This is a genomic window from Enterobacter asburiae (genome assembly GCF_001521715.1).
GTDB lineage: Bacteria > Pseudomonadota > Gammaproteobacteria > Enterobacterales > Enterobacteriaceae > Enterobacter > Enterobacter asburiae.
In genome coordinates, this window is record NZ_CP011863.1 from 2,391,022 (window position 1) to 2,448,692 (window position 57,671).

The 57,671-nt window shown below is 56.2% G+C and carries 55 protein-coding genes and 1 pseudogene (2 of these 56 only partly in view); 12 read left to right on the forward strand and 44 right to left on the reverse strand.

The window, feature by feature from the left end; all coding sequences use genetic code 11:
- Positions 1 to 746: the 3' portion of a chemotaxis protein gene (locus ACJ69_RS11695; RefSeq protein ID WP_054829673.1), read on the forward strand. It extends 259 nt beyond the left edge of the window; the window shows 746 of its 1,005 coding nt (coding positions 260–1,005); its start codon lies beyond the left edge, outside the window; it ends in the stop codon at positions 744 to 746.
- A 92-nt stretch (positions 747 to 838) separates the two neighbouring features.
- Here the strand turns inward: ACJ69_RS11695 and nuoN are convergent, their stop codons facing one another.
- From nuoN to lrhA, 14 genes are all read right to left on the reverse strand, one after another.
- Positions 839 to 2,296: an NADH-quinone oxidoreductase subunit NuoN gene (nuoN, locus tag ACJ69_RS11700; protein WP_059347086.1), complete on the reverse strand. Its 1,458-nt coding sequence runs from the start codon at positions 2,294 to 2,296 to the stop codon at positions 839 to 841.
- 6 nt (positions 2,297 to 2,302) lie between these two features.
- Positions 2,303 to 3,832, reverse strand: a complete 1,530-nt coding sequence (gene nuoM, locus ACJ69_RS11705; RefSeq protein WP_023312532.1) for an NADH-quinone oxidoreductase subunit M — start codon at positions 3,830 to 3,832, stop codon at positions 2,303 to 2,305.
- A gap of 76 nt (positions 3,833 to 3,908) precedes the next feature.
- Positions 3,909 to 5,750 (reverse strand): NADH-quinone oxidoreductase subunit L, encoded by a 1,842-nt coding sequence (nuoL, locus tag ACJ69_RS11710; RefSeq protein ID WP_032659160.1) that lies wholly within the window; start codon positions 5,748 to 5,750, stop codon positions 3,909 to 3,911.
- Complete coding sequence (gene nuoK, locus ACJ69_RS11715; protein WP_003861496.1) at positions 5,747 to 6,049, reverse strand: NADH-quinone oxidoreductase subunit NuoK; 303 nt, start codon at positions 6,047 to 6,049, stop codon at positions 5,747 to 5,749. Before nuoK ends, nuoL begins: the two co-directional genes overlap by 4 nt.
- Positions 6,046 to 6,600 carry an NADH-quinone oxidoreductase subunit J gene (gene nuoJ, locus ACJ69_RS11720; protein ID WP_029741935.1) on the reverse strand — a complete coding sequence of 185 codons (555 nt, stop codon included), beginning with the start codon at positions 6,598 to 6,600 and terminating at the stop codon, positions 6,046 to 6,048. The genes nuoK and nuoJ overlap by 4 nt, the downstream gene beginning before the upstream one ends.
- 10 nt (positions 6,601 to 6,610) lie before the next feature.
- Positions 6,611 to 7,153 carry an NADH-quinone oxidoreductase subunit NuoI gene (gene nuoI, locus ACJ69_RS11725; protein WP_003861491.1) on the reverse strand — a complete coding sequence of 181 codons (543 nt, stop codon included), beginning with the start codon at positions 7,151 to 7,153 and terminating at the stop codon, positions 6,611 to 6,613.
- Between the two features lie 13 nt (positions 7,154 to 7,166).
- Positions 7,167 to 8,144: an NADH-quinone oxidoreductase subunit NuoH gene (gene nuoH / locus ACJ69_RS11730; protein WP_008500211.1), complete on the reverse strand. Its 978-nt coding sequence runs from the start codon at positions 8,142 to 8,144 to the stop codon at positions 7,167 to 7,169.
- Positions 8,141 to 10,864: an NADH-quinone oxidoreductase subunit NuoG gene (gene nuoG / locus ACJ69_RS11735; RefSeq protein ID WP_029741934.1), complete on the reverse strand. Its 2,724-nt coding sequence runs from the start codon at positions 10,862 to 10,864 to the stop codon at positions 8,141 to 8,143. The genes nuoH and nuoG overlap by 4 nt, the downstream gene beginning before the upstream one ends.
- Positions 10,865 to 10,919: 55 nt before the next feature.
- Positions 10,920 to 12,257, reverse strand: coding sequence for an NADH-quinone oxidoreductase subunit NuoF (nuoF, locus tag ACJ69_RS11740; RefSeq protein ID WP_023312536.1), 1,338 nt, complete (start codon positions 12,255 to 12,257; stop codon positions 10,920 to 10,922).
- A complete protein-coding gene (gene nuoE, locus ACJ69_RS11745) occupies positions 12,254 to 12,754 on the reverse strand; it encodes an NADH-quinone oxidoreductase subunit NuoE (protein ID WP_006176513.1) in 501 nt (166 codons plus the stop codon). The genes nuoF and nuoE overlap by 4 nt, the downstream gene beginning before the upstream one ends.
- Positions 12,755 to 12,756: 2 nt before the next feature.
- Positions 12,757 to 14,559, reverse strand: coding sequence for an NADH-quinone oxidoreductase subunit C/D (gene nuoC / locus ACJ69_RS11750; protein ID WP_023312537.1), 1,803 nt, complete (start codon positions 14,557 to 14,559; stop codon positions 12,757 to 12,759).
- Between the two features lie 89 nt (positions 14,560 to 14,648).
- Positions 14,649 to 15,323 carry an NADH-quinone oxidoreductase subunit NuoB gene (nuoB, locus tag ACJ69_RS11755; RefSeq protein WP_003861482.1) on the reverse strand — a complete coding sequence of 225 codons (675 nt, stop codon included), beginning with the start codon at positions 15,321 to 15,323 and terminating at the stop codon, positions 14,649 to 14,651.
- Positions 15,324 to 15,338: 15 nt separating this feature from the next.
- The gene (gene nuoA / locus ACJ69_RS11760) at positions 15,339 to 15,779 is read right to left on the reverse strand and encodes an NADH-quinone oxidoreductase subunit NuoA (RefSeq protein ID WP_014171000.1); all 441 of its coding nucleotides are present in this window, start codon (positions 15,777 to 15,779) and stop codon (positions 15,339 to 15,341) included.
- Between the two features lie 631 nt (positions 15,780 to 16,410).
- A complete protein-coding gene (lrhA, locus tag ACJ69_RS11765) occupies positions 16,411 to 17,349 on the reverse strand; it encodes a transcriptional regulator LrhA (RefSeq protein WP_029741933.1) in 939 nt (312 codons plus the stop codon).
- A gap of 937 nt (positions 17,350 to 18,286) precedes the next feature.
- On the opposite strand from lrhA, the gene alaA reads away from it, so the two are divergent.
- Positions 18,287 to 19,501, forward strand: coding sequence for an alanine transaminase AlaA (gene alaA, locus ACJ69_RS11770; RefSeq protein ID WP_008500204.1), 1,215 nt, complete (start codon positions 18,287 to 18,289; stop codon positions 19,499 to 19,501).
- Between the two features lie 94 nt (positions 19,502 to 19,595).
- A complete protein-coding gene (gene yfbR / locus ACJ69_RS11775) occupies positions 19,596 to 20,195 on the forward strand; it encodes a 5'-deoxynucleotidase (RefSeq protein WP_029741932.1) in 600 nt (199 codons plus the stop codon).
- An 81-nt stretch (positions 20,196 to 20,276) separates the two neighbouring features.
- On the opposite strand, the gene ACJ69_RS11780 is transcribed toward yfbR, so the two are convergent.
- The 4 genes from ACJ69_RS11780 to yfbV all read right to left on the reverse strand — a co-directional run bounded on the left by ACJ69_RS11780 (position 20,277) and on the right by yfbV (position 23,898).
- A complete protein-coding gene (locus tag ACJ69_RS11780) occupies positions 20,277 to 22,109 on the reverse strand; it encodes an SLC13 family permease (RefSeq protein WP_059347087.1) in 1,833 nt (610 codons plus the stop codon).
- 75 nt (positions 22,110 to 22,184) lie between these two features.
- On the reverse strand, positions 22,185 to 22,844 hold the full coding sequence (locus tag ACJ69_RS11785; RefSeq protein WP_045402709.1) for a sugar phosphatase: 660 nt from the start codon (positions 22,842 to 22,844) through the stop codon (positions 22,185 to 22,187).
- Positions 22,845 to 22,855: 11 nt separating this feature from the next.
- A complete protein-coding gene (locus ACJ69_RS11790; RefSeq protein ID WP_023312542.1) occupies positions 22,856 to 23,350 on the reverse strand; it encodes a YfbU family protein in 495 nt (164 codons plus the stop codon).
- A gap of 92 nt (positions 23,351 to 23,442) precedes the next feature.
- Positions 23,443 to 23,898 carry a terminus macrodomain insulation protein YfbV gene (gene yfbV / locus ACJ69_RS11795; protein WP_023312543.1) on the reverse strand — a complete coding sequence of 152 codons (456 nt, stop codon included), beginning with the start codon at positions 23,896 to 23,898 and terminating at the stop codon, positions 23,443 to 23,445.
- Between the two features lie 337 nt (positions 23,899 to 24,235).
- Between yfbV and ackA the strand changes: the two genes are divergently transcribed.
- Both ackA and pta read left to right on the forward strand, forming a co-directional pair.
- Complete coding sequence (ackA, locus tag ACJ69_RS11800; protein ID WP_023312544.1) at positions 24,236 to 25,438, forward strand: acetate kinase; 1,203 nt, start codon at positions 24,236 to 24,238, stop codon at positions 25,436 to 25,438.
- Between the two features lie 76 nt (positions 25,439 to 25,514).
- Complete coding sequence (gene pta, locus ACJ69_RS11805; RefSeq protein WP_047647201.1) at positions 25,515 to 27,656, forward strand: phosphate acetyltransferase; 2,142 nt, start codon at positions 25,515 to 25,517, stop codon at positions 27,654 to 27,656.
- A gap of 72 nt (positions 27,657 to 27,728) precedes the next feature.
- On the opposite strand, the gene ACJ69_RS11810 is transcribed toward pta, so the two are convergent.
- The 5 genes from ACJ69_RS11810 to ACJ69_RS11830 form a co-directional block, all read right to left on the reverse strand.
- A complete protein-coding gene (locus ACJ69_RS11810) occupies positions 27,729 to 28,682 on the reverse strand; it encodes a transketolase family protein (RefSeq protein ID WP_059347088.1) in 954 nt (317 codons plus the stop codon).
- Complete coding sequence (locus ACJ69_RS11815) at positions 28,675 to 29,505, reverse strand: transketolase (RefSeq protein WP_045354309.1); 831 nt, start codon at positions 29,503 to 29,505, stop codon at positions 28,675 to 28,677. Before ACJ69_RS11815 ends, ACJ69_RS11810 begins: the two co-directional genes overlap by 8 nt.
- Entirely contained in the window at positions 29,502 to 30,893 is a 1,392-nt protein-coding gene (locus ACJ69_RS11820; RefSeq protein WP_023336412.1) for a PTS ascorbate transporter subunit IIC, read from the reverse strand. Before ACJ69_RS11820 ends, ACJ69_RS11815 begins: the two co-directional genes overlap by 4 nt.
- A 21-nt stretch (positions 30,894 to 30,914) precedes the next feature.
- Positions 30,915 to 31,187: a PTS sugar transporter subunit IIB gene (locus ACJ69_RS11825; protein WP_003861447.1), complete on the reverse strand. Its 273-nt coding sequence runs from the start codon at positions 31,185 to 31,187 to the stop codon at positions 30,915 to 30,917.
- An 80-nt stretch (positions 31,188 to 31,267) separates the two neighbouring features.
- Positions 31,268 to 31,711, reverse strand: coding sequence for a PTS sugar transporter subunit IIA (locus ACJ69_RS11830; RefSeq protein ID WP_059347089.1), 444 nt, complete (start codon positions 31,709 to 31,711; stop codon positions 31,268 to 31,270).
- 234 nt (positions 31,712 to 31,945) lie between these two features.
- Here ACJ69_RS11830 and ACJ69_RS11835 point away from each other — a divergent pair, with 234 nt between their 5' ends.
- Complete coding sequence (locus ACJ69_RS11835; protein WP_029741925.1) at positions 31,946 to 32,965, forward strand: LacI family DNA-binding transcriptional regulator; 1,020 nt, start codon at positions 31,946 to 31,948, stop codon at positions 32,963 to 32,965.
- Positions 32,966 to 32,968: 3 nt separating this feature from the next.
- Here ACJ69_RS11835 and yfcD read toward each other — a convergent pair whose 3' ends face one another.
- The 3 genes from yfcD to yfcF are packed head-to-tail and all read right to left on the reverse strand — an operon-like array spanning position 32,969 to position 34,831.
- Positions 32,969 to 33,523, reverse strand: a complete 555-nt coding sequence (gene yfcD / locus ACJ69_RS11840; RefSeq protein WP_023312551.1) for an NUDIX hydrolase YfcD — start codon at positions 33,521 to 33,523, stop codon at positions 32,969 to 32,971.
- Between the two features lie 55 nt (positions 33,524 to 33,578).
- Entirely contained in the window at positions 33,579 to 34,130 is a 552-nt protein-coding gene (yfcE, locus tag ACJ69_RS11845; protein ID WP_029741924.1) for a phosphodiesterase, read from the reverse strand.
- Positions 34,131 to 34,186: 56 nt separating this feature from the next.
- A complete protein-coding gene (gene yfcF / locus ACJ69_RS11850; RefSeq protein ID WP_054829675.1) occupies positions 34,187 to 34,831 on the reverse strand; it encodes a glutathione transferase in 645 nt (214 codons plus the stop codon).
- Between the two features lie 139 nt (positions 34,832 to 34,970).
- Between yfcF and yfcG the strand changes: the two are divergent.
- From yfcG to ACJ69_RS11870, 4 genes and pseudogenes are all read left to right on the forward strand, one after another.
- A pseudogene (yfcG, locus tag ACJ69_RS11855) lies at positions 34,971 to 35,599 on the forward strand (GSH-dependent disulfide bond oxidoreductase).
- A 75-nt stretch (positions 35,600 to 35,674) separates the two neighbouring features.
- Positions 35,675 to 36,043, forward strand: a complete 369-nt coding sequence (gene folX, locus ACJ69_RS11860) for a dihydroneopterin triphosphate 2'-epimerase (protein WP_023336419.1) — start codon at positions 35,675 to 35,677, stop codon at positions 36,041 to 36,043.
- A 13-nt stretch (positions 36,044 to 36,056) separates the two neighbouring features.
- Positions 36,057 to 36,950 (forward strand): TIGR01777 family oxidoreductase, encoded by an 894-nt coding sequence (locus ACJ69_RS11865; protein WP_059347090.1) that lies wholly within the window; start codon positions 36,057 to 36,059, stop codon positions 36,948 to 36,950.
- Positions 36,951 to 36,994: 44 nt separating this feature from the next.
- Entirely contained in the window at positions 36,995 to 37,504 is a 510-nt protein-coding gene (locus ACJ69_RS11870) for a GNAT family N-acetyltransferase (protein ID WP_059347091.1), read from the forward strand.
- Positions 37,505 to 37,552: 48 nt separating this feature from the next.
- On the opposite strand, the gene hisP is transcribed toward ACJ69_RS11870, so the two are convergent.
- The 15 genes from hisP to pdxB all read right to left on the reverse strand — a co-directional run bounded on the left by hisP (position 37,553) and on the right by pdxB (position 51,631).
- Positions 37,553 to 38,326, reverse strand: coding sequence for a histidine ABC transporter ATP-binding protein HisP (gene hisP, locus ACJ69_RS11875; protein ID WP_054829679.1), 774 nt, complete (start codon positions 38,324 to 38,326; stop codon positions 37,553 to 37,555).
- 8 nt (positions 38,327 to 38,334) lie between these two features.
- Positions 38,335 to 39,051, reverse strand: coding sequence for an ABC transporter permease (locus tag ACJ69_RS11880; RefSeq protein ID WP_054829676.1), 717 nt, complete (start codon positions 39,049 to 39,051; stop codon positions 38,335 to 38,337).
- Positions 39,048 to 39,734 carry a histidine ABC transporter permease HisQ gene (locus ACJ69_RS11885; protein ID WP_014832782.1) on the reverse strand — a complete coding sequence of 229 codons (687 nt, stop codon included), beginning with the start codon at positions 39,732 to 39,734 and terminating at the stop codon, positions 39,048 to 39,050. The genes ACJ69_RS11880 and ACJ69_RS11885 overlap by 4 nt, the downstream gene beginning before the upstream one ends.
- An 88-nt stretch (positions 39,735 to 39,822) precedes the next feature.
- Positions 39,823 to 40,605 (reverse strand): histidine ABC transporter substrate-binding protein HisJ, encoded by a 783-nt coding sequence (gene hisJ / locus ACJ69_RS11890; protein WP_023336423.1) that lies wholly within the window; start codon positions 40,603 to 40,605, stop codon positions 39,823 to 39,825.
- 226 nt (positions 40,606 to 40,831) lie between these two features.
- A complete protein-coding gene (gene argT, locus ACJ69_RS11895) occupies positions 40,832 to 41,614 on the reverse strand; it encodes a lysine/arginine/ornithine ABC transporter substrate-binding protein ArgT (protein WP_023312560.1) in 783 nt (260 codons plus the stop codon).
- A 291-nt stretch (positions 41,615 to 41,905) separates the two neighbouring features.
- Positions 41,906 to 42,475, reverse strand: coding sequence for a UbiX family flavin prenyltransferase (locus ACJ69_RS11900; protein WP_029740194.1), 570 nt, complete (start codon positions 42,473 to 42,475; stop codon positions 41,906 to 41,908).
- An 89-nt stretch (positions 42,476 to 42,564) separates the two neighbouring features.
- Positions 42,565 to 44,082, reverse strand: coding sequence for an amidophosphoribosyltransferase (purF, locus tag ACJ69_RS11905; RefSeq protein ID WP_059347092.1), 1,518 nt, complete (start codon positions 44,080 to 44,082; stop codon positions 42,565 to 42,567).
- Between the two features lie 33 nt (positions 44,083 to 44,115).
- Positions 44,116 to 44,604: a colicin V production protein gene (cvpA, locus tag ACJ69_RS11910; RefSeq protein WP_000262116.1), complete on the reverse strand. Its 489-nt coding sequence runs from the start codon at positions 44,602 to 44,604 to the stop codon at positions 44,116 to 44,118.
- A gap of 228 nt (positions 44,605 to 44,832) precedes the next feature.
- Entirely contained in the window at positions 44,833 to 45,525 is a 693-nt protein-coding gene (gene dedD, locus ACJ69_RS11915; RefSeq protein WP_023312562.1) for a cell division protein DedD, read from the reverse strand.
- Positions 45,515 to 46,783 carry a bifunctional tetrahydrofolate synthase/dihydrofolate synthase gene (folC, locus tag ACJ69_RS11920; RefSeq protein ID WP_059347093.1) on the reverse strand — a complete coding sequence of 423 codons (1,269 nt, stop codon included), beginning with the start codon at positions 46,781 to 46,783 and terminating at the stop codon, positions 45,515 to 45,517. The genes dedD and folC overlap by 11 nt, the downstream gene beginning before the upstream one ends.
- Positions 46,784 to 46,853: 70 nt before the next feature.
- Complete coding sequence (gene accD / locus ACJ69_RS11925) at positions 46,854 to 47,759, reverse strand: acetyl-CoA carboxylase, carboxyltransferase subunit beta (protein WP_023336427.1); 906 nt, start codon at positions 47,757 to 47,759, stop codon at positions 46,854 to 46,856.
- Positions 47,760 to 47,913: 154 nt separating this feature from the next.
- Positions 47,914 to 48,573 (reverse strand): DedA family protein, encoded by a 660-nt coding sequence (locus ACJ69_RS11930; RefSeq protein ID WP_032659206.1) that lies wholly within the window; start codon positions 48,571 to 48,573, stop codon positions 47,914 to 47,916.
- A gap of 28 nt (positions 48,574 to 48,601) precedes the next feature.
- Entirely contained in the window at positions 48,602 to 49,414 is an 813-nt protein-coding gene (gene truA, locus ACJ69_RS11935; RefSeq protein ID WP_023312566.1) for a tRNA pseudouridine(38-40) synthase TruA, read from the reverse strand.
- On the reverse strand, positions 49,414 to 50,427 hold the full coding sequence (locus ACJ69_RS11940) for an aspartate-semialdehyde dehydrogenase (RefSeq protein WP_059347094.1): 1,014 nt from the start codon (positions 50,425 to 50,427) through the stop codon (positions 49,414 to 49,416). Before ACJ69_RS11940 ends, truA begins: the two co-directional genes overlap by 1 nt.
- A gap of 67 nt (positions 50,428 to 50,494) precedes the next feature.
- The gene (gene pdxB, locus ACJ69_RS11945; RefSeq protein ID WP_054830124.1) at positions 50,495 to 51,631 is read right to left on the reverse strand and encodes a 4-phosphoerythronate dehydrogenase PdxB; all 1,137 of its coding nucleotides are present in this window, start codon (positions 51,629 to 51,631) and stop codon (positions 50,495 to 50,497) included.
- Positions 51,632 to 51,744: 113 nt separating this feature from the next.
- Here pdxB and flk point away from each other — a divergent pair, with 113 nt between their 5' ends.
- Positions 51,745 to 52,749: a flagella biosynthesis regulator Flk gene (flk, locus tag ACJ69_RS11950; protein WP_059347095.1), complete on the forward strand. Its 1,005-nt coding sequence runs from the start codon at positions 51,745 to 51,747 to the stop codon at positions 52,747 to 52,749.
- Between the two features lie 84 nt (positions 52,750 to 52,833).
- Here the strand turns inward: flk and ACJ69_RS11955 are convergent, their stop codons facing one another.
- Positions 52,834 to 54,012: an MFS transporter gene (locus ACJ69_RS11955; RefSeq protein WP_059347096.1), complete on the reverse strand. Its 1,179-nt coding sequence runs from the start codon at positions 54,010 to 54,012 to the stop codon at positions 52,834 to 52,836.
- Between the two features lie 209 nt (positions 54,013 to 54,221).
- Positions 54,222 to 55,439: a beta-ketoacyl-ACP synthase I gene (fabB, locus tag ACJ69_RS11960; RefSeq protein ID WP_023312571.1), complete on the reverse strand. Its 1,218-nt coding sequence runs from the start codon at positions 55,437 to 55,439 to the stop codon at positions 54,222 to 54,224.
- Positions 55,440 to 55,597: 158 nt separating this feature from the next.
- On the opposite strand from fabB, the gene mnmC reads away from it, so the two are divergent.
- Positions 55,598 to 57,595, forward strand: coding sequence for a bifunctional tRNA (5-methylaminomethyl-2-thiouridine)(34)-methyltransferase MnmD/FAD-dependent 5-carboxymethylaminomethyl-2-thiouridine(34) oxidoreductase MnmC (mnmC, locus tag ACJ69_RS11965; protein ID WP_059347097.1), 1,998 nt, complete (start codon positions 55,598 to 55,600; stop codon positions 57,593 to 57,595).
- A gap of 57 nt (positions 57,596 to 57,652) precedes the next feature.
- Here the strand turns inward: mnmC and ACJ69_RS11970 are convergent, their stop codons facing one another.
- On the reverse strand, positions 57,653 to 57,671 hold the final stretch of the coding sequence (locus ACJ69_RS11970; RefSeq protein ID WP_029740204.1) for a YfcL family protein. The gene runs 260 nt beyond the window's last position; the window shows 19 of its 279 coding nt (coding positions 261–279); the start codon falls outside the window, past its right edge — the gene reads right to left on this strand; its stop codon occupies positions 57,653 to 57,655.

Below are 57,671 nucleotides of genomic sequence, written 5' to 3' on the forward strand. Positions count from 1 at the left end.
GTAAGCCTACCACCGCGCTGAACATCCTGCTGATCACCGAATATGCGCGCAGCGTGCAGGCATTTGCCGTGGAATCGGTTGAGAACATCATGCGTCTGGACTGGAAGCAGGTGCATGCGGCGGAAACCGCCGTCAGCGGTCGCTACATCACCAGCATCGCGTGTCTTGACGAGAAGACCGATACCAACGATCTGGCGATGGTGCTGGACGTTGAGCAGATCCTGTATGACATCACCCCGGCCAATCACGATCTGCACGCCACGAATCTGAAGACCACCAAATTCCATATCAAGCCGGGCGCTGTCGCCATCGTTGCGGAAGATTCCAAGGTGGCGCGCTCGATGCTGGAGAAAGGTCTGCAGGCGATGGAGATCCCGGCACAGCTGCATATCACCGGCAAAGACGCGTGGGAGAAAATTGGCGTGCTGGCCGCACAGGCGCAGGCTGAAGGGGTTCCCATCACCGATAAGATCGCTCTGGTGCTGACCGACCTCGAAATGCCGGAGATGGACGGCTTTACGCTGACGCGCAAAATCAAAACCGATCCGATATTGAAGGACATTCCGGTAGTGATCCACTCTTCCCTGTCCGGCAACGCCAACGAAGACCATATTCGCAAGGTGAAGGCGGACGGATACGTCGCGAAGTTTGAGCTGAACGAGCTATCGTCGGTGATTGAGGAAGTGCTGGATCGCTCGATGAAGAAGATTGACGGGCCGTTGATTAGCAGGAAGCAGCTGGCTTAAGCATTGTGCGGGCTGGTGCCCTCACCCCAGCCCTCACCCACGGGGAGAGGGAGAAAACCATAAAAAAACCCGCCGAGGCGGGTTTTTTGTTTTTACATCAGCGGCATCGCTCGCTGCACGATATCAATCAGCGGCTGCGGATAAATACCGAAGATCAGCACCAGCAGTGCTGAGATAAGCACGACGATACCACCGGCGCTGTACTGCCAGTTGGTTGGGGCATCACGGTTGAGCTGCTGAGGCGCGCTCAGGTACAGGCTCACGGCCACGCGCAGGTAGTAGTAGAGACCAATCGCGGAGCCGATAACCACGCCTGCAGTCAGCCACCACAGGTGCGCCTGCACACCGACGGCCAGCACGTAGAACTTACCGATGAAGCCAAGCGTCATCGGGATACCTGCCAGAGAGAGCATCATCACGGTCATTACCGCAGACAGGATCGGACGGTGCCAGAACAGACCACGGTAGGAGAACAGTGAATCGGCATCCGGGCCACGGTACGGGCTGGACATCAGGCTCACCACGCCGAAGGCGCCGAGGCTGCTGAACAGGTAGCCGGCCAGATACACGCCCACGGCTTCCATCGACATCTCACCGCTCTGCAGCGCAATCAGCGCCACCATCAGGTAGCCCAGATGAGAGATAGACGAGTAGCCCAGCAGACGCTTGATGTTGGTCTGGCTCAGCGCCATCAGGTTACCGAAGATGATGGAGACGAACGCGATAATGCCCAGCACCACGCGAACCGCTTCGCTGTCACCAACCGGCGCGTACAGGAACAGACGCATGAACACACCGAAGATAGCGATTTTGCTCGCCGTCGCCAGGAAGGTCGACACCGGAGCCGGAGCGCCCTGGTATACGTCTGGCGTCCACAGGTGGAACGGCACCAGAGAGAGTTTGAAGCCGAGACCAACGATCATCATGCCCAGACCCGCCAGCAGCAGCGGCTCATGCAGCATGCCGTCACCGAGGCTCTTGCCGAGCGCCATGAAAGAGAGGTTACCGGACTGTGCGTACAGCAGCGCAATACCAAACAGCAGGAACGAGGACGCAGCAGCAGACAGAATGGTGTACTTGATGCTTGCTTCCAGGGAGCGCTTCTGACGGAAGGCGTAACCAATCAGGCCGAACAGCGGCAGTGAGATCAGCTCAATACCGAGGAACAGCGCGGCCAGGTGGTTCGCATTCGCCAGCAGAATGCCGCCCAGCGCGGCAATCAGAACCAGCAGGTAAAACTCTTCTTTGTTGTCGTTGTAGCCTTCGAGCCACGGGTACGCAAAGGTACAGGTTGCCAGGCTCGCCAGCAGCACCAGACCGGTATACAGCATGGCGTAACCGTCAACGCGCATCAGCGGGGTGACGTCCATCGCCCCACCCTGGCCAACAAACCAGAGAGAGACTAACGCGGCGTTCAGGCCGATGACCGACAGCGTGGCATTCAGGAAGTGATTGCGTCGCCACGCAATGGAGAGCATCACAACCACCACCGTCAATCCGACGATCAGCAGCGGTAGCAGCGCGATCAGTTGTTGTGGAGTTATTGTCATGGCGAATTACGGCCTTGTAGTAGAAGCAGAATTAACAAACCACTGCTGGATGTTACCCATCGCGCTATGCGAGGTATCCAGAATCGGCTGCGGGAAGAAGCCCAGCAGCACCAGCAGTACGACCAGCAGCAGGATGATGAACAGCTCACGCAGCGACATCCCCGGCAGTTCTTGTGCAGCAATTTCGCTCTTCGCTTTACCGAAGTAAGCGCGGTGCAGCATCGCCAGCGAGTACACGGAAGCGAACACCAGACCAAAGGTGGAGATCACGGTAATCACCGGTACCACTTTGAAGCTGCCGAACAGAATCATAAATTCGCCGACGAAGTTACCGGTACCCGGCATCCCCAGAGTGGCAACAGCGAAGAACATAGACAGCGCTGGCAGCCACTTAATTTTGCTCCACAGACCGCCCATCATGCGCATGTCGCGGGTATGCAGACGTTCATACAGCTGACCGCACAGGATGAAGAGGCCGGCTGCGGACAGACCGTGCGCAATCATCTGGATCACCGCGCCCTGGTACGCCAGCTGGCTGCCGGTGTAGATAGCAATCAGCACGAAGCCCATGTGGGAAACGGAGGTGTAGGCAATCAGACGCTTGATGTCGTACTGCGTGAAGGCCATCCAGGCACCGTAGAAGATACCGATCACACCCAGCCACATGGCAATCGGTGCGAATTCTGCGGAGGCATTCGGGAACAGCGGCAGTGCGAAACGCAGCAGACCGTAGGCCGCCGTTTTCAGCAAGATGCCCGCCAGGTCAACGGAACCCGCCGTTGGTGCCTGAGAGTGCGCGTCTGGCAGCCAGCCGTGCAGCGGAACGACCGGCATTTTCACCGCGAACGCAATGAAGAAGCCCAGCATCAGCAGGTATTCAACGCCGTGGGACATTGGCGTCTTCAGCAGATCTTCGTAGTTGAAGGTCCAGGTACCGGTCGCGTTGTGGTGAACAAACACCAGCGCCAGAATGGCAATCAACATCACCAGACCACTCGCCTGGGTATAGATGAAGAACTTGGTTGCCGCCGTGATACGCGTTTTACCGTCGGACGCCTTGTGGCCCCACAGCGCGATCAGGAAGTACATCGGCACCAGCATCATCTCCCAGAAGAAGAAGAACAGGAACATGTCGATGGCAAGGAACACGCCGATCACGCCGCCCAGGATCCACATCAGGTTCAGGTGGAAGAAGCCCTGGTATTTTTCGATTTCTCGCCAGGAGCAAAGTACCGCCAGAACGCCGAGCAGACCGGTCAGCACCACCATCAGCAGCGACAGACCGTCAATCGCCAGGTGGATCGTAATGCCGAAACGCGGGATCCACGGCAGGATGAACTCAGACTGCCACTGCGGAATGCCCGCAGACTGGGTCAGTGAGTAACCGCCCTGCAACCACAGTTGCAGGCCAAGCGCGAGCGTCAATCCCATGGTGATCAGCGCGATCCAGCGCGGCATCTTCACGCCAAAGCGTTCAGTCTGCCAGCACAGGAAGCCGCCGATGAAGGGAATTAATATTAGCCAGGGTAGTAACATGGCGATTTACATTCCTTTTTAAGGCCCCCAGCAGGGGCCTGATTTTCAACGAATTCGAATAAAATTCACTTAACGATCAACGCAACACCATCAGCAGCGCCAGCACGACAACCGCACCGATGCTCATGGACGCCACATACCAGCGCAGGTAACCGTTCTCGCTGTACAGCAGGCCTTTGCCTGCAAAGCGGGAAAGGATCGCCGGGATATTCATCAGGCTGTTCAGCGGGTCGCGCTTCAGCAGCCACGCAATGCCCAGGAACGGCTTAACGAAGATCATGTCGTACAGCCAGTCGAAGCCCCACGCGTTGTACCACCAGGTGCCCAGCAGACGGCCCGGCGCGCTGTTGGCAACAGCAGTCACCAGCGTACGTTTGCCCAGCCACAGCCATGCAGCGATCAGGATGCCCGCGATAGCGACCACGCCCGAGGTGATTTCAAGCGTCAGAACGCGACCGTGCTCAAGCTCGGTGGTGTCTGGCAGTACGCCCTGCAGCGGCGGCACAATCATCGCGCCAACGAAGGTGGACAGTACCAGCAGCACAATCAGCGGCAGGTGGTGGGTAATTCCCTTCCCTGCGTGAGCGTGAATTTGTTCTTTACCGTGGAATACGATGAAAATCATACGGAAGGTATACAGGGAGGTCATGAACGCACCGACCAGACCCGCAACCATCAGATTGATATGACCATTCGCCATGGCACCCGCAAGGATTTCGTCCTTACTGAAGAAGCCCGCGGTGATCAGCGGCAGTGCCGCCAGCGCCGCGCCGCCTACCAGGAAGCAGATATAAACCAGCGGGATGGATTTACGCAGTCCGCCCATCTTGAAGATGTTCTGCTCGTGATGGCAGGCCAGAATCACGGAACCGGATGAGAGGAACAGCAGCGCTTTAAAGAACGCGTGCGTCATCAGGTGGAAAATGGCTGCGTCCCACGCCTGAACGCCCAGCGCCAGGAACATGTAACCAATCTGGCTCATGGTGGAATACGCGAGGACGCGTTTGATGTCGGTCTGCACCAGCGCGGCAAAGCCTGCCAGCACCAGCGTTACCGCACCAACGATACCCACCAGATGCAGAATTTCCGGGGTCATCAGGAACAGGCCATGGGTACGCGCAATCAGGTAAACACCGGCGGTCACCATGGTCGCGGCGTGGATCAGCGCGGAGACAGGGGTTGGACCCGCCATCGCGTCGGCCAGCCATGTCTGCAACGGCAGCTGCGCGGATTTACCCACGGCACCACCCAGCAGCATCAGCGTTGCCCACCACAGCATGTTGTTGCCTGCGGCGAAGTGCGCTGGCGCCAGTTCCACCATTTCGCGGAAGTTCAGCGTGCCCAGCTCGTTGTAAAGAATGAACAGCGCGAAAGCGAGGAAGACGTCACCCACGCGGGTTACGACGAACGCTTTCATGGCCGCTGCGCCATTCTTCGGATCGGTGTAGTAGAAACCGATCAGCAGGTAAGAACACAGACCCACGCCTTCCCAGCCCAGATACATCAGCAGCAGGTTATCGGCCAGGACCAGAACCACCATGCTGGCGATAAACAGGTTGGTGTAGGCGAAGAAGCGGGAGTAACCCTCTTCACCGCGCATATACCAGGAGGCGAACATGTGGATCAGGAAGCCAACGCCGGTAACCACGGAGAGCATGGTCAGCGAGAGGCCGTCCAGCACCAGGTTGAAGCCGATGTTGAAATCACCGACCGACATCCACGTCCACAGCGGCACGCTGAAAGGCTGACGTCCGTTGTTAAAGAAGTCGATACCCGCATACGCTGTCACCAGCGCAGCCAGGCCGATGGAGCCAATGCCCACGGTCGCAGACAGATTCTCAGACCAGCGGCCGCGAGAAAACGCCAGCAGCACGAAGCCAATCAGCGGAAAAATAATGGTTAAGGCAAGCATGTTCATCCACGCAACTCACTTACTGAATCGATGTTCAGGTTCTGGCGGCGACGATGGAGCTGCAGCAACAGCGCCAGGCCAATACTCGCTTCGGCAGCCGCGAGGCTGATGGCGAGAATGTACATCACCTGACCATCGGTCTGGCCCCAGTAGCTTCCGGCGACCACGAAGGCCAGCGCGGAGGCGTTAATCATGATTTCCAAACCGATCAGCATAAACAGCAGATTGCGGCGGATAACCAGACCGGTCAGACCCAGGACGAATAAAATCGCAGCGAGGATCAGTCCATGTGTTAAGGGGATCATGCGCGCTCCTCCATTTTTCTTTTCGCGCGGTCGTCAGTGCGGTTGCTCAGCACCTCACCAACACGCTCTTCGCGGCCAACGTGGAAAGCAACAACCAGACCTGCCAGCAGCAGCATTGAGGCCAGTTCAACCGCCAGAACGTATGGGCCAAAGAGCGTAATACCGACCTCTTTCGCGCCAATCGGCGTGCCGTCGATGCCCTGATCGTTTACGCCCAGAATGGCGTAAACAATCACCACCAGCATGATGGCCGACAAAATTGCCGGGCCAATCCACACCTGCGGTTTTAACCACTGACGTTCCTGCTCAATTTCAGAGCCGCCCAGGTTCAGCATCATCACCACGAACACGAACAGCACCATGATGGCCCCGGCGTAGACGATGATTTCCAGCGCACCGGCGAAGTGCGCGCCCAGTGCGAAGAACACCCCGGAAATGGCCAGCAGCGAGATGATTAAGTACAGCAGCGCATGCACCGGATTGGTGTGCGTAATCACTCGTAGCGTAGCCAGGATGGCGATAAGGCCACAGATATAAAAAGCGAATTCCATTGCCCTCTCCTTACGGTAACAGGCTCTTGACGTCGATAGGCTTAGCTTCGTTCTCTGCTTCGCCCTTATCTTTGCCGTCGATTGCCATACCCGCCATCCGGTAGAAGTTATATTCCGGGTATTTGCCCGGACCGGAAATCAGCAGATCCTCTTTCTCGTACACCAGGTCCTGACGCTTGTACTCACCCAGCTCGAAGTCTGGAGTCAGCTGAATCGCCGTGGTTGGGCACGCTTCTTCACACAGACCGCAGAAGATGCAGCGTGAGAAGTTGATGCGGAAGAACTCAGGGTACCAGCGGCCGTCTACCGTCTCTGCTTTCTGCAGAGAGATACAGCCTACCGGACACGCTACCGCACACAGGTTACAGGCAACGCAGCGCTCGGAACCGTCCGGGTCTCGCGTCAGCACGATACGGCCACGGTAGCGCGGCGGCAGATATACCGGCTCTTCCGGGTACATCCGGGTTTCGCGTTTGGCAAACGCGTGCAGGCCGATCATCCAGATACTGCGTACCTGGGTACCGAAGCCTACCAGTAATTCTTTTAAGGTCATGGTCTATAGCCCCTTATGGCTGCTGCCAGAGAATGACAGCAGCCGTTACCAACAAGTTGACGAGCGTCAACGGCAGGCACACTTTCCAGCCGAAGGACATTACCTGGTCATAACGCGGACGCGGTAACGCTGCGCGAATCAAAATGAACATCATCATGAAGAACGCGGTTTTCAGCGCGAACCAGATGAACGGCGGTAAGAACGGGCCATGCCAGCCACCGAAGAACAGCGTTACCATCAACGCGGAAATGGTGACGATACCGATGTACTCGCCCACAAAGAACAGACCGAATTTCATACCGGAATATTCGATGTGGTAACCGTCGGCCAGTTCCTGTTCGGCTTCTGGCTGGTCAAACGGGTGACGGTGACACACGGCCACGCCCGCGATTGCAAAGGTAATAAACCCAAAGAACTGCGGAATAACGTTCCAGATGTCGGCCTGGTTATTGACGATGTCGGTCATGTTGAATGAACCGGCCTGCGCCACCACGCCCATCAGGGAGAGCCCCAGGAACACTTCGTAGCTCAGCGTCTGCGCGGAAGCACGCATCGCACCCAGCAGCGAGTATTTGTTGTTACTGGACCAGCCGGCGAACAGCACCGCGTAAACCGCGAGGCCTGCCATCATCAGGAAGAATAGAATGCCGATGTTCAGGTCAGCGACCACCCAGGTCGGGCTAACCGGAACGATAGCAAACGCCAGCAGCAGCGAGGTGAAGGCGATCATCGGTGCCAGAGTAAAGATCACGCGGTCCGAGAAGCGCGGGATCCAGTCCTCTTTAAAGAACATCTTGATCATGTCCGCGACCAGCTGGAGTGAACCACCCCAGCCCACGCGGTTCGGTCCGTAACGGTTCTGGAACAGACCGAGCAGACGACGTTCACCAAAGCTCATGAACGCGCCGCAGGTGACCACCACCAGCAGAATAACAATCGCTTTCAGAATGCTCAGCAGGATGTCGATAAGATCCGGCGTTAACCAACTCATGCTTTTGCCTCCTGCAGATTATCAAGACGCGCACCCGCCAGAACCGGCGCAATGCCAGGCATACCCATCGGCAGACCCACCTGCCCTGCTGTCAGACCTTCGGAGATAATCAGCGGCAGGCTGATTGTCTGGCCGTCATAGCTAAAGGCAATGTTTGCGCCAGCGTTAACGCCAAGCTTCGCGGCATCTGCCGGGTTGAGCTTGATGTAAGGCTGCGGCATGCGGGTCTGGAAGACCGGTGAACGCTGGGACAGCTCGTCGCTACCGAACAGATGGTAGTACGGCGCGATACGCCAGCTGCCATCCTGCGCCTGGAAGCTCGCCGGTACGGTGGTGAAGAAGTCCAGACCGGTTTCGGAGGCTTCGATCAGACGTACGCCCGGATCGCCGTGGCGCAGGGAGCCACCCACTTCAGCCTGGAACTTGTTCCATGCCTGCGGGGAGTTCCAGCCTGGCGCCCATGCGAATGGGATTTGCGAACGCGGCGCAGACGGCTGGTTGTTCCCTTCCATGGAGAAGGCGAACATGGTGTCTTTATCCTGCGGCTGGCGCGGTTCGTGCACGCTGATATTGGCGCGCATCGCGGTACGGCCGCTGTAGCGGTGCGGTTCACGCGCCAGTTTCTGGCCGCGAATGCGGAAGCTTGCTTCAGGTGCGGCATCTTTAATGCCTGCCAGCTGAGGCAGTTTTTCCACCACCGCGTCGATAACGTGGTCGAGCTGCGTCCAGTCCACTTCACGGCTCTGCACGGTGCTGTGCAGGGAGTGCAGCCAGCGCCAGCTTTCCAGCATCACGGTGTTGCTGTCGTAGTACGCCGGGTCGTAAACCTGGAAGAAACGCTGTGCGCGGCCTTCGTTGTTGATAACGGTACCGTCGCTTTCTGCGAAGCTTGCCGCAGAGAGCACCAGGTGCGCTTTGTCCATGATCGCGGTGCGCTGATGGTCAATGACCATCACCAGCGGCGCTTTGGAGAGCGCGGCGTCAACGCGAGCGGCAGAGGCGTGGCGATGCAGGTCGTTTTCCAGCACCACAACGGCGTCAGCGGCACCGGATTCCAGTTCGCTTAACGCTGCTTCCAGCGAGCCGCCGCCGATCATGCCCAGACCAATGCTGTTCACCGCACGGGCAATCATGGTCACACCGACGTCCGCACCGCGGCCTTTCAGGGCTTTGGCAACGTTGGCTGCCGCCTGAATGATCTCCGCGCTGCCGGCGTTGGTACCAGAAATAATCAGCGGTTTTTTCGCACCTGCCAGGGCCTGAACAATTACGTCGACCTTGTTCTGCAGGTCACGATCCAGCTCAACGGCCGGCGAGCTGTTGTCCAGCGCGTGGGCGATGGCAAAGCCAAGCCGAGCCTGATCTTCAACCGGTGCGCAGTAGGTCCACGCCGCGATATCGTCCAGACGGGTGTTGTCGACGTTGGTCACAAACAGAGGATGCTTCGCACGCTGGCCGATGTTCAGGATCGCCGCAATCTGCCAGTCAGCCACTTTCTGCGCCGCTGCCATTTCACGTGCTTTACCCTTCACCGCCTGACGAACCGCCAGAGCCGCACGTGCGCCCGTCTGCGTCAGGTCTTCACCCAGCACCAGGACCGCATCATAAGATTCGATTTCGCGCAGCGCAGGGGTATGAATACCGCCTTCACGCAGCACTTTCAGTACCAGCTGCAGACGTTCCTGCTCGCCCTGAGCGATACCGGTATAGAAGTTTTCCGCGCCAACCAGCTCGCGCAGCGCGAAGTTGCTTTCGATGCTGGCGCGCGGGGAGCCAATACCGATCACTTTCTTCGACTGGCGCAGAATATCTGCCGCGCCCTGCATCGCCTGTTCAGCGTTCAGGGTAATGAAGTCGTCGCCACGGCGCTGAACCGGCTGACGCGGACGGTCTTTCAGGTTCACATAGCCATAGCCGAAACGACCGCGGTCGCACAGGAAGTAGTGGTTAACGGTGCCGTTGTAACGGTTTTCGATACGACGCAGCTCGCCGTAACGCTCACCCGGGCTGGTGTTACAGCCGAGGGAACACTGCTGGCAGATGCTTGGCGCAAACTGCATGTCCCATTTACGGTTGTAACGCTCGGAGTGGGTTTTATCCGTGAATACGCCGGTCGGGCAGATTTCTACCAGGTTACCGGAGAATTCGCTTTCAAGCGTACCGTCTTCCGGACGACCGAAGTAGACGTTATCGTGCGCGCCATATACGCCCAGATCCTGACCGTCTGCGTAGTCTTTGTAGTAACGCACGCAGCGGTAGCAGGCGATGCAGCGGTTCATTTCGTGAGAGATGAACGGCCCCAGGTCCTGGTTACGGTGGGTACGCTTGGTAAAGCGATAGCGACGGAAGCTGTGGCCGGTCATCACGGTCATATCCTGAAGGTGGCAGTTACCGCCCTCTTCACAGACCGGACAGTCGTGCGGGTGGTTGGTCATCAACCATTCCACAACGCTTTCGCGGAACTGTTTGGCTTCTTCGTCATCAATCGAAATAAAGGTGCCTTCGGTGGCTGGCGTCATACAGGACATCACCAGGCGACCACGCGTGTCTTCCGCGTTTTGATATTGCTTCACCGCACACTGGCGGCAAGCACCGACGCTGCCCAGCGCCGGATGCCAGCAAAAGTACGGAATATCGAGGCCAAGAGACAGACAAGCTTCCAGCAGGTTGTCCGCCCCGTTGACTTCGTATTCTTTGCCGTCTACATGAATCGTAGCCATTAGCATGCTTCCAGTTGGCTCGGTCGAAACCGAGCGTTAATCAAAATTCTTGTCGTTACCAGCGCGCTTTAAGCAGGTTCGGCTGAATCCCATTAATCGCATGGGTATTGCTGAACGGCTGCTTGATGCCTGCTTCGAACTCGTCGCGGAAATATTTGATCGCGCTCTGCAGAGGTTCGACGGCACCCGGTGCGTGGGCACAGAAGGTTTTACCCGGGCCTAAGAATCGACACAGTTGCTCAAGCGTCTCGATATCCCCAGGCTGGCCTTCGCCACGTTCGATTGCACGCAGGATCTTCACGCTCCACGGCAGACCATCACGGCACGGTGTACACCAGCCGCAGGACTCACGGGCGAAGAACTCTTCCAGGTTACGCACCAGCGAGACCATGCCGATCTCGTGGTCGACGGCCATCGCCAGCGCCGTACCCAGACGGCTGCCTGCTTTACCAATGCTTTCGAATTCCATTGGCAGGTCAAGGTGGGCTTCGGTCAGGAAGTCTGTCCCTGCCCCACCCGGCTGCCAGGCTTTGAATTTCAGACCATCACGCATGCCGCCAGCGTAGTCTTCAAGAATTTCACGTGCGGTGGTACCGAACGGCAGTTCCCAGACGCCAGGATTTTTAACGCGACCAGAGAAGCCCATCAGCTTGGTACCGGCATCTTTGCTTGAGGAGATGCCCTGATACCACTCCACGCCGTTGGCGAGGATAGCCGGAACGTTACACAGGGTTTCAACGTTGTTTACGCAGGTCGGTTTACCCCATACGCCGGAGCTTGCCGGGAACGGTGGCTTGGAACGCGGGTTCGCGCGGCGGCCTTCCAGAGAGTTAATCAGCGCGGTTTCTTCACCGCAGATATAACGCCCTGCGCCGGTGTGCACGAACAGTTCGAAGTCAAACCCGGTACCCAGGATGTTTTTGCCCAGCAGTCCCGCTTCGGTAGCTTCGGCAATCGCGCGACGCAGGTTTTCCGCCGCTTCGATGTACTCACCGCGCAGGAAGATGTAGCCGCGGTACGCTTTCAGCGCAAACGCGGAGATCAGCATGCCTTCCACCAGCAGGTGCGGCAGCTGTTCCATCAGCAGGCGGTCTTTATAGGTGCCCGGCTCCATTTCATCGGCGTTACACAGCAGGTAACGGATGTTCATGGATTCGTCTTTCGGCATCAGGCTCCACTTCAAACCGGTGGAGAAGCCCGCACCGCCGCGCCCTTTCAGGCCGGAGTCTTTCACCGCGTTAACAATGTCGTCCGGCGCCATGCCGCCAAGGGCTTTACGCGCGCCGGCATAGCCGTTTTTGCTCTGGTATTCGTCGAGCCATACCGGCTGTTTGTCATCGCGCAGACGCCAGGTCAGCGGATGCGTCTCAGCAGTACGAATTACAGTTTTCATTTGTACTGCTCCAGCAGGTCAGGAATCGCTTCCGGCGTCAGATGGCTGTGAGTGTCCTCATCAATCATCATGGTCGGCCCCTTGTCGCAGTTACCCAGGCAGCAGGTTGGCAGCAGGGTAAAGCGTCCATCGAACGTGGTCTGGCCCGGCTTGATATTGAGCTTCTTCTCAATCGCAGCCTGAATGCCCTGATAACCGGTGATGTGGCAGACAACGCTGTCACAGTAGCGGATCACATGGCGGCCAACCGGCTGACGGAAGATCTGGCTGTAGAACGTGGCTACGCCTTCTACGTCACTTGCCGGAATACCCAGCACTTTCGCGATCTCATAGATCGCCCCATCCGGCACCCAACCACGCTGTTTCTGTACGATTTTCAGCGCTTCAATGGACGCCGCACGCGGGTCTTCGTAGTGGTGCATCTCGTGCTCAATGGCGGCACGTTCTGCTTCACTCAGCTCAAAAGCCTCGGTTTGTGGTTGTTGATTCTCGTGCATAATTAGCGGTCCACATCTGACATAACAAAATCGATACTACCCAGATACACAATCAGGTCGGAGACCAGACTGCCGCGGATGGCGGACGGGATCTGCTGCAGGTGCGCAAAGCTCGGCGTACGCACGCGGGTACGGTAGCTCATGGTGCTGCCGTCACTGGTCAGGTAGTAACTGTTAATACCCTTGGTCGCTTCAATCATCTGGAAGGATTCTTGCGCCGGCATGACCGGACCCCAGGAAACCTGCAGGAAGTGGGTGATCAGGGTTTCGATATGTTGCAGCGTGCGCTCTTTCGGTGGCGGCGTCGTCAGCGGGTGATCCGCCTTGAACGGGCCTTCCGGCATGTTGTTGAGGCACTGCTCAAGGATGCGCAGACTCTGACGCAGCTCTTCTACTTTCAGCATCACGCGGGTGTAGCAGTCGGAGACACCGCCGCCCACCGGGACTTCAAAGTCGAAGTTCTCGTAGCCAGAGTAAGGACGGGCTTTACGCACGTCGAAATCAATACCGGTCGCACGCAGACCTGCACCTGTCGTACCCCACTCCAGCGCTTCTTTCGCGCCGTAGGCGGCAACGCCCTGGGAACGGCCTTTCAGGATGGTGTTGCGCAACGCGGCTTTCTCGTATGACGCCAGACGTTTTGGCATCCAGTCGAGGAACTCACGCAGCAGACGGTCCCAGCCGCGCGGCAGATCGTGTGCCACACCGCCGATACGGAACCAGGCCGGGTGCATACGGAAACCGGTAATTGCTTCCACCAGATCGTAGATTTTCTGACGGTCGGTAAAGGCGAAGAAGACCGGGGTCATCGCGCCGACGTCCTGAATGAACGTGGAGATGTACAGCAGGTGGCTGTTGATACGGAACAGTTCTGACAGCATGACGCGAATCACGTTAACGCGATCCGGCGTAACGATACCCGCCAGTTTCTCAACGGCCAGCACGTATGGCATTTCGTTGACGCAGCCGCCGAGGTACTCGATACGGTCGGTATACGGAATGTAGCTGTGCCAGGACTGACGCTCGCCCATCTTCTCAGCGCCACGGTGGTGGTAGCCGATGTCAGGAACGCAGTCGACAATCTCTTCGCCATCAAGCTGAAGAATAATACGGAATGCACCGTGCGCAGACGGGTGGTTTGGACCGAGGTTGAGGAACATGAAGTCCTCGTTGTCGGTACCGCGCTTCATCCCCCAGTCTTCCGGCTTGAAGGTCAGCGCTTCCATTTCCAGATCCTGCTTGGCTTTGGTCAGCTCAAACGGATCGAATTCGGTTGCACGCGCAGGGTAGTCTTTACGCAGCGGGTGGCCGGTCCAGGTCTGCGGCATCATGATGCGCGTCAGATGCGGGTGGCCGTCGAAGGTCATGCCGAACATTTCCCAGGTTTCACGCTCATACCAGTTCGCGTTCGGGAAAAGTTTGGTGATCGTCGGCAGATGCATGTCGTTTTCAGACAATGCCACCTTGAGCATGATATCCGTATTACGGTCTATTGAGATCAGGTGGTAGAAAACGGAAAAATCCGCAGCAGGGAGACCCTGGCGGTGGGTACGCAGACGTTCATCCATGCCGTGTAAGTCAAACAGCATGACGTACGGTTTTGGCAATTTCTTGAGGAAATCGACAACTTCCAGCAATTGCTCACGCTTCACCCAAACAACGGGTACCCCGGTGCGGGTAGCCTGAACAGTAAAGGCATCCGGCCCAAAACGGTTGCGCAGTTCGCCAATGACTGGGTCATCCAGATGATCCCGGGTCTGCCAGGCGGCTTCTTGCGCGGTTAAGTCGGTCATATTGTTCACCATTGCAAATGGTCCGTGGTGACTGTTGAGCCTGGCTTCGCGCTATTTGAGTAGTGATATGCGAAGGTGTTCTCCAGGCCTACAGGCGCAAATTAAATTTCGTCAGGCGTACGCAGGTTGGTGACGGCAATACGTTCACCACGTTTACGCTCGCGCTCAGACTGCATGTTCGCGCGATACACACCCTGATCGCCAACAACCCACGACAGTGGGCGACGTTCTTTACCGATAGACTCCTGCAGCAGCATCAGCGCCTGCATGTAGGCTTCCGGACGTGGCGGACAACCCGGGATGTACACATCCACTGGGATAAATTTATCTACGCCCTGCACGACGGAATAAATGTCGTACATACCGCCAGAGTTTGCACATGCGCCCATGGAGATAACCCATTTTGGCTCCAGCATCTGGTCATAAAGACGCTGAATAACAGGTGCCATCTTGGTAAAGCACGTACCGGCAACCACCATCAGGTCAGCCTGACGCGGGGAAGCACGGAGTACCTCGGCCCCAAAACGCGCAACGTCATGCACCGCAGTGAATGACGTCACCATTTCAACGTAGCAGCAAGAAAGACCAAAGTTGTACGGCCAGATGGAGTTCTTACGACCCCAGTTGACCATATCGTGCATGGCATGTTCGAGCTTGCCCATGTACACGCTTTTATTGACTTCTTGCTCCAGGGGGTCGGTTACGATCTCCTGTTTTTGCAGGGGGTAACGGTCATTCTCACCGTTAGGATCTATGCGGGTGAGCGTATAATCCATCTTATTGCCTCGCTGTTACTGCTGACGATTAGAGATACTGTTTTCCGGGTTGATGTGTTCACGACGTGAACGCGCAGGCGTCCAGTCAAGCGCGCCAATACGCACCAGATAAACCAGACCGGCCAGTAGCACTAAAATGAAAATTGCGGCCTCGACAAAGCCCACCCAACCACTTTCGCGGATGGACGTTGACCATGCGAAAAGGTAAAGCGCTTCCACGTCAAAGATGACGAAGAACATGGCTACCAGATAGAACTTGGCAGACAGGCGTAAGCGAGCGGAACCTACTGAATCAATACCTGATTCGAAAGGTGTGTTTTTGTGCCTTGCACGGGCGCGACCGCCCAGGAACCAGCCGCCGACTAACATCAGGCAGCACAGGCCAATGGCTACAATAAGAAAGATTGCGAATGCCCAGTGATGAGCGATGACTTCTGTGGATGTTGACATACTCATTGCTTACTCATCAAAAGTGATACCAACGACACTGCTCTTGCTGGCAGATGGGCATCACATCGATTCATGGGGAGGAACAAATAACCTTACACTAACTGTCAGAAATGAGACGTAGACAGCAAAATGATGGGGTTTTTTACTCCTTTCTATAACCTATTGTCAACTTTAACAAAGGTTTCTTCACATTAAATTACATCGAGCGATTCTCATTAACATTTGGTGCCCTTTAACCCTGGTGGGTGCATGACTTTCCGTCAAATGTATGTTGTTGAATCGTGTCCGTTTCGGAAGTAAAAAAAATAACCCTCCTATTTTGACAGGATTTGCCAACGATTCCTCCCCCCAAATAGGAGTATTTTCTTGATCTGCGACACGCTTTTGTTAATTCAACATGGAAAACGGCAACATATTTCCTGTTTTTTTAACATGAGAAGGATATGGATGAAGTTAGAACGGAAAATGGACAAGTTTTAAGCTAAAGCATTCACCTTATTGATAAGTAAAATAATATCCTGAAAATCCATGCGCCATAAGCGGGTATTATTGCTTAAAAAAAGCCACTGCATGTGAAAATCACATGAGTGGCTTTTTTCTACACTTACATTTTGTTACCAGAATATTGAGCTATCGATCACTCAAAATCCCCTTCGACGATAAGGGAATCATCCCCCCCTTCGGAGGTAACGCGCTCGAACTGCCACGGGTTATGGTAGTTTTCCATCGCCTCGAACACCACTTTTGCCAACTCGTTATGGCTGGACGAATTGTGGCAGAGCAGATACTCCGTATCCGGCAGCGCAGGAAGACCATCGGATTTCCCCAGGACGCGCAGATCGGGACTCATCATCTCTACCGGACGGGCCGTTACACCCAGACCAGCCTTCACGGCGGCACGAACCGCTGGCAGCGTGGAAGCCACATACGCCAGACGCCACGGAATGTTGGCCTCATTCAGCGCCGTGAGTACCATATCGCGGAACGGGCTCGGGTCATCCAGTAATACCAGCGGAACCGGCTCCCCTTTTTGCAGCACGTACTCGGCTGCACAATACCAGTGCGTAGGCGATGTGCGCAGCGTCAGGCAATCAAACTGCCCGGGACGATGCGTCGTCACCACCAGGTCGACTTTATGCTCATTTAACATCTCAACCATAAAGGCATTACGTTTTACGCTAACGTCAAGCGCAAGCTTCGGATAAACCGAACTAATACGATTGAGAAGAAACGGCAATATAGTATCCGCTGACTCATCAGATGCGCCTAACGTTAGCACCCCTTGAAGGTTGCTAAACATTAATGACATACATGCTTCATCATTAAAGCGAAGAATTTTCCTGGCATAACCCAGTAGCTGAATACCGTGTTCCGTTAAGAGCTTATTACGCCCGTGACGTGCAAAAAGCTCTTTACCGACCAGCTGCTCCAGCCGCTGCATTTGCTGGCTAACGGCGGACTGAGTTCGGCAAACGGCGGCAGCAGCAGCTGCAAAAGTGTTGAGATCGGCGACCGCAACAAACGTTCTCAGCAGATCGAGGTCGAGATTCATTATCGGACGATTTGCATTTATCATATCTATTCACTTTCAGGTTGCTCGTGCGGAGCTGCCCGGGTTGAAGCTGTGTGTAACAGTTAAGCAATTCCCTCTGAAGGTTTTCCCTCGCATCCCGGCCCGGCAGACTGCCTGACAGATAGTTATTGTGCTGCTTTATATCAACAGTCAGAAAGCACGTTTCATGACGTTATTTTTATTCTCTTAAACGTTCAGGATATTTAGATGTTCGCAGGTTTATGTAAATTACATTAAAGGTATAACACCTTTTCTGCCATCTTTATCGCAGCGTTGTCAACGTAGCAGGAGATGTTTGACACATTCCAGCCAGAGATAACTCCAACAATAACAATCAATTAATTCGAAAAGTCAGTGCCAGATATACAAAATTCTTGCATCTGTTCTCTGCTTTCCTGAAAGACATCTTAACCCAAATCCACTTTATTTATAAGTCTTATTGCAATATTGAGGATTAAAGAAGAATGTTAAGCTTCTAAACTAATTTTATTAAAATTAACTAAAGTTGCATTTTATAGGTTAATAATAAATAAATTTTAATTTAGATTAAGACCATTCATTAATGGCACTTAACATTAATTTCACATGAGTAACTTTTAGCCACATTACGCTTTTACAGGAACATGTATCAAGCATTCAGGTTTTACGAAAAGTCACTCAGGGTGATTGCTTCCGCTGTCAGGTTCACCACTTATTTTCACTAGCACAATATACAGAATTTTGACAAATGAATAGCACATTTAACCTGTCATCATGCTATGCGCACAACTTTAAGACAGTGAAAAAGCTTACGAACAGCGAAAAAGATTTATCAGAATTTTATTCCCGACACAAAATCTTCTACTGCAAACCCTTCAAAACGAAGCGAGGGGGGAGTACATTATTCCGTGCTGACTTCCACGGCAGGGAGTGGCAATAATAGCGAAAAGGTTAAAGGTTCATGTCCCCTATCGAAAAATCCAGCAAGCTAGATAACGTCTGTTATGACATCCGCGGCCCGGTTCTGAAAGAGGCAAAACGCCTTGAAGAGGAAGGCAATAAGGTTCTGAAACTCAACATCGGTAACCCTGCGCCATTTGGTTTTGAAGCGCCGGATGAAATTCTGGTTGATGTGATCCGCAACCTTCCTACTGCACAAGGCTATTGCGATTCAAAAGGACTTTACTCCGCACGTAAAGCCATCATGCAGCACTACCAGGCACGCGGTATGCGTGATGTTACCGTTGAAGATATCTATATCGGCAACGGCGTTTCCGAACTGATCGTGCAGGCGATGCAGGCGCTGCTGAACAGCGGGGACGAAATGCTGGTACCCGCGCCGGACTATCCGCTGTGGACGGCTGCCGTATCACTGTCGAGCGGTAAAGCCGTGCACTATCTCTGCGACGAGTCCTCTGACTGGTTCCCGGACCTCGATGATATTCGCGCAAAAATTACGCCCCGCACGCGCGGCATCGTGATCATTAACCCGAACAACCCGACGGGCGCAGTGTACTCAAAAGAGCTGCTGATGGAGATCGTCGAGCTCGCCCGCCAGCACAACCTGATCATCTTTGCCGACGAAATCTACGACAAGATCCTGTACGACGCGGCACAGCACCATTCAATCGCTGCGCTGGCCCCGGATCTGCTGACCGTCACCTTTAACGGCCTGTCTAAAACCTACCGCGTGGCCGGTTTCCGCCAGGGCTGGATGGTACTGAACGGTCCGAAAAAGCACGCCAAAGGCTATATTGAAGGGCTGGAGATGCTGGCCTCCATGCGTTTATGTGCCAACGTTCCGGCGCAGCACGCGATCCAGACGGCTCTCGGCGGTTATCAGAGCATTAGCGAGTTCATCGTTCCCGGTGGTCGCCTGTACGAACAGCGCAACCGCGCGTGGGAGCTGATCAACGATATCCCAGGCGTCTCCTGCGTGAAGCCGAATGGCGCGCTCTATATGTTCCCGAAAATTGACGCGAAGCGTTTCAATATTCACGACGACCAGAAAATGGTGCTCGATTTCCTGCTGCAGGAAAAAGTGCTGCTGGTTCAGGGGACGGCGTTTAACTGGCCGTGGCCGGATCACGTGCGCATCGTGACGCTGCCGCGCGAAGATGACCTCGAAATGGCCATCAGCCGCTTCGGGCGCTTCCTGTCCGGATACCATCAGTAATCTTAAAATCAGGCTACTTCGGTAGCCTGATTTGCATCTTCCCTCCCCTCCCCGCACAATGAACGCCTGTCGCAGTGAAGACAAAAGGTAACCTATGAGTCAGAGTCATTTCTTCGCCCACCTCTCCCGCCTGAAACTCATCAATCGCTGGCCGCTGATGCGCAACGTGCGCACAGAGAATGTGTCAGAGCACAGCCTACAGGTTGCGATGGTCGCTCACGCGCTGGCCGCCATTAAAAACCGCAAATTCAACGGTCAGGTCAATCCAGAGCGCATCGCACTGCTGGCGATGTACCACGATGCGTCGGAAGTGCTGACAGGCGACCTGCCCACGCCGGTGAAATATTTCAACTCGCAAATTGCGCAGGAATACAAGGCCATCGAGAAGATTGCCCAGCAGAAGCTGATTGACATGGTGCCGGATGAGTTGCGCGACATCTTTGAGCCGCTCATCGATGAGCATCAGTACACGGAAGATGAAAAGTCGCTGGTCAAACAGGCCGACGCGCTCTGCGCCTACCTGAAGTGTCTGGAAGAGCTATCTGCAGGGAATAACGAATTTTTACTGGCGAAAACGCGTCTGGAAAAAACGCTGGAATCCCGCCGCAGCGCAGAGATGGACTATTTTATGCAGGTATTTGTGCCGAGCTTCCATCTGTCGCTGGATGAGATTAGCCAGGATTCACCGTTGTAATCTGTTTGCCCCGCGGCGCTGCGCTTGCAGGGCCTACGGGTTGTTGCCCGGGTAAGGCGCAGCCGCCCCCCGGCAAAATTATCAGAACGGGAACAGGACCGGTATCAATACCACGCACACCACCATCACCATCACGGTGAACGGCACGCCCAGCTTCACGAAATCACTGAACCTGTAATTCCCGGGCCCCAGCACCAGCGTATTCACCGGTGAAGAAACTGGCGTCATAAACGCCGCAGAGGCCGCCATTGCGACCATCATCGCAAAGGGATACGGCGACACGCCCATGGATTTGGCCATCGCTAGCGCAATCGGCGCCATCAGTACCGCCGTCGCGGTATTGGAGATAAACAGACCGATGGTGGCGCACATGATAAACAGACAGACCAGCATCATGTACGGCCCATACCCGCCGCCAACGTCCATTAAGCCTTTAACGATCAGATCCACCCCGCCGGTTTTTTGCAGCGCCAGGGCAAAAGGCATCATCCCGACGATGAGGATAATGCTCGGCCAGTGAATGGCTTTATACGCGCTTTCGGCGTCAATGCAGCGGAATTTGCCCATCAACAGGCAGGCGATAATTGCCGCAACCGGATTGGGGATTTCATCGGTCAGCATCAGCGCCACCATCAGCACCAGACAAAAAATCGCGTGGGGCGCCTGGCTGTGCGCCGGGGAAGCATCGCTCTCCTCAACAGGCATGTTGAGTACCACAAAATCGCGCCCTTTCTGCCCGAGCTGGCTAATCAGCTTCCAGTTACCGACAACGAGGAAGATATCGCCCAGCAGGATCGGCTCATCCACCACCGCCCCTTCCATCGCCACGCCATCGCGCTTCAGGCCCACGACATTCAGGCCATAGCGGGTTCGGAACCCCATTTCCCGCACGGTTTTGCCCAGCAGTTCCGATTCCGGGATCAGCGATACTTCGGCCATACCGACATCCAGCGCTTGATCGGAGAAATACTCCCCGCGCAGCACCATCGGTTCCAGCAGCTGCTCGCTGCAAAACTCGCGCAGATCCACGTCCGCGGTGGACATATCAATCAGCAGGACGTCCCGCGCGCGGAATTCCGACACTCCGTTGACGTTGACGATCACCCGGCGAAAACGACGCCAGCGCTCTACGCCGATCACGTTTGCGCCATAGCGCTCACGCAGCTTCAGGTCGTCCAGGCGCTGTCCCACCATCGGCGAGCCGGGGCGAATAGCCAGACGGCGCGCGCGCCCGGTGAGACGGTACTCTTTAATCAGATCGCGGAAGGTGCGTCGCTTCCACCCTTCTTTATTTTTGTCCTGTTTTTCACCTTTCAGGGCAAAGCGGGTCAGCAGCATGTAGACCACGCCCAGGACCAGAATGACCAGCCCAAGCGGGGTGACGCTGAAAAAACTGAAGCCCTGAAATCCTTCCCGGATAAGCTCGCTGTTGACGACCAGGTTCGGCGGCGTTGCTACCAGCGTCATCATTCCGCTGATCAAACCGGCAAAACTCAGGGGCATCATCAGGCGCGACGGCGAGATCTGCATCCGCATAGAGACGCTCAGCACCACCGGTATAAAGATTGCGACCACGCCCGTTGAGCTCATAAACGCCCCCAGCCCGGCGACGGTCACCATCAGGTAGATCAGCATTTTCGTTTCGCTGCTGCCCGCCACCTTCACCAGCCACGACCCCATGATGGTTGCCACGCCGGTACGCACCAGCCCATCACCGATAATAAACAGGGCGGCAATCAGGATAACGTTGGGATCGCTAAACCCGGAGAAGGCTTCCGGCAGCGTGAGCGTACCGCTCAGCACAAACGCGACGATGACAAACAAGGCGACGGCGTCCATGCGTACCTTGCCCGTTGCAAAAAGAAGGATGGCGATTAAAAGCAGGCTCAGGACCCAAATCAGTTCACCGTTCACAACATGTCCTTGTCAGTGGGAGATGAGGAATTTTGCCATAAAAAAGCCCCAGCAATGTGGGGCTATATCATGTGATTACATTTTTAGCGAGACGGTTACAACCCCGTCAGAGGCTTTCGAAACAGCCAGCGCCGTCAGTGAATCCAGCACAAAATCTGCTTCCTCCAGGCGGGGAGATCCCGCCGGAACATTCACCGCGATAACGTGGCTTCCGGCGTTCAGCCCGGCCAATACGCCAGCGGCCGCATCTTCCACCACCACGCACTCTGCGGGCGCGAGGCCCAACAGTTCAGCGCCCAGTAAAAACGCGTCGGGTTCCGGTTTACCGCGCTTTACGCGCTCCGCAGTGATAAACACTTCCGGCTTCGGTAAACCTGCCGCCTTATGACGGGCGTGGGCGACGGGAATGGAGCCTGAGGTAACGATAGCCCACGGGATCTGCGCCTCGTTCAGATGCTCAAGCAGCTCGCGCGCGCCCGGTAAGGCTGTGATGCCGTCCGTATCCGTGGCTTCAATGTGTTCCAGGTATTTGAACTCCGCCTGAATTTCGTCCTCAGAGCGTCCGGCCAGGAAGTGCCGTAGCGAGGTAATGGCCTGTTTGCCATGGATAAAATTCAGCACGTCCTGATGGTCGATGCCATGTCGGTCAGCCCAATGGCACCACGAACGCTCCACAACCGGCAGCGAATCTACCAGCGTACCGTCCAGATCAAACAGAAAACCTCTACACTGCACACGCACCTCCGTCAGGCATTAATGATTTGTTGAATTTCGTTGCTGCTTAAATGGTACTGACGCGGGCAGGCGTGCCACGCGCTTAGCATACGCTGATATTTCTCCCACATTGGGGTCTGCGCGTTGAAGCCGTGGGTGCCCGCGTCAAAGTGGGTATAGCGCCCTTCTGTATTCACCATAAAGCGAACATAGCTCAGATAACGCGCTTCCGTTGCGGCATCAAAGCCTAAGAAGGTCACCCGGCGCTCGTCAATGGACTGCTGATCTTTGAGATTCGTCCAGGACACGTGCAGGGCGTGATACATCTCCATAATGTCGATCACGATGCGGCAGGTTTCTTCTTTCAGCTCGCCAAACTCGCGGTCCAGTTCGCGCATTTGCAAACCAAAACCGCGTTCTACGATGGTTTGCAGGCGGCTGTAGCGCGCAGCGTTATCGGGATCAAGCATAGTCATCATCTTGTACTGGTTAGACAAAATCAGACGTTGAGCATGGGTCATTTCCATCTTTCGACTCCTGTAGCGCATTGCACTTTAAAAAAAAGACACGGTAACTGATTGTTACTGTGCCTTCTTTTCGTCGTCGTTTCGATGATCAATCACAAGTCATCGAGGAATGTTTTATCCAGTTGCTTAAAAGCGCGCTTTAACGTGTCCGCCAGCGCCTGGTAATCCGGCTTGCCTTCAACCGGGGCGAGCGCCTGCCCGGCCTCCTCCAGTTTTCCGCGCACTTCATAAAACCAGTGTAAAATAGAAGGGGGAAGCGGAGTGATGGACCGTTTACCTAACCACCACAGGCCCTGCATCGGCAGGCTTAATGCGAAGAGCGCCGTCGCGACGGCAGGGCCAAGCTGCCCACCCAACGCAATCTGCCAGCACAGCGTAAAGACAGCGACTGGCGGCATAAAGCGAATCGCATAGCGCGTGGCGCGGATGGTGCGATTCTCAATAAACATCGGCGCAAGGCGCTTTTCCATCGGCCACGTCTTTGCGTAATGCTGTCCCCGACGAAACAGACTAAAGAAATTTACGGACGGGTTCTCTGGTGTCGACATGGCTGTACCTCAACTTCACATATAAAAATTAAAATTTTCGTGCAAAACCACAACAAGCTATGACAACGTTCAAAATATTTTGTCATCACTACCCCGTATCGGGTATCCTGTGCCAGCCTGATAGGGCCATAGACGAGAATCATTAACTCGTCAAATTATTGCATATTATGCCATTGGCTGAAAATTGTGCAAAATGGCATAAAATCATAGTTATTTCTTCCATCATGCCACAATGTTCGTTTGGCATGATGTTAATCATAAATGTCTGAGTCATCATGCGTTACGCTGTTAGACTCACTGACGTTTTTTTAGCCACGTATCAATAATAGGTACTTCCATGTCGAGTAAGTTAGTACTGGTTCTGAACTGCGGTAGCTCCTCACTGAAATTCGCCATCATCGATGCGCTCAACGGTGACGAATACCTCTCTGGTTTGGCCGAATGTTTCCATCTGCCTGAAGCACGTATCAAGTGGAAGATGGACGGCAGCAAACAAGAAGCGGCTTTAGGTGCAGGCGCCGCTCACAGTGAAGCGCTGAACTTTATCGTTAACACTATTCTGGCACAAAAACCAGAACTGTCTGCTCAGCTGACTGCGATTGGTCACCGTATCGTCCACGGCGGCGAAAAATACACCAGCTCCGTCGTAATCGACGAATCTGTGATCCAGGGCATCAAGGACTCTGCGTCCTTCGCACCGCTGCACAACCCGGCTCACCTGATCGGTATCGCTGAAGCGCTGAAATCCTTCCCGAATCTGAAAGACAAAAACGTGGCCGTATTCGACACCGCGTTCCATCAGACCATGCCGGAAGAGTCTTACCTCTATGCCCTGCCATACAGCCTGTACAAAGAACACGGCGTACGTCGTTACGGCGCGCACGGCACCAGCCACTTCTATGTGACTCAGGAAGCCGCTAAAGTCCTGAACAAGCCGGTTGAAGAACTGAACATCATCACCTGCCACCTGGGCAACGGTGGTTCTGTTTCCGCTATCCGCAACGGTAAATGTGTTGATACTTCTATGGGTCTGACCCCGCTGGAAGGTCTGGTGATGGGTACCCGTTCCGGTGACATCGACCCGGCGATCATCTTCCACCTGCACGACACCCTGGGCATGAGCGTTGACCAGATCAACAAAATGCTGACCAAAGAGTCTGGCCTGCTGGGTCTGACCGAAGTCACCAGCGACTGCCGTTACGTTGAAGACAACTACGCAGAGAAAGAAGACGCTAAACGTGCAATGGACGTTTACTGCCACCGTCTGGCGAAGTACATCGGCTCTTACACTGCGCTGATGGAAGGCCGTCTGGACGCGGTTATCTTCACCGGTGGTATCGGTGAGAACGCGGCAATGGTTCGTGAACTGTCCCTGGGCAAACTGGGCGTTCTGGGCTTCGACGTTGATCACGAGCGTAACCTGGCTGCCCGCTTCGGCAAGTCTGGCTTCATCAACAAAGAAGGCACCCGCCCTGCTCTCGTTATCCCAACTAACGAAGAACTGGTCATTGCGCAAGACGCGCACCGCCTGACTGCCTGATTCCACACCGCCAGCAATGCTGGCGGTGCTGTTTTGTAACCCGCCCAATCGCGGCGGTAACGAAAGAGGATAAACCGTGTCCCGTACTATTATGCTGATCCCTACCGGAACCAGCGTCGGCCTGACCAGCGTCAGCCTTGGCGTTATCCGTGCTATGGAACGCAAAGGCGTTCGTCTGAGCGTCTTTAAGCCAATCGCCCAGCCACGTGCCGGTGGCGATGCGCCAGACCAGACCACCACCATCGTTCGCAAGAACTCCAATCTGCCAGCGGCTGAACCGCTGAAGATGAGCCACGTTGAATCTCTGCTGTCCAGCAACCAGAAAGACGTGCTGATGGAAGAAATCATCGCCAACTACCATGCTAACGCCCAAGACGCGGAAGTGGTGCTGGTTGAAGGTCTGGTCCCGACGCGCAAACACCAGTTTGCCCAGTCTCTGAACTTTGAAATCGCGAAAACCCTGAACGCAGAGATCGTTTTCGTGATGTCTCAGGGCACCGACACCCCAGAGCAGCTGAACGAGCGTATCGAACTGACGCGCAGCAGCTTCGGCGGCGCGAAAAACACCAATATCACCGGCGTGATCGTGAACAAACTGAACGCACCGGTGGATGAGCAGGGCCGTACTCGCCCTGACCTGTCCGAGATCTTCGACGACTCTTCCAAAGCGAAAGTTGTCAAAGTTGACCCGGCTAAGCTGCAGGAATCCAGCCCGCTGCCAGTACTGGGCGCGGTGCCATGGAGCTTCGATCTGATTGCCACCCGTGCAATCGATATGGCGCGTCACCTGAACGCTACCATCGTTAACGAAGGCGACATCAACACCCGTCGCGTGAAGTCCGTGACCTTCTGTGCGCGCAGCATTCCGCACATGCTGGAACACTTCCGCGCAGGTTCCCTGCTGGTGACCTCCGCAGACCGTCCTGACGTGCTGGTTGCCGCCTGCCTGGCCGCGATGAACGGCGTGGAAATCGGTGCGATCCTGCTGACCGGTGCCTACGAGATGGACCCACGCGTCAGCAAGCTGTGCGAACGCGCGTTTGCGACCGGCCTGCCGGTCTTCATGGTGAACACCAACACCTGGCAGACCTCCCTGAGCCTGCAGAGCTTCAACCTGGAAGTGCCGGTTGATGACCACGAGCGTATCGAGAAAGTTCAGGAATACGTTGCGGGCTACATCAACGCAGACTGGATCGAATCCCTGACTGCGACCTCCGAGCGCAGCCGCCGCCTGTCTCCTCCAGCATTCCGTTACCAGCTGACCGAGCTGGCGCGTAAAGCGGGCAAACGCGTTGTTCTGCCAGAAGGCGACGAACCACGTACCGTTAAAGCAGCTGCTATCTGTGCAGAGCGCGGCATCGCGACCTGTGTGCTGCTGGGTAACCCGGATGAGATCACCCGCGTTGCGGCGTCTCAGGGCGTTGAGCTGGGCGCTGGCATCGAAATCGTTGACCCGGAAGTGGTTCGCGAAAGCTACGTTGCCCGTCTGGTTGAGCTGCGTAAGAGCAAGGGCATGACCGAAGCCGTTGCGCGCGAACAGCTGGAAGACAACGTGGTGCTGGGTACGCTGATGCTGGAGCAGGACGAAGTTGACGGTCTTGTTTCCGGTGCGGTTCACACCACGGCGAACACCATCCGCCCACCGCTGCAGCTGATCAAAACTGCACCGGGCAGCTCTCTGGTTTCTTCCGTGTTCTTCATGCTGCTGCCTGAACAGGTTTACGTTTACGGCGACTGCGCGATCAACCCGGATCCAACCGCAGAGCAGCTGGCAGAAATCGCTATCCAGTCCGCGGACTCCGCGATTGCCTTCGGTATCGAACCGCGCGTAGCGATGCTCTCCTACTCCACCGGTACCTCTGGTGCAGGTAGCGACGTAGAGAAAGTACGTGAAGCGACCCGTCTGGCGCAGGAAAAACGTCCTGACCTGATGATCGACGGTCCGCTGCAGTATGACGCCGCCGTGATGGCCGACGTTGCGAAATCCAAAGCGCCGAACTCGCCGGTTGCAGGTCGCGCTACCGTGTTCATCTTCCCGGATCTGAACACCGGTAACACCACCTACAAAGCGGTGCAGCGTTCAGCAGACCTGATCTCCATCGGGCCAATGCTGCAGGGCATGCGCAAACCTGTGAACGACCTGTCTCGTGGCGCGCTGGTTGACGATATCGTCTACACCATCGCTCTGACCGCGATTCAGTCTTCGCAGCAGCAGTAATGTCAAAAAGCCCGGTAGCGCTAGCGCTTACCGGGCAACAAAAAGGCGACCACAAAGGGTCGCCTTTTTTATTTACAGCAGCTCTCGCGCCGCCGACACAATGTCATGTGCCGTCAGGCCATACTCCTTCTGCAGGAAATCCTGCGTCCCCACCTGGCCGTAACGCTCCTTGACGCCCACCCGCCGCATCGGTACCGGGCAGGTTTCCACCAGCACTTCCGCCACCGCCGACCCCAGGCCGTTGTGAATGCTGTGGTTTTCACAGGTGACGATGCGTCCGGTTTTCTCGGCGTAGTTTTTCACCAGCATCCGGTCGATAGGCTTCAGGGTAAACATGTCGATGACCGCCGCGCTTACCCCCTCCTGCTCCAGCTGGCGCGCCGCTTCCAGCGCTTCCGCCACCATGATGCCGTTGGCAATCAGGGTAATATCGGTTCCTTCGCGCAGCACGTTACCTTTGCCGATGGTGAAGGTTGTGCCCGGGGCATACACGCTCGGCGCCTGCTTACGAATGGTCCGCACCCAGTAGAAGCCTTCGAGTTCGATAAGCTGGCGCAGCACGTCCTCGAACATCACCGCGTCGGTCACCTCCAGCACCACCGAGTGCGCCAGGCCGCGCACAATGCCCATATCCTCAAACGACATATGCGTCCCGCCGTTGTGGCAGGCCGTCACGCCCGCATCCGAGGCAATGACCTTCACGTTGTTGCGCTGATAGTCCAGGGACATAAACAGCTGGTCAAAGCAGCGACGGCTGGCAAACGCGGTGAAGGTATGCACGAACGGCTTACGCCCGGTAAGCGACAGCCCCGCCGCGGTGCCGATGACGTTGGCCTCCATAATGCCGCAGTTAATCACGTGCTGCGGATAATCGCGCGCCACGCCGTCCATCGCCATCGAGCTCATCAGATCCGCTTCCAGGGCGATAATCTCGCTTCCTGCCTCAATCTGCTTTGCCACGAAGCTCGCGTAGACCTTACGCATCTCAACGGCGTCTTTATGTCCTGCCGGTGCAACCTTAATCATGTGAAGCCTCCAGTTGGCGAATCGTCTCGTTGAGGGCCGCTTTGCTCTCTGCGGTCAACCGCAGGTGGTGCGAGTTGCTGAGCTGCTCCAGGTACGGCACTCCCTGCCCCTTGATGCTGTCGAGGATAACGACTAACGGACGCGCATCGGCAGCCGGGACCCGCGACGTTACTGCCAGCAGACCCGGAATGTCGTCGCCCTTCACCGTCGCCACGTCAAAGCCAAAGGCGCGGAATTTCCCCTCCAGGTCGAACGCACTGATGATCTCGTCCAGCTCGCCGTCGAGCTGCTGTTTGTTCCAGTCCACGAACACCGTCAGGTTGTTCAGGCGATGGTGGGCAATAAACTGGAAGGCTTCCCAGCACTGCCCCTCGTTCAGCTCGCCGTCACCGACGATGCAGAAGACGCGATTCGGTCGCCCCGCCAGCCTGTGCGAAAGCGCCATACCGCCGGCAATGGAGATCCCCTGCCCCAGCGAACCGGTGGTGGCGTCCACGCCCCGCGTTTTCAGGCGGTCCGGGTGGCTTGGCAGGCGCGTGCCGTTCTGGTTCAGGGTGCTCAGCTCTTCCACCGGGAAGTAGCCCTTGATCGCCAGCGTGCTGTAGAGCGCCGGGCCCGCGTGTCCTTTCGACAGGACAAAATAGTCTCGCTCCGGCCAGTCCGGATCCGCCGGGTCGATTTTCATCACCGCGCCGTACAGCACGGCCAGGGTTTCAACCACCGACATACTGCCGCCATAGTGTCCAAAGCCCAGCTGCGTCAGGGATTTCAGCGTCTCAAGACGGATCTGACGCGCGAGTTCGGTTATCTCTTTCTCATTCATGATTTGGCTCCGGTATTTTCCTGCGCGTTACCGCCCGCAGGTTTGTTTTTCGCGAAGACGTTGTACGCCACCAGCAGAGCGAACAACGCCACGACCAGTCCGGTGATGGCAAGCGGCGACAGGAAGCGCGCCAGGTTGCCGAGGACAATCCCGACCGCGCCAAAGTCGGCGTCCGAGAAGGTGGTGTTGGCAAAGCCAATGGCGCCCAGCACCGGCAGCAGCAGGACCGGCAGGAAGGTGATCAGCAGGCCGTTAGCAAAGGCGCCAATCATTGCCCCGCGACGTCCACCGGTGGCGTTACCGAACACGCCCGCCGTTGCGCCGGTGAAGAAGTGCGGCACGACGCCCGGGAGGATCAGCACCCAGCTAAACTGACCGCAGATGAACAACCCTACAATCCCGCCGAGGAAGCTGAACAGGAAGCCAATCAGCACCGCGTTCGGCGCATACGGATACACCACCGGGCAGTCCAGCGCAGGACGCGCGTTCGGCACCAGTTTTTCCGAGAAGCCGGTAAAGGCCGGGACGATTTCCGCCAGAATCAGGCGCACGCCCTGCAGGATGATGAACACGCCCGCCGCGAAGGTGATGGCCATGATGATGGCGTAGACCAGGTAGTTCTGGCCGCCGCTGAAGGTGGCCTCGACGTACTCACGCCCAGCGCTCACCGCCAGGATGAGGTAGATAATCATCATGGTCAGGGAGATGGAGATCGAACTGTCGCGCAGGAAGCTCAGGTTCTTCGGCAGGTTCATCTCTTCGGTTGAGCGGGAGCCCTTGCCAACCTTGCTGCCAATCCAGCCGGACAGCACGTAGCCCAGCGTGCCGAAGTGGCCGAAGGCAATTTCATCGTTGCCGGTAATGCGCTTCATGTAGCGCTGGGCAATCGCCGGGAAGAAGGCCATGATCAGGCCGAGGATCAGCGAGCCGGTAAAGACCAGACCCACGCCCTCAAAGCCCGCTACCGTAAGGATCACGCCAATCATGCACGCCATATAAAACGTGTGGTGCCCGGTCAGGAAGATATACTTCAGGCGGGTAAAGCGCGCGACGATAATATTCGCCACCATGCCGAAAGCCATAATCAGGGCGGTCGCTGCGCCGTATTTCTCCAGCGCAATTGACACAATCGCTTCATTGTTTGGAATAATGCCCTGAATCGTAAAGGCGTGTTCAAACATACCGCCCAAAGGATTTAATGACCCCACCAGCACCGTTGCACCGCCGCCCAGCACAATAAAGCCAAGAATGGTTTTAATCGTTCCTTTCACCACGTCCGAAAAGGCTTTCTTTTGCGCAACCAGACCAATAAGCGCAATTAAACCGACCAGTACCGAAGGGACTTTTAAAATATCAACAACGAAATTCAGCGTTTCAAGGATAAACATATCCACCTCGCCTTATCAGGGTTATTGTCTTTCGAACCAGGCGCGCAGCTGCGCTTCAAGTTCGTTGATGTCGATGATGTTGTTAATCACCACCAGCTGGCTTTCCGGCACGCTGGCGCTGGCCGCAATGTCTTTTGCCATCACGAAAAGATCGGCCGCGCCCGGCGTGGCCGAGGAGAGGTCGGAATGTTCAACCTCAGCCTCAATCTCCAGTTTTTTAAGCACCTTTTTAATATTCATTTCGACCATAAAACTGCTGCCCAGGCCGGAGCCGCAAATAGCCATGATTTTCATTGTTGTCCCCTTATTTTGAGTAGAGCACGCCCCATCACGCTGGCGCGTAATGTTGTGAATAATCGGATTAAAGAATTAAATCAGAAGCGGTCAATAATCTTTTTAATTTCCTCCAGGGTATTCGCCTGATGCAGTTCAGCCATATCTGCATCGCTGGAAAATAATTCAGCCAGCGATGAGATCATCTCAATATGGCTATTTTTGTCGGGTGCCGCGAGCATAATAATGACATCGACAGGGTCAAACTCACCGGCACCAAACGAGACGCCCTGTTTTAGTTTTAATAAAGACAACCCCAGTCCTTTGGCGCCTTCCTCCGGCCGCGCATGCGGCATCGCCAGCCCCGGTGCCAGCACATAATAAGGTCCTAACGTGTGGTGCTGCTGGATGATGGCCGTGACGTATTCAGGCTCAATCACCTGCATATCCAGAAGCGGCTTCGCGCACAGCTCCAGCGCCTGCGGCCAGTTTTCCACGCTATCCTGCAGCGTGATGGTTGTATCATATATCCATTTTTTGAGCACTTTTCACTCCCGCTACACGCTAAAGATGAGCAAACTTTATTCAACACATCGCTGGATGACTGCGATCGGGATCACAAAGATAGCGCTACCAATGCTTAACATGCAGAAATGTGATAGCGCTATCAAATTGCAATCACGGCGCTAAATCACAGCAAAAAAAGGGATTTAAGGCGTATACTGCCTGTCACGTGAAGCGAAGGAAATGAAGAACGCGTCTGGTCAGCAGGAAGGTGTATGTCTCTAACCCGAAAACGGCGCAGTACTGGTAAAGTGACACTCGCCGATGTCGCACAGCTTGCCGGTGTGGGCACGATGACCGTGTCCCGTGCACTCCGCACGCCCGAGCAGGTTTCCGATAAACTACGAGAAAAAATTGAAGCTGCCGTGCAGGAGCTGGGCTATATGCCTAATCTTGCCGCCAGCGCGCTGGCCTCGGCGTCGTCGTGGACGATAGCCATGGTGGTGCCTAATCTCTCCGAAGCCGGCTGCTCGGAGATGTTCGCCGGGCTACAGCAGGTGCTACAGCCTGCCGGGTATCAGATCATGCTGGCAGAATCCCAGCATCGTCTTGAGCAGGAGGAGAAGTTGCTGGAGACGCTGCTGGCGTCAAATATTGCCGCCGCTATCCTGCTCAGCGTTGAACATACCGACACCGTTCGCCACTGGCTGAAAAACGCCTCTATTCCAGTGATGGAGATGGGCGCCATGCGCGCCGACCCGATTGATATGAATATCGGGATTGATAACGTAGCGGCCATGTATGAGCTCACGGAAATGGTGATTAAGCGCGGCTACCAAAATATTGGCCTGCTGTGCGCCAACCAGGAGCAGTGGATTTTCCAGCAGCATTTGCAGGGCTGGTACAAAGCCATGCTTCGCCACCATATGTCGCCGAACCGTGTGATTAACGCGGCGATGCCGCCGAGCTTCTCGACCGGCGCGGCACAGCTGCCAGAATTCCTGCTGGCGTGGCCGGAGCTGGATGCGCTGGTATGCGTCTCTGACGAGCTGGCATGCGGCGCGCTGTACGAGTGCCAGCGCAGGCGAATCAAGGTGCCGGACGATCTGGCGGTGGTAGGCTTTGGCGATAGCGACGTGAGTCGCGTCTGTCAGCCGCCGCTGACGACGATGGCGGTGCCGCATCGTAAGATTGGAATTGAAGCCGGAAAAGCGCTGCTGGAGCGTCTGAATGACGGTGACTGGCGCGATCAAAAGCCCATCGCGTCCAGTCTGTGTCTGAGAGAGAGTTGCTGAATCTTACTCAGCCTCTTCCTCTTTTTCTGATTTGGTCGATTCGTTTTTGGCGTTGCGGGTCATCCACAGCGCCAGCGCTTTTAACGAATCCGGCGTAAACTCGTCGCAGCGCGCGGTGATCTCTTCCGGCGTCATCCAGCTGACTTCACTCACCTCTTCTTCCTGCAGGGCGAACGGGCCGTGAGAAACGCAGCTAAACAGCCCGCCCCAGACGCGGCAGTTTTCGTCTTCGAAATAGAACTGACCGTGCTCGGCAAACGGCACGCCGGCGATGCCTAACTCTTCTTCCGCTTCACGACGCGCGGAATCCAGCAGCACTTCATCTGCCTGGACAACACCACCTGCGGTGGCATCCAGCATACCCGGGAGAAAATCTTTGGTATCCGTACGGCGCTGGACCAGAATTTTGCCCATACCGTCATGCACAACAATGTACGTTGCGCGGTGGCGCAGACGCTCCGCACGCATTTGTTCGCGGCTGGCCTGCGCGATCACTTCATTCTCTTCGCTGACAATGTCAACCCACTCTGTACTTGCCAAATGACTCTGCTCCACCATCGGGAAACCTTCTCTTCTAAGCGCTCTTTCGGCGCGTTTGCAGTTGAGGTGTAACTTACGGATTAATCGCTACCTGCGCAATAACTTGCTGATCATTAAGTGCGATAACGCGCAGGGTATTTCCATCCAGCATGCCATAGCTCGCTGGATAACCGCCTTTCGGTATGCTGACCGAACCCGGATTGAAGTGATAAATCTCACCGCGCTTTTCAGCAACCGGAATATGAGTATGACCGTAAACCAGGACATCGCCAGCCGCGAGCGCAGGGAGATTATCCGGGCTAAAAAGATGCCCGTGCGTCAGGAACAGACGGCTTTGTTCCAGCAGCACCTGCTGCCATGGCGCGGTAAGGGGAAAATGCAGCAGCATCTGATCCACTTCGCTGTCGCAGTTGCCGCGAACGGCGATGATGCGCGAGGCGTACGTGTTGAGCTTTTCCGCGACCTGTGCCGGAGCGTAGCCCTCCGGCAGCGCGTTGCGCGGGCCGTGATTGAGCACATCCCCCAGAATAATCAGCCACTGCGCGCCGCTTTGTGCAAACAGGGAAAGGACACGCTCGGTAGCGGGCAGCGATCCATGGATATCCGACGCAAACATCAGTTTCATCAGTCACTCCTCGGGAAAACAGACTGCCCCCATCATACCTGAAGCGTCAGGGCTTATCAGCCCGCACGCTTAGCCGAGAGTGCCACATAGCGCTGCACGGAGGCGCGCTGCCACTGAAACGCGGCATAATCCACCAGCAGCTGCGGCACCTCATCGCCGTTGAGGATCAGGCGGTTAAGCATCAACGCCAGATCGGCGTCGGCAATGCACCATTCGCCGAACAGGTTCGGGTTGCCGTGTGCGAGGAGCGAGGTGGCGTTTTCAATCAGTTTTTGCGCGCTTTCACGGCCTTCTGCGCTGAGCGCTGGCTTTTTGACCTCGGCAAACACGACGTCCGTCGAGCGTTCCACGCGAATCGGCACCAGATCGCTACGCAGCCACGCCTGGATCTGCCGCGCCCGCGCGCGTTTTTGCAGGTCGTGAGGATAGATGCGCTCCCACTCGGGGGGCGCGAACCGATCTTCGAGATATTCATCAATCGCCGACGATTCGCTCAGGGCAAAACCGTCAATCTCCAGCACCGGCACCCGTCGGGTCAGGTCGTAACCCTGCCACTGCGGTTTGAGATGTTCACCGCCGTCAAGATCGACGGTCTTCAGCGTAAAAGTGAGCCCTTTTTCGGCCAGCGCAACGTATACGCTCATAACATAGGGAGAAAAAAAATTCGCATCGGACCACAACGTGATGACGGGCTGGTTCATAACATCCTCATAGCTGATCGGTTTTTACTCAACATATAATCTCTTTGCCTCGCTGTCACTTGATGAAAACTCACGATTTACAACAACCACCTATACTCATTTGTCATGGCACCACTATTCGCATGGACAGGAGTTGAGAATGATCGACCTTTATTACGCCCTACCCCAAACGGCCATAAGATCACCCTTTTTCTTGAAGAAGCCGAGCTGGATTACAGGATCATTCGCGTTGATATAAGCAAAGGCGATCAGTTCAGCCCTCTCTTTCTGGCTATCTCGCCGAATAATAAAATCCCGGCCATTATTGATAACCAGCCGGCGGACGGGGGCAGGCCGCTTAGCCTGTTTGAATCCGGTGAGATTTTGCTCTACCTGGCGGAGAAAACCGGCAAACTGCTGAGCGGCGAACTGCGCGAGCGTCACCATACCCTGCAATGGCTCTTCTGGCAGGCGAGCGGGCTGGGGCCCATGCTGGGGCAAAATCATCACTTTACCGCTTACGCCCCGCAGCCCATTCCTTATGCGATAGAACGCTATCAAGTTGAGACTCAACGGCTGTATGACGTTCTGAACCGTCGGCTGGAGAAAACGCCGTGGCTCGGGGGGGATCATTACAGTATTGCCGATATCGCCTGCTGGCCGTGGGTGAATACGCATGAAAAACACCGAATTGACCTGGCCTCTTACCCGGCGGTGAATAACTGGTTTGAGCGCATTCGGACCCGCCCGGCCACCGAGCGAGCGATGCAAAAAATCCAGCAGATTTAACCCTCTATGAGGCTGGGTGCCCGCGAGCCTCTCATGTATGATGAGCGGGAAATACTGACACGGAGAAGACCTGCAATGTCACAGCCAGATGCTGTTATTCGTATAAAAAATTTACGCTTGCGTACCTTCATCGGTATCAAAGAGGAAGAGATCGCCAACCGTCAGGATATTGTCATTAACGTGGTGATTCACTACCCCGCAGACAAAGCGCGGGCCAGCGAAGACATCAACGACGCGCTGAACTACCGCACAATAACCAAAAACATCATTCAGTACGTGGAGAATAACCGCTTCTCTCTGCTGGAAAAATTAACTCAGGATGTGCTCGATATCGCACGCGAACATCACTGGGTCACTTATGCTGAAGTTGAGATCGATAAACTTCACGCCCTGCGCTACGCCGATTCCGTCTCCATGACGCTAAGCTGGCGACGCCAGGCGTAAACCTGGAGGTTGTATGAAGATTTTGCTGACCGGCGGTACAGGCCTGATTGGTCGTCACCTGATTGCGCGTCTGCAGGCTTTGCATCACGACATTACCGTGGTCACGCGCAGCCCTGAGAAGGCGCGCCAGGTGCTGGGGGCGGGTATCGATATCTGGAAAAATCTGGCCGAGCAGCAAAATCTGGACGGCTTCGACGCCGTTATTAACCTCGCGGGTGAACCCATCGCCGATAAGCGCTGGACGGAAGAGCAAAAACAGCTTTTATGCAGCAGCCGGTGGAACATTACTGAAAAGCTGGTCGAGCTGATCCGCAATAGCCATACCCCGCCTTCGGTGCTGATTTCGGGTTCAGCGGTGGGCTATTACGGCGATCTCGATGAGGTGGTGGTGACCGAGGAAGAGCCGCCCCATAACGAGTTTACCCATAAGCTCTGCGCCCAGTGGGAGCGTATCGCCTGTGCGGCGCAGAGCGATCGTACCCGCGTCTGCCTGCTGCGGACCGGCGTCGTGCTGGCGCCGAAAGGCGGCATTCTGGCGAAGATGCTACCCCCTTTCCGGCTCGGGCTCGGCGGCCCCATCGGCAATGGTCGTCAGTACCTGGCGTGGATCCATATCGACGATATGGTCAACGGGATTCTCTGGCTGCTGGATAACGATCTGCGCGGGCCGTTTAACATGGTTGCGCCGTATCCGGTGCGTAATGAACAGTTTGCCCACGCGCTGGGGCATGCCCTGCACCGCCCGGCGATATTGCGCGTGCCTGCCACGGTCATTCGCCTGATGATGGGTGAAGCGTCTGTGCTGGTATTAGGCGGACAGCGGGCGCTGCCAAAACGGCTGGAAGCAGCCGGCTTTGCGTTCCGCTGGTATGAATTAGAAGAGGCGCTGGGGGATGTAGTGCGGTGAATATGTTACAGTGACAGGCCATGTTCCGAAGATATGGCGTAACAATGGCAACGATCGCTACTCCCCGGCTTCACCTCACCCCTTTCGAACCCACTGACTGGGCCTTCTTCCGTTCGCTGCGTGAAGATCGCAGCATCATGCGCTACATGGCCGCCATCGCGCCGGAAAAAGAGACCCGCCGCGTGTTTGCCGCACGCCTGATGGCGGAGCATGTCTTCGTGATCCGCTCTCTGGAGGACGGTACGCCGCTGGGCGATATTGGCCTGCAAATCAGCCCTGAGAATCGTGAAGAGGCCGATATCGGCTATACGGTTGTGCCTGCCGCGCAGGGAAAAGGGATTGCCAGCGAGGCGCTGCGCGCGGTGTGCGATTACGCGTTTAACAAGACCAGCGTAAAAGCGATTAACGCGTACGTGCTGGCGGACAACGGCGGTTCGGTGCGGGTGCTGGAGAAAGCAGGGTTTGTGCGTACGCAGGTGCTGGAAAAGGCGTATGAAATTGACGGCGTGCGCTATGACGACTGGGTGTATCGGCTGGAGTGCGGTGCGGCTTGATGCCCTCACCCCGTCCCTCTCCCACAGGGAGAGGGAGAAGGGCAAACTCTACTTCAAAGACCCCTTCAGGAACTGCTGCAAACGCGGGCTTTGCGGGTTCGCCAGCACCTCGTCCGGGTGGCCCTGCTCTTCGATTTTCCCCTGATGCAGGAAAATCACGTGGTTCGAGACGTTACGGGCGAAGCCCATCTCGTGCGTCACCACCACCATCGTTTTGCCCTCTTCGGCCAGCTTCTGCATGATGCGCAGCACTTCGCCAACGAGTTCAGGGTCCAGCGCGGAGGTCGGTTCGTCGAACAGCAGCACCTCCGGTTCCATCGCCAGCGCACGCGCGATGGAGACGCGCTGCTGCTGACCGCCGGAGAGATGCACCGGGTATTTCATCTGCTGGCGCTCGTCGATACCCACTTTCGCCAGGTATTTCACCGCACGCTCGCGGGCTTCCTGCTTGCCTAGGCCCAGCACCTGAATCGGTGCTTCCATCACGTTCTCCAGCACCGTCATGTGGCTCCAGAGGTTGAAGTGCTGGAACACCATCGTCAGGCGCGTGCGCAGCAGGCGCAGCTGGTGTTTATCCGCGACCTTCAGCTGGCCGTCTTTGTCACGGACCAGGTTAATATTCTGCCCGCTCACCACAATCGAACCTTCGCTCGGCTTTTCGAGGAAGTTAATGCAGCGCAGGAAGGTACTTTTACCCGAGCCGGATGAGCCGATGATACTGATTACGTCGCCCGCATTCGCCTGCAGCGACACCCCTTTCAGCACTTCATGTTCGCCGTAGCGTTTGTGCAAATCAATAACGTTTAATTTGTTCTCAGCCATCATCTTTCTCAGTGCGTCGAAGAAGGTTTTATATGCTGCAACCAGCGTTTTTCAGCCTTACGGAACAGGCTAATCAGAACATAAGAGATAATTAAATAGAGCACCGCCGCAATGCCAAACGCGGTAAACGGCTGATAGGTCGCGGAGTTAATATCGCGCGCGATTTTGAGCAGATCCGGCACCGTCGCGGTAAAGGCGAGCGCGGTGGAGTGCAGCATCAAAATCACTTCGTTACTGTACGCCGGTAACGCGATACGCAGCGCCGACGGCAGAATAATGCAGCGATAAAGTTTCACCGAGGAAAAGCCGTACGCGCGCGCCGCTTCAATCTCACCGTAAGGGACAGAGCGAATTGCCCCGGCGAAAATCTCGGTGGTGTAGGCGCAGGTGTTGAGCGTCAACGCCAGCACCGTACAGTTCAGACCGCTGCGGAAGAACGCATTCAGCATCTCAGTGCCTTTTACGATCTCAAGCGTATACATCCCCGAATAGAACACCAGAAGCTGCACGTACAGCGGCGTACCGCGAAACACATAGGTAAACAGCCAGATCGGGAACTGGATAAATTTATTGTTCGACACGCGGCCAATGGCAAGAAACAACGCCAGAACGCCGCCCATCACCACGGAGGAGATCAGCAGCCAGAGCGTAATCGCCACGCCGGTAAAGCGGTAGCCATCCGTCCACAGCAGGGATTTCCAGTATTCCTGAATAATCTCAATCACAGGTCAGCCCTCTTCACACCCACGGAGTAGCGACGCTCGAGCAGAAGCAGCACACCATTGGAGACAGTCGTAAAGACCAGATAAATCACGCCGCAGACCACCGCAAAGTAGAACGGCTCCCAGGTGCTCTTGCCCGCCAGCTGAGTCGCTTTCACGACGTCTTCCAGACCGAGCAGCGAGACCAGCGCCGTCGCTTTGAGGATAACCTGCCAGTTGTTGCCGATGCCCGGGAGCGCATAACGCATCATGGCCGGGAACATAATCCGACGAAACGTTTGTGAAGAGGTAAAACCAAATGCGGTTGCCGCCTCAATGTGGCCTTTCGGCACGGCCATGTAGGCACCGCGGAAAGTTTCGGTGAAGTAGGCACCGTAGATAAAACCGAGGGTAATAATACCGGCCACCATCGGGTCGATATCAATTTGTCCCATGCCCATCGCGTCCGTTACGCTGTTCAGCGCAATCTGCAGACCGTAAAAGATAAGCAGCATCAGCACCAGATCGGGAACGCCGCGAATAAGCGTGGTATAGCCTTCAAATATGAGCGCCAGCGGTTTATTAGCCGAAAGCTTCGCCCCTGCGCCCGCCAGACCTATCAGCACCGCCAGCACCACGGAGCTGATAGCCAGCTCAAGGGTGACAAGCGCGCCCTGTAAAATAACGCCAGAAAATCCGTACAGCATACCGCGAGCCCTGTCGTATCGTGAGTGGTGGAACCGTGTCTTTTCCCCTCCCGCAGCGGGAGGGGCCGCACGTTATTTGACGGGGCGATTAGCCGCCGTAAACATTAAAATCAAAGTACTTTTTCGCCAGCTTGTCGTAGGTGCCGTCAGCGCGCATTTCAGCAAACGCTTTGTTCAGCGCCTCGCGCAGCTCGTTGTCTTCTTTGCGCAGGCCCATACCGGTACCCACTCCAAACAACTTCACGTCCTTAATAGACGGGCCGCCAAACTTGTAATCTTTACCCACCGGCGTTTTCAGGAAGCCTTCGCTTGCCGCGACTTCATCCTGGAATGCTGCATCAATTCGGCCTGCCGTCAGGTCAGCGTAGATATTTTCCTGGCCCTGATAGGAGACGATTTCAATCCCCTTCGGCGCCCAGTGTTCGTTGCCGTAGGTTTCCTGCGTGGTGCCCTGCAGCACGCCGACGCGTTTACCTTTCAGGGACTCCAGCGTTGGCTGAATATCAGAAGCTTTAGCCACTACCAGACGAGAATCTGCCGCGTAGAGTTTGTCGGTGAAGGCAATCTCCTGCTGACGTTTTTCGGTGATGGAGAGCGAGGACATAATCACGTCGATTTTTTTCGCTTTCAGGGACGGGATCAGCGCATCCAGCGGGTTCTCAACGTAGGTACACTGTGCTTTGATGCGTTTGCACAGCTCATTGGCCAGATCGATGTCAAAACCGACCAGTTCACCCTTTGAATTCTTCGATTCGAATGGCGCATAGGTTGGATCGGTACCAATCCGAATTTTCTGCGGAATGGCTGCGAATGCCGCGGTGGCGCTGGAAAAGGCCAGTACCAGAGATAGTGACAACACGAGTTTTTTCATATTTGTCCTCAACAAACTGTCTTCATACGGGATTTTTACGACGACGGGGTGGTGCTAATGTGCCATCAATCCCCTCTGTCAGGCAAAGACTAATGCCCTTCAGGCGGGAATTTTTGCATTATAAATGCGTAAGTATGCACAAAGCGATCCAATACGGTGCAACAAATGCACCGTATTGAGTCAACCGCTCCCGTAACGCACCTTTGCGGTGCGTTAGCGCCAGGTATTATTCACCGTATACGTTGAAGTCGAAGTATTTCTTCGCCAGTTTGTCGTAAGTACCGTCTTTACGCAGCTCTGCAAAGGCTTTGTCGAAGGCGGCTTTCAGCTCGGTATCATCCTTGCGCAGGCCAATACCGGTGCCGTCACCAAAGTATTTTTTGTCTTTTACCGACGGGCCCGCAAAGGCGTAGTCTTTACCCGCAGGCTGTTTCAGGAAGCCTTCACTCGCGGCGACTTCGTCCTGGAATGCCGCATCCAGACGGCCTGCGGCCAGGTCAGAGTAAATCAGATCCTGGTTCTGGTAAGCCACCACGTCTACACCCTTCTCACGCCAGGTCGCATTGGCATAACCTTCCTGCGTCGATCCCTGAAGCACGCCAACATGCTTGCCTTTCAGCGAGTCGATGGTTGGCTTAATCGGGGAGCCTTTTGGCGCAATCAGGCGAGAATCCGCGGCGTAGAGCTTGTCAGAGAAGGCAATCTCCTGCTGGCGTTTTTCGGTGATGGAGAGAGAAGAGATAATGGCGTCGATTTTCTTGGCTTTCAGCGACGGGATTAACGCGTCAAAGTCGCTGCCCACCCATGTGCATTTCACCGCAATGCGTTTGCACATTTCATTTCCCAGATCGATATCAAACCCCACGAAATCGCCTTTCGCATCCTTGGAAGAGAATGGCGCGTAGGTTGCGTCTGTACCGATACGAACCGTCTGTGGAAGCGCTGCGTAGCTACCTGCTGCCGCACTTAACCCCACGAGCAAAGACAGAGCCAGAACCGTCTTCTTCATACATTTACCCTCAAGTACCGTGATTTTATTATGTATTGTGTTGTGTGTTGTGTTGCAGGCTTCATCTTGCAGGTCTTATGCCACATTGCCGTCTGGTCAAAACTTCGACGTTAAATATGTTAATAAAACGTTGCGATATTGCCTTAATGGTGAAAGATAGCAGGTCTGCCGAACGAACCGGAAAGAGAAAAAGGGAAAAAACGAATTAAATGTCGAGGATATGATCGCCGTTGCATAATTGCCCTGAAACAGGGCAACGTCTCTTTTCATGCACTCTGTTTGTGCACAGAATCAGGCCCCTTGCCAGCGGGTGAAGAGATCTTCAGGCAGGTCGATGTCAAACTGATCCAGCACGCGGTTAACGGTCTGGTTAATCACGTCATCCAGCGAGGTCGGGCGATGATAAAACGCCGGTACCGGCGGCATGATGATGGCGCCAAGCTCAGCGGCCTGGGTCATTAAACGCAGATGGCCGAGGTGCAGCGGCGTTTCCCGCACGCAGAGCACAAGAGGACGACGCTCCTTCAGCACCACATCCGCCGCGCGCGTCACCAGGGTGTCGGTATAGCTGTTCACAATGCCGGAGAGCGTTTTAATTGAACAGGGCAGGATAACCATGCCGGCCGTTTTAAACGAGCCTGAGGAGATGCTGGCGGCGATATCACGGGCATCGTGAACCACGTCCGCCAGTGCCTGAACATCGCGCAGGGAGAGATCGGTTTCCAGAGAGAGGGTCTGCCGCGCCGCCTGGCTCATCACCAGATGGGTCTCGACTTCCGCCACGTTACGCAGAACCTGTAACAGACGTACGCCGTAAATCGCGCCGCTGGCGCCGCTGAGCCCAACAATGAGTCGTTTCATGATTTTCGCCCTTACTGATTTCAGGGCAGACTGTGCAGGATTTTGCGGGGAGTTGCAAGTGAGGGCATTCGCCCTCACCTGCCGGAGCATCAACCTTCGTTGTGCATCTCTAAGCTTTCAAGATCGTTCTGCATCTGAACGGCTTTCGCATCGTCGTTGCGCAGAGAATCAAGATAGTCGAGGTACTGCTGGTCAACGTCTTTGGTCACGTAAATACCGTTGAACACGGAGCATTCAAACTGCTGAATTTCCGGGTTCTCGGCACACACCGCGTCGATGAGATCGTTCAGATCCTGGAAAATCAGGCCGTCGGCACCGATGATCTGGCGAATTTCATCCACTTCACGGCCGTGAGCGATCAGCTCGTTGGCGGTTGGCATATCGATGCCGTACACGTTCGGGAAGCGAATCTCCGGCGCTGCAGAGGCCAGATAGACTTTCTTCGCACCCGCTTCGCGCGCCATCTCGATAATCTGCTCGGAGGTGGTGCCGCGAACGATGGAGTCATCCACCAGCAGAACGTTCTTGTCGCGGAATTCCGCGCGGTTGGCGTTCAGCTTGCGGCGCACGGACTTACGGCGCAGGTGCTGGCCCGGCATGATAAAGGTGCGGCCAACGTAGCGGTTCTTCACGAAGCCCTGACGGTATGGCTTGTCCAGAATGCGGGCAATCTCCAGCGCGATATCGCAGGAGGTTTCCGGGATAGGAATAACCACGTCGATGTCGAGATCGTCCCACTCGCGGGCAATCTTCTCGCCCAGCTTCGTGCCCATGTTGACGCGCGCGCTGTAGACGGAAATCTTGTCGATGAAGGAATCCGGGCGGGCGAAGTAAACGTATTCAAACAGGCACGGGTTGCTGACCGGGTTATCGGCACACTGGCGGGTAAACAGCTGGCCCTTCTCGGTGATATAGACCGCTTCGCCCGGCGCAACGTCACGCAGGAACTCAAAGCCCAGGGTATCCAGCGCCACGCTCTCAGAGGCAACCATATATTCGGTACGGCCATCGCCGAGATCGCGCTTGCCGAGCACCAGGGGACGAATGCCGTTTGGATCGCGGAAGGCCACCATGCCGTGACCGATAATCATCGCTACGCAGGCGTACGCGCCGCGGATCTGGCGGTTTGTCGCGGCAATCGCAGCAAAGATGTTGTCTGCTTCCAGCGGGTAGTGACGGAAGTTATCCAGCTCGCTGGCGAACACATTGAGCAGAATTTCAGAATCAGAGGTGGTGTTAATGTGGCGACGTTTCTCTTCGAACAGCTTTTTACGCAGCTCATGCGCGTTGGTCAGGTTGCCGTTATGAGCAAGGGTGATGCCATACGGTGAGTTGACGTAGAAAGGCTGTGCCTCAGAGGCGCTGGAACTGCCAGCAGTAGGATAACGAACGTGACCGATCCCCATATTACCTTGCAGACGCTGCATATGGCGGGCTTCAAACACATCGTTTACCAGGCCATTCGCCTTGCGTAAACGGAAGCAGTTGTTTGCATCAATGGTGATGATACCCGCAGCATCCTGCCCACGGTGCTGAAGCACCGTTAACGCGTCATAAATCGACTGGTTTACCGGCATGAAACCGGCGATACCGACAATACCGCACATTCGTCTTTTCCTCGTTAAGCCACATCTCAGGGTTTATGCCCTGGGCAAAAAACTCGACGAGCTTTGCAGATAGTCAAAGAACCATCTGATGATGAAGCTGAACTCTGGAATGAGCTGCGATTTCTGCCAGTCTTCGCTTTTGGAGAACCCGGTAAAGGTATCCAGGAAGAACAGGATCGCGGCCACAATCAGCACGCCTCGTAACGCCCCGAAACAGATCCCGAGCACCCTGTCCGTTCCTGACAGACCGGTTTTCTCGACCAGCTGACCTATCACGTAATTCACGATAGCGCCGACAATCAGCGTTGCGATAAACAGCACCGCGATAGCAATTCCGTTTCGGACCAGTTCATCTTCAAAGCCCGTGAACCAGACAGACAGGTAAGTGTAGTAATGACTGGCAACAAAGAAAGCACAACCCCAGGTTACCAGCGATAACGCTTCACGAACAAAGCCACGGATCAGGCTAACCAGACAGGAAAAACCAATCACCGCAATGATGGCGTAATCAATCCAGACCATATGTGTCCCACGATTTAACGCCCTGTCATCCAGTTCGGGGCGAATTCTAACAGAAAAAGAAAACGTTTGCGTAGGGATTTCCTTCCCGCGCGTAAATAAAAAAGGCGCTGAAAAAATGTTCAACGCCACGGTCCATTTGACGTCTCTGTGGACGTCTGCTCCCCCTCACCCCGGCCCTCTCCCTCAAGGGAGAGGGAGCAAACTACTCCGGGGAGGGGTAAGATCTTATCAGTTCGCGCTGTAGCCCATCACCACACCGCTCAGGCCGGAGATCTGCTTCAGCTCACCGAGCGAACCTTTAAGCTTATCTTTGGACGCTTCTGGCCCCACGAGGATACGGGTAATTTTACCCTGCACCGGCGTGGAAGGTGAAGTGTAAACACGATATCCCGCACTGCGCAGTTTGCTCACGACCTCGTTGACCTTATCGGCGTTTTTCAGCGCGCCGAGCTGCACAACGTACGCTTTTCCGGTCGGTGCCGCGTCTTGTTTTGCCGGCGGTGGGGTTTCTGACGCGGCAGCCAGCTGCTCTGCGGCTTTATCCCGCTGCGGTTTCGGCTGCGGCTGCGGCTTCTCAACCGGCTTCGGTTTTTCAACAGGTTTAGGCTGCTCTACCGGCACCGGATCGATATCGCTGCTGCTCGCTGCCGCCAGGCGTGACGGATCGAGCGACGGTGCGGCGGCATCGCCTGCACGCACCTCTTCCGCCGCACCTTCCGGCGGCTGGGCAGGCAGCGCCTGCGTCGCCGCTGGCAGCATATCCGGCTCATCGCGGTCACCCGGTTTCGGCACCAGCGGAATAGCGGCAAACTCGTCCTGATAATGCTTTTTCTGCCCGTCGAGCAGACCCGGGAGAATAATCACCCCGAGCGCGACCAGCACAATGGTTCCTGTTAAACGGTTCTGAAACTTACTCGCCACCGGTTCTCCCCGCGTCCATCACTTCCATGACATGTGCCACCGTGTGGAATGAACCACACACCAGCACGGTATCTTCTGGTTTAGCATCCGCCATCGCGGCATGCCAGGCCTGAGCCACGCTACTATAGATTGCGCCTTTGCCGAGATGTTCCATCAGCTGCTCAGCCGTCGCGCCGCGCGGCCCCTCCAGAGGAGCACAATACCAGCTATCGACCACACTCTCCATGCAGGCCAGCGTCCCGCCGATATCTTTATCATGAAGCATACCGATAACCGCCAGCACGCGCCCGGTTTTTGGTAACGATTTGAGACGTCCCGCGAGATACGCCGCCGCATGCGGGTTATGCGCCACGTCCAGAATCAGGCGCGGTGACTCGCTGACAATCTGGAAACGCCCGGGCAGAATTGCGCTCTGAATACCGTCGCGGATCGCCTGCTCGCTGACCACGAGGCCGCTGGCGCGCAGTGCCGCCAGCGCGGTTGCCGCGTTCGGCTGCGGTACCTGCGGCTGCGGCAGGTTGTCCAGCGCGCCCTGCGCATCGCTAAAGCGCCAGCCGTTATCCTGAACCTCATACTGCCAGTCAACGCCGCGGCGCAGCAGACGCGCGCCTTTCTCGTTTGCCACGTCAGCAATGGTGTGCGGCATATCCGGCTCGCCGACCACGGCGGGCTTATTTGCGCGGAAAATACCGGCCTTCTCGCGGCCAATGCTTTCACGATCCGGTCCCAGCCAGTCGATATGGTCCAGCGCGATACTGGTGACCACCGCCACGTCCGCATCCACCATATTGGTCGCATCAAGACGTCCGCCGAGGCCGACCTCAAGGATCACAACATCCAGCTGCGCCTGTTTGAACAGCCACAGCGCCGACAGGGTGCCGTATTCAAAATAGGTTAATGAGATCTCGCCGCGCGCGGCTTCAATTTCCGCGAACGACGCCGTATGCGCCGATTCCGGCAGCTCGCTGTTCTGCACGCGAACGCGCTCGGTGTAGCGGACCAGGTGTGGAGAGCTGTACACGCCAACTTTGTAACCCGCGGCCATCAGGACAGATTCCAGCGTGCGGCAGGTCGTGCCTTTACCGTTGGTACCCGCGACGGTGAACACGAAAGGTGCCGGTTTGAGCACATCAAGACGCGCGGCGACCTGGCTTACGCGCTCAAGCCCCATATCGATGGTTTTACTGTGCAGGTTTTCCAGATAAGAAAGCCACGCGGCCAGGGGCGACGTGGCTTGGGGAATGCTTTTATTTTCCATAATGCCCGGTTGTCATTAACAGATTAGAAAGCAAAAGGGCAGCGCCAACCGGCCCTGCCCTTTTCAGTTATCAGGCCTCGGGTTCCTGATCCGGTACCACCACGCCTTCGCGCGGCTCATCCGGGTTTGGCGCTGGCAGATTCATCAGCTTCGCCAGGATGCTCGCCAGCTTCAGGCGCATTTCCGGACGGCGGACAATCATGTCGATGGCGCCTTTCTCAATGAGGAACTCACTGCGCTGGAAGCCCGGCGGCAGCTTTTCACGAACGGTCTGCTCGATAACGCGAGGACCCGCAAAGCCGATCAGCGCTTTTGGCTCAGCGATGTTCAGATCGCCCAGCATCGCGAAGCTCGCGGAGACGCCGCCCATGGTTGGGTCGGTCAGCACGGAGATGTACGGAAGACCGCGCTCCTGCATTTTCGCCAGCGCAGCAGAGGTTTTCGCCATCTGCATCAGCGACATCAGCGCTTCCTGCATACGCGCGCCGCCGGATGCAGAGAAGCAGATCAGCGGACAGTTGTCTTCCAGCGCCTGCTCAACGGCACGCACGAAGCGCGCACCGACCACGGAGCCCATAGAGCCGCCCATAAAGGCGAACTCAAACGCAGCGGCAACAACCGGCATCTCATGCAGGGTGCCTTTCATGACGATCAGCGCGTCTTTCTCGCCGGTCTCTTTCTGTGCAGAGGCCAGACGATCTTTGTATTTTTTGGAATCGCGGAACTTCAGCACGTCTTTTGGCTCGAGTTCGCTGCCCAGCTCTACCAGAGAGCCTTCGTCCAGCAGGCTATGCAGGCGGTTGCGCGCCGACATACGCATATGGTGGTCACACTTCGGACACACCTCAAGGTTGCGCTCCAGCTCTGCGCGATACAGAACCTGACCGCAGCTATCACACTTCGTCCATACCCCTTCAGGAATGCTCGCTTTGCGCGTTGGGGTAATGTTGCTTTTAATTCGTTCAATCCAGCTCATTGATAACCTTTCTGCCTGAACCTGGTCGTATGCCAGTTTTGCTATAAGAGGCGAATAATGCCATTTTTGCCTCCAACAGACCATGAATGTTGCACATTAAAACATAACAGCCCGAAACTTTGGATAAAAAAGTGGTCGAACCGCCAGCGTGCATTTACTTCGCTTGTTTTGCCGCCGCACGTTTGTGACGAATGATTTCGATAACGCCCGGCAGTACGGAAAGCACAATAATCGCCACAATCAGTAACTTAAGGTTTTCCTGAACGATCGGCAGATCGCCAAACAGATAGCCTGCGTAGGTAAACAGCAGAACCCACAGCAGCGCGCCAACCACGTTGTATGCCGCAAAATGACGATAGGACATATGCCCCATTCCCGCCACAAACGGTGCAAATGTGCGCACAATAGGCACAAAACGCGCAAGGATAATGGTTTTTCCGCCATGGCGTTCATAAAACGCATGGGTTTTGTCTAAATAGCTGCGACGGAAAATTTTCGAATCAGGATTGCTGAACAGCCGCTCACCGAACACCCGTCCAATCGTATAGTTGACCGCATCACCGATAATGGCAGCAATCACCATCAGCACAACCATAAGATGCACGTTCAGATCGTTAGTGGGCAACGCCGATAGCGCCCCGGCAACGAACAGCAGTGAATCCCCCGGCAGGAATGGGGTAACGACCAGACCGGTTTCACAAAACAGAATGAGGAACAGAATGGCGTAAACCCAGACGCCATACTGCGCGACCAGCTCCGCCAGGTGAACATCAATATGCAGAATGAAATCAATCAAAAAACGAATTACGTCCATATTGTCTAAGCCCTAATTGCACCTTTGTTTAGTCCGCTAAAAATAGCGGACCCATTGGCGGTTTCGGCAGGTCAAATCGATCCGGATAGTCTACTGAGACCAGATACAATCCTTCCGCTTTCGCCGTGGCTGCCGCAAGCGTTCTGTCCTTCGCTGCCAGCAGGTCTGCAATCCAGCTCTCCGGCTGGTGTCCGGCACCCACTTCCATCAGGCTGCCCACAATATTCCTAACCATATGATGTACAAAGGCATTGGCTTTGATATCCACCACCACATACGCGCCAAAACGGCTGACGTTTATGTGCATGACGTTGCGCCACGGCGTGCGGGACTGACACTGCACCGCACGAAACGACGTAAAGTCATTTTCACCAATCAGACACTGCGCCGCGCGATGCATACGTTCCGCATCAAGCGGTTCATAAAAATGCGTCACGCCCTGGCTTAACACCGCCGGACGCAGGCGCTGGTTGTAGATGACATAACGGTAGCGACGCGCCGTGGCGCTGAAGCGCGCGTGAAAATCATCCGGCACAGCTTTTACCCAACGCACCGCAATGTCACCAGGCAAATTCGCATTTACACCCAGGGTCCAGGCAGCATCCTTACGCACGGCGGTGGTTTCAAAGTGAACCACCTGCCCCGTACCGTGAACACCCGCGTCCGTACGTCCCGCGCACAGGACGTTAATCGGCTCGTTTGCCACCTGAGAGAGCGCTTTTTCCAGCTTTTCCTGGACGCTGCGCACCTCGTTCTGACGCTGCCAGCCATAATATTTACTGCCATCGTACTCAATTCCGAGGGCAATTCTATGGACCGGCTTTTGTTCCACGTCTGACATCAGTACAGGTACTCCTGCACCAGTTTTTCAGCGATTTTGACCGCCATCAGCGCGCCGCCGAAGCGAACGTTATCGGCAACGGACCAGAACTGAACCTGTTCCGGCATGCCGTAATCGTTACGCACACAGCCAACGGAAAGATGCGCGCTGCCCGTGGCATCACCAACCTGCGTCGGGAACTCGCTCTCTTCAGAGAGCACGATGTCTTCACCGCGGCCAAACGCGTCGCGCGCCTCTTCTGCCGCCAGCGGACGGAGGGCTTCAAAGCCGACCATCTGCGCGTGGCCGTAGAAGACCGGGGACTGCACGACGTTGGCGGAGATCATCAGGCCATCGTCCTGCAAAATTTTGCGCACTTCATCGACGATACGACGCTCTTCGCGCACGGAGCCCTCGCGGTCCGGCAGCAGCGGCAGCATGTTGAACGCCAGCTGGCGGCCAAAGAAATCATCTTCGTCAATCGGGATACCGTTCAGCAGCTTCGCGCTCTGCCCGGCCAGCGCGTCAACGGCCTTTTTACCGTTCGCGGACGCCGAAAGCAGGCTGGTGACGGTAATGCGCGACAGGCCGCCGTCGTCGATCAGCGGTTTCAGCGCGGTCAGCAGCTGGCTGGTCAGGCTGTTCGGAACCGCAATAACGTTACGGTTGCGGTAGTCAGCCAGCACAAACGGGTTCACGTCCGGCACCACCAGCGGCACATCCGGCTCCATTGAGAACAGACCGCTCAGGTCGATCACCAGGCAGCCAGCGTTAGTCGCCTCTTCAACGTACGCAGCAGTCGCTTCAGCGCCCGCAGCAAAAAACGCCAGCTGCGCCTGCGTCCAGTCGAACGCGGCCGCGTCCTGGACCATGACGGATTTACCGTTAAAACGCAGTTGCTCACCTGCGCTGTCGGTACGGGCCAGCGCATAGATATCGCCCACCGGGAACTGACGCTCAGCAAGGGTTTCGAGCAGGGCTTCGCCCACGGCACCCGTGGCACCTAAAATGGCAATGTTCCAGCCTTCAGACATGGTGGTTTACTCCAGAAATAAAAAAGCGTCCCTGTCGGAGTATCCGACAGGGAGCATTAAGAAGACATTAATGCGCCGGGTGATGAACGGCGTTAAATCCCAGCTTATGCAGCAGCGTCGCCGCCGACGCGTCGTCGCACATCACATACAGGGAAGACCACTCGCGGCGCTCAACGTAGTTCTTGCGCAGCTTATCAAACTCACCCGGGATCCCCGCCACTTTACGCAGCAGCGCATCATCGCGGCGCACATCATACACCAAATGCACCAGCCTTTTCAGCGTTGCCTGATCGAGCGGACCGTGCAGGGTAATGCGGCCAAATTCAGGCGCGGGGAGTAAGGTATCGAGCGCTACCTGCTGCGGATGGCCGATAAAAGCGCTGTAGGCCTCGAAGACCTGCGTCGTACCGCGCGCTTTCCCCTCGAGGGTATAACCGGCGATATGCGCCGTGCCCACGTCCACCTTGTTAAGCAGCTCAACGTTGAGATCCGGCTCCGGCTCCCAGACGTCCAGCACCACGCTGAGGTGTTGTCCTTCATTCAGACATGTCAGCAGCGCGGCGTTATCGACGACCGGACCACGGCAGGCATTTATCAGAATAGTGCCAGCCTTCAGACGACGGATCAGCGCCTCGTCAGCAAGATGCAGCGACTTGTACGGCCCCTCTTTAAACAGCGGCGTGTGGAAAGTCAGCACGTCACACTGTTCAACCAGCTCATCCAGCGAGCGGAAATCCCCGTCATCGCCGTTGTCTTTACGCGGCGGATCGCACAGCAGCGTGCGGATCCCTAACGCTTCCAGGCGCTTTTGCAGGCGCCCGCCGACGTTACCCACCCCAATAATCCCCACGGTGCGGTCTTTCAGCGCAAAACCGTCGCGCTCGGCCAGCATCAGCAGGGAGGAGAAAACGTATTCCACAACGGCGATGGCGTTGCAGCCCGGCGCGGCGGAAAAACCGATTCCGGCCTGCTTCAGCCATTTATCATCCACATGATCGGTCCCTGCCGTTGCGGTTCCGACAAACTTAATCGCTTTACCGGCGAGCAACGCCTCATTTACTTTAGTCACCGAGCGCACCATCAGCGCGTCTGCGTCATCCAGTTCGTTGACCGGGATCGGGCGACCAGGGACAGCCTTAACGTTACCCAGGCGGCTAAACAGCTCACGGGCGTAAGGCATATTTTCATCAACGAGGATTTTCACGTCTGAGTACCTGTTTGAGAGGAAGAAAACCTGCCAAGTGTGCCATAATCTGGCCGCCAGGCATATATGTATGCCTGGTTTACGCTGAGTTTTGACTTTAAGGATTTTTGACGATGCAGCCCATTTCAGGTACGCCGCCACGCCCTCCGGGTGAAGGCCCCGTCACGCCAAACGTTGCCGGTGAACAACCGCTATCCACGCAACAGCGCACCGTGCTGGAGCGACTGATCACGCGCCTGATCGCACTGACTTCACAGCAAAACGCGGAAGTCTGGGCCGGGGTAAAGCATGATTTAGGCGTGAGGAACGACGCACCGCTGCAGTCGCGCCATTTCCCTGCGGCCGAGCAAAACCTGAACCAGCGTATTAATACCGCGCAGCATAACCACACCACGCGCCAGATTGTCGCTCAGCTGACGGAGCTGCTGGGCCAGGGCAATAACCGGCAGGCGGTGAGCGATTTTATTCGCCAGCAGTATGGTCAGACCGCGCTGGGGCAGCTGACGCCCGACCAGCTCAAAACCGTGCTGACCCTGCTGCAGAACAACGAGCTGTCGATTCCGCAGCCTCAGGTGCGCCCGGCGACCGAGCGTCCGCTGCTGCCCGCCGAGCACAACACGCTCAAGCAGATGGTGACGAAGCTGGCTGCGGCCACCGGCGAACCGACGAAGCTTATTTGGCAATCCATGCTGGAGCTGTCCGGCGTGAAGGCGGGTGAGCTGATCCCGGCCAAACAGTTTACTCATCTGGTGACCTGGCTCCAGGCGCGCCAGACGCTCAGCACCCAGAATGCCCCTACCCTGCATACCGTCCAGGCGGCACTGAAGCAGCCGCTTGAGCCGCACGAGTTTGAAGTCATCCGGGATTACGCCCAGCAAAACTGGCAGGCCACGCCGCAAACGGTACTGACCACCGCGCAGGTGCAGGATCTGCTCAATCAAATCTTCGTTCGCCGCGCCGAGCGCGAAGGCGGCGTGCCGGAGGTGAGAAACATTCAGCCGATCTACAGCCCGCTGTTTGCGCCAGTCGTCGAGACGTTCAGAACGCTCTCTGCGCGTCCGGGATTGATGTTTATTGCGCTACTGATTGCGCTGGCGATTTTCTGGCTGGTTGCTTAACACTGCCGGGTGGCGGCTTCGCCTTACCCGGCCTACGGCTAGTGCGGTTGTAGGCCCGGTAAGCGAAGCGCCACCGGGCAAAAACTACGATCTGCGAAACGCCACCAGCGTCACCACGATCCCCACCACCGCAGAAACCGCACCGGCCAGAAAAACGGACGGATAACCAAACGAGGTGGCTAACACCCCTGCCAGCGGCCCGGTTACCCCGTATGAGATATCCTGAAACGCCGCATAGCCGCCCAGCGCCGTACCGCGCACCTGTGGGGCCACGCGCTTCACCACTTCAACGCCCAGCGCCGGGAAGATCAGTGAACAGCCGCAGCCGGTTAGCGCCGCGCCGAGCAGCGCAACGGATGCCACGGGTGCATTCCACAGCAGCAGCAGACCCACGGTCTCTATCATCAGCGACGCCACCGCCACCTTCACGCCGCCAAAGCGATCCGGCATCCAGCCAAAAAGCACGCGCATCAGCACAAACGCGCCGCCAAACGCGGTAAGCGTAAAACCAGCCATCGCCCAGCCGCGGCTCATAAAATAGAGCGAGACGAAGGTACCGATCACCGCAAAACCCACGCCCTGCAGCGCCAGGCCAAGACCCGGCTGCCAGATCTGGCCAACCACGCTCCACAGAGAAGGCCGCTCGCCTTTGTGCGCGGGCACCTTACGCACCGAGCCGTTAAACGCCCACGCCAGCAGGGGTAAAACCATCGTGGTTGCGGCCAGCGCCGCAAATCCAAACTGGCTATTAATCAGCAGCCCAAGCGGTGCGCCTGCGGCCAGCGCGCCATAGATGGCCATGCCGTTCCAGGACATCACCTTGCCGGAGCGTGCTGGCCCCACCAGCCCCATTCCCCAGGTCAGGGTACCGGTCAGCAGCTGGCTTTCACCAAAGCCAAGGATTAAACGGCCCAGCACCAGCAGCGCAAATTTATACGCGGCGTCTACGGGCAGGAGAGCAGCCAGCAGCCATGCGCCGCCCGCCAGCCCACAGGCAAACATCCCCTGTAACGCCGAACGTTTTGCACCGTGCTGATCCGCCAGCCGTCCGGCGTAGCCGCGGGTCAATACCGTGGCTAAAAACTGAATGCCCACGGCAATGCCGACCATGGTGTTGCCATAGCCCAGCTCCTGATGAACGAACAGCGGGATCACCGGCAGCGGCAGGCCAACGGTCATATAGGTCAGAAATACCGCGAAAGCGATACGGAACAGCGAGACGTTCGCTGAAGAGGTTGTTTCTGTTTGAGTTACTGCAGTCATGCTTTACTCCGAAATGAAGAGTAAGGCGGGGAAATGCCACGCCCCCTCTACCTGATAATCAGGATTAAGGTGCGTTGGTTGACGTTAAACGCTTACGCATTATCGTGAGGATAATGTTGAGTGGTGAAGTTTGCCTGTGAGATCAGCCGCTTGTCAATGCATAAAAAAAAGGGAGCCTTATGGCTCCCTTCCGGAATCAAACGTAAAACTTATGCTTTCAGCTTACGCATTACCAGCGTGGCGTTGGTGCCGCCAAAGCCGAAGCTGTTTGACATGACGGTGGTCAGCGTCGCGTCCATTGGTTTGGTCACGATGTTCAGGCCAGCAGCCTGCTCGTCCATCTCATCAATGTTGATGCTTGGCGCGATAAAGCCGTTTTCCAGCATCAGCAGAGAGTAGATCGCTTCCTGCACGCCAGCCGCACCCAGAGAATGACCGGTCATGGCTTTGGTCGCGGAGATCGCCGGGCTGTTGTCGCCAAAGACTTCACGGATCGCACCCAGCTCTTTCACGTCGCCTACCGGAGTAGAGGTACCGTGGGAGTTCAGGTAGTCGATTGGGGTGTCAACGCCGTGCATCGCCATCTTCATGCAGCGCACCGCGCCTTCGCCGGATGGCGCAACCATGTCGGCGCCGTCAGACGTTGCACCGTAGCCCACGATTTCAGCATAGATGTGCGCGCCACGTGCCAGAGCATGCTCCAGCTCTTCAACCACAACCATTCCGCCGCCGCCCGCGATAACGAAACCGTCACGGTGCGCATCATAGGTACGGGAGGCTTTATCCGGGGTTTCATTGTACTTGGTGGACAGTGCGCCCATCGCGTCGAATTCACAGGCCATTTCCCAGCCCAGCTCTTCGCCGCCGCCAGCAAATACGATGTCCTGTTTACCCAGCTGGATCTGCTCAACAGCATTACCGATGCAGTGCGCGGAGGTCGCACACGCGGAGCTGATGGAGTAGTTCACACCGTGGATTTTGAATGGGGTCGCCAGGCACGCGGAAACCGCAGAGCCCATGGCTTTTGTTACCACGTACGGACCTACTGCTTTCAGACCACGCGGGCTACGCATTGCGTCAGCGCCGAATACCTGCGCTTTTGATGAGCCGCCGGAACCGGCGATCAGACCCACGCGCGGGTTGTTCTGATAAACCTCTTCGCTCAGGCCGGAATCTTTGATCGCTTCCTGCATGGAGAGATAAGCATAAATAGAGGCATCGTTCATGAAACGAACCACTTTGCGGTCAATCAAACCGGTGGTGTCCAGTTTGACGTTACCCCATACGTGGCTACGCATACCTGAATCTTTAAACTCTTCAGAGAAAGTGATCCCGGAGCGTCCTTCACGCAGAGATGCCAGGACTTCCTGCTGGTTATTACCGATGCTGGAAACAATGCCCAGGCCAGTAATCACTGCACGTTTCATTCAATACCTCTGTAAGTCGCACTATAGTAAGTTTCGAGTCGCACAATAGCGTACACTTGTACGCCGAACAAGTCCGATCAGACATTTTCTGCGGAAATTTGCACCGATGGACTCACATCGTTAAGATCGTGCCACTGCCTGTCAGACGAGTAACTTACGTGAAACAAAACGCTATACAACCCGCCAACCTCGAATTCAACGCTGAGGGTACACCTGTTTCCCGAGATTTTGATGACGTCTATTTTTCTAATGATAACGGACTCGAAGAAACTCGCTATGTTTTCCTCGACGGAAACCAGCTCAGCACCCGCTTCCCGGAGCATCCGCGGAGCCTGTTTGTGGTCGCGGAAAGCGGATTCGGCACCGGGCTCAATTTTCTGACCCTCTGGCAGGCGTTTGACCAGTTTCACGCTGCCCACCCTGAGGCTACGCTACAAAGATTACATTTCATCAGTTTCGAAAAATTCCCGCTAACCGCGCACGATCTGCGGCTCGCTCATCAGCGCTGGCCAGAGCTTGTAGCCTGGGCGGAGCAGCTTCAGGCACAGTGGCCGCCCCACATCGGCGGCTGCCATCGTCTGATTCTGGACGGCGGACGCGTGACGCTGGATTTATGGCTTGGCGACATCAATGACCTGACCGATACGCTCGATGATTCGATGAATCAGACGGTGGACGCGTGGTTCCTTGACGGCTTTGCCCCCGCCAAAAACCCGGACATGTGGAGCCAGCATCTGTTTAGCGCGATGGCGCGGCTGGCGCGCCCGGGCGCAACGCTTGCCACCTTCACCTCGGCAGGCTTTGTCCGCCGCGGGCTGCAGGAGGCGGGCTTTACCATGCAGAAAACCAAAGGTTTTGGCCGCAAGCGCGACATGCTGGTCGGCAGAATGGAGCAGACGCTGGACATCCCCGCAAGCGCCCCCTGGTTTGCACGCGGCGCCAGCGCATCCCGTGAGGTGGCGATAGTCGGCGGGGGGATCGCCAGCGCCCTGCTGTCTCTCGCGCTTCTCCACCGCGGCTGGCAGGTCACGCTCTACTGTGCTGACGACGCGCCAGCAAGCGGCGCGTCCGGCAACCGCCAGGGAGCACTCTATCCGCTTTTAAGCGCGCACGACCCGGCCCTGTTCCGGTTTTTCCCGGCGGCGTTTACCTTCGCCCGTCGCCTGTACGACGCCCTGCCGGTGGCTTTCGATCATGACTGGTGCGGCGTGAAGCAGCTCGGCTGGGATGAAAAGAGCCAGCAAAAAATCACGCAGATGCTGTCGCTGGGTCTGCCTGACGAGATTGCCCGTGCGGTAAGTGCGCAAGAGGTGGCAGACACCGCTGGCGTGGAAACCGGCTGTGGGGGCATTCAGTATCCGCTCGGCGGCTGGCTGTGCCCGGCTGAGCTTACCGCGGCGGTCATTGCCCTGGCGCAGTCGCGCGGGCTGACGGCGCATTATGCTCACAAGGTTGAATCGTTGAGCCGGACAGAACGCTGGAATCTGCGTTTTGCTGATGGCAAAGAGGCGAGCCATGCCAGCGTTGTGCTGGCAAACGGGCATAACATCAGCCAGTTTATCCAGACAGAGACGTTGCCGGTTTATCCGGTCGGCGGCCAGGTAAGCCATATTCCTTCCGCGTCTGAACTGAGCAAACTGCGTCAGGTGCTGTGCTATGACGGCTATCTTACGCCGCAAAATCCGTCTAACGGCCATCACTGCATCGGGGCCAGCTACCATCGTGGCGAAGCGGATATGCGCTACAGCGACGCGGATCAGGCGCAGAACCGCCAGCGCCTGATTGACTGTTTCCCGGATGCGGCGTGGGCGAAAGAGGTTGACGTCAGCGAGGGTAACGCGCGCTGCGGCGTGCGCTGTGCCACCCGCGATCATCTGCCGATGGCGGGAAATGTGCCTGACTACGACGCGACGCTTGAGGCCTATCAGGATCTTGCTGATAACCGGGATAACGCGGTAAGCGCGCCGGTTTATCCTGAGCTGTATATGCTGGGTGGATTAGGATCTCGCGGGCTCTGTTCCGCACCGCTGCTGGCAGAAGTGTTAGCCGCACAAATGAGCGACGAGCCGATTCCGCTGGACAGGGTTACGCTTGCGGGGCTGAATCCGAATCGCTTGTGGGTACGGAAACTGCTGAAGGGGAAGAAGGTTAAGTAGGGTGCGGTCTGGTGCCCTCACCCGTCCCTCTCCCACAGGGAGAGGGTGGTGAAACACTTACTTCGCTTTCGCCTGC

Bases quoted from the DNA above. Each gene is read 5' to 3' on its own strand.
- ACJ69_RS11820 (WP_023336412.1), bottom strand. From the start codon at position 30,893: ATGTTTATCCTTGAAACGCTGAATTTCGTTGTTGATATTTTAAAAGTC.
- yfcE (WP_029741924.1), bottom strand. From the start codon at position 34,130: ATGAAACTGATGTTTGCGTCGGATATCCATGGATCGCTGCCCGCTACC.
- folX (WP_023336419.1), top strand. From the start codon at position 35,675: ATGTCACAGCCAGATGCTGTTATTCGTATAAAAAATTTACGCTTGCGT.
- nuoI (WP_003861491.1), bottom strand. From the start codon at position 7,153: ATGACCTTAAAAGAATTACTGGTAGGCTTCGGTACCCAGGTACGCAGT.
- ACJ69_RS11835 (WP_029741925.1), top strand. From the start codon at position 31,946: ATGTCTCTAACCCGAAAACGGCGCAGTACTGGTAAAGTGACACTCGCC.
- lrhA (WP_029741933.1), bottom strand. From the start codon at position 17,349: ATGATAAATGCAAATCGTCCGATAATGAATCTCGACCTCGATCTGCTG.
- nuoK (WP_003861496.1), bottom strand. From the start codon at position 6,049: ATGATCCCCTTAACACATGGACTGATCCTCGCTGCGATTTTATTCGTC.
- nuoL (WP_032659160.1), bottom strand. From the start codon at position 5,750: ATGAACATGCTTGCCTTAACCATTATTTTTCCGCTGATTGGCTTCGTG.
- nuoM (WP_023312532.1), bottom strand. From the start codon at position 3,832: ATGTTACTACCCTGGCTAATATTAATTCCCTTCATCGGCGGCTTCCTG.
- yfcF (WP_054829675.1), bottom strand. From the start codon at position 34,831: ATGAACCAGCCCGTCATCACGTTGTGGTCCGATGCGAATTTTTTTTCT.
- ACJ69_RS11810 (WP_059347088.1), bottom strand. From the start codon at position 28,682: ATGATTAAGGTTGCACCGGCAGGACATAAAGACGCCGTTGAGATGCGT.
- nuoN (WP_059347086.1), bottom strand. From the start codon at position 2,296: ATGACAATAACTCCACAACAACTGATCGCGCTGCTACCGCTGCTGATC.
- nuoJ (WP_029741935.1), bottom strand. From the start codon at position 6,600: ATGGAATTCGCTTTTTATATCTGTGGCCTTATCGCCATCCTGGCTACG.
- nuoG (WP_029741934.1), bottom strand. From the start codon at position 10,864: ATGGCTACGATTCATGTAGACGGCAAAGAATACGAAGTCAACGGGGCG.
- ACJ69_RS11885 (WP_014832782.1), bottom strand. From the start codon at position 39,734: ATGCTGTACGGATTTTCTGGCGTTATTTTACAGGGCGCGCTTGTCACC.
- ACJ69_RS11930 (WP_032659206.1), bottom strand. From the start codon at position 48,573: ATGGACGTAATTCGTTTTTTGATTGATTTCATTCTGCATATTGATGTT.
- alaA (WP_008500204.1), top strand. From the start codon at position 18,287: ATGTCCCCTATCGAAAAATCCAGCAAGCTAGATAACGTCTGTTATGAC.
- ACJ69_RS11955 (WP_059347096.1), bottom strand. From the start codon at position 54,012: ATGACTGCAGTAACTCAAACAGAAACAACCTCTTCAGCGAACGTCTCG.
- cvpA (WP_000262116.1), bottom strand. From the start codon at position 44,604: ATGGTCTGGATTGATTACGCCATCATTGCGGTGATTGGTTTTTCCTGT.
- ACJ69_RS11900 (WP_029740194.1), bottom strand. From the start codon at position 42,475: ATGAAACGACTCATTGTTGGGCTCAGCGGCGCCAGCGGCGCGATTTAC.
- fabB (WP_023312571.1), bottom strand. From the start codon at position 55,439: ATGAAACGTGCAGTGATTACTGGCCTGGGCATTGTTTCCAGCATCGGT.
- ACJ69_RS11940 (WP_059347094.1), bottom strand. From the start codon at position 50,427: ATGTCTGAAGGCTGGAACATTGCCATTTTAGGTGCCACGGGTGCCGTG.
- accD (WP_023336427.1), bottom strand. From the start codon at position 47,759: ATGAGCTGGATTGAACGAATTAAAAGCAACATTACCCCAACGCGCAAA.
- nuoH (WP_008500211.1), bottom strand. From the start codon at position 8,144: ATGAGTTGGTTAACGCCGGATCTTATCGACATCCTGCTGAGCATTCTG.
- yfbR (WP_029741932.1), top strand. From the start codon at position 19,596: ATGAGTCAGAGTCATTTCTTCGCCCACCTCTCCCGCCTGAAACTCATC.
- flk (WP_059347095.1), top strand. From the start codon at position 51,745: ATGCAGCCCATTTCAGGTACGCCGCCACGCCCTCCGGGTGAAGGCCCC.
- yfcD (WP_023312551.1), bottom strand. From the start codon at position 33,523: ATGGTGGAGCAGAGTCATTTGGCAAGTACAGAGTGGGTTGACATTGTC.
- ACJ69_RS11790 (WP_023312542.1), bottom strand. From the start codon at position 23,350: ATGGAAATGACCCATGCTCAACGTCTGATTTTGTCTAACCAGTACAAG.
- purF (WP_059347092.1), bottom strand. From the start codon at position 44,082: ATGTGCGGTATTGTCGGTATCGCCGGTTTCATGCCGGTAAACCAGTCG.
- nuoF (WP_023312536.1), bottom strand. From the start codon at position 12,257: ATGAAAACTGTAATTCGTACTGCTGAGACGCATCCGCTGACCTGGCGT.
- nuoB (WP_003861482.1), bottom strand. From the start codon at position 15,323: ATGGATTATACGCTCACCCGCATAGATCCTAACGGTGAGAATGACCGT.
- ACJ69_RS11870 (WP_059347091.1), top strand. From the start codon at position 36,995: ATGGCAACGATCGCTACTCCCCGGCTTCACCTCACCCCTTTCGAACCC.
- argT (WP_023312560.1), bottom strand. From the start codon at position 41,614: ATGAAGAAGACGGTTCTGGCTCTGTCTTTGCTCGTGGGGTTAAGTGCG.
- yfbV (WP_023312543.1), bottom strand. From the start codon at position 23,898: ATGTCGACACCAGAGAACCCGTCCGTAAATTTCTTTAGTCTGTTTCGT.
- hisJ (WP_023336423.1), bottom strand. From the start codon at position 40,605: ATGAAAAAACTCGTGTTGTCACTATCTCTGGTACTGGCCTTTTCCAGC.
- nuoE (WP_006176513.1), bottom strand. From the start codon at position 12,754: ATGCACGAGAATCAACAACCACAAACCGAGGCTTTTGAGCTGAGTGAA.
- ackA (WP_023312544.1), top strand. From the start codon at position 24,236: ATGTCGAGTAAGTTAGTACTGGTTCTGAACTGCGGTAGCTCCTCACTG.
- nuoA (WP_014171000.1), bottom strand. From the start codon at position 15,779: ATGAGTATGTCAACATCCACAGAAGTCATCGCTCATCACTGGGCATTC.
- truA (WP_023312566.1), bottom strand. From the start codon at position 49,414: ATGTCAGACGTGGAACAAAAGCCGGTCCATAGAATTGCCCTCGGAATT.
- ACJ69_RS11815 (WP_045354309.1), bottom strand. From the start codon at position 29,505: ATGAATGAGAAAGAGATAACCGAACTCGCGCGTCAGATCCGTCTTGAG.
- folC (WP_059347093.1), bottom strand. From the start codon at position 46,783: ATGGAAAATAAAAGCATTCCCCAAGCCACGTCGCCCCTGGCCGCGTGG.
- ACJ69_RS11825 (WP_003861447.1), bottom strand. From the start codon at position 31,187: ATGAAAATCATGGCTATTTGCGGCTCCGGCCTGGGCAGCAGTTTTATG.
- nuoC (WP_023312537.1), bottom strand. From the start codon at position 14,559: ATGGTGAACAATATGACCGACTTAACCGCGCAAGAAGCCGCCTGGCAG.
- ACJ69_RS11865 (WP_059347090.1), top strand. From the start codon at position 36,057: ATGAAGATTTTGCTGACCGGCGGTACAGGCCTGATTGGTCGTCACCTG.
- hisP (WP_054829679.1), bottom strand. From the start codon at position 38,326: ATGGCTGAGAACAAATTAAACGTTATTGATTTGCACAAACGCTACGGC.